This window comes from Lacrimispora sp. (genome assembly GCF_046972725.1).
Classification (GTDB): Bacteria; Bacillota; Clostridia; order Lachnospirales; family Lachnospiraceae; genus Lacrimispora.
This window is the reverse complement of record NZ_JBKVXF010000006.1, coordinates 173,014-228,036: the sequence shown is the minus strand read 5'-3', so window position 1 is coordinate 228,036 and position 55,023 is coordinate 173,014. Positions and strand designations below refer to the sequence as shown.

51 protein-coding genes, 1 tRNA gene and 1 pseudogene (1 of these 53 only partly in view) are annotated in these 55,023 nt (G+C 37.9%); 44 read left to right on the top strand and 9 right to left on the bottom strand.

Annotation, left to right across the window (positions count from 1 at the left end):
- Nucleotides 1–83 precede the first annotated feature (83 nt).
- A tRNA-Cys gene (locus tag ACLTWA_RS18180) sits at nt 84–154 on the top strand.
- A gap of 112 nt (nt 155–266) precedes the next feature.
- On the opposite strand, the gene ACLTWA_RS18175 is transcribed toward ACLTWA_RS18180, so the two are convergent.
- The gene (locus ACLTWA_RS18175; RefSeq protein WP_412329318.1) at nt 267–1,298 is read right to left on the bottom strand and encodes a tyrosine-type recombinase/integrase; all 1,032 of its coding nucleotides are present in this window, start codon (nt 1,296–1,298) and stop codon (nt 267–269) included.
- 512 nt (nt 1,299–1,810) lie between these two features.
- Here ACLTWA_RS18175 and ACLTWA_RS18170 point away from each other — a divergent pair.
- Nucleotides 1,811–4,114, top strand: a complete 2,304-nt coding sequence (locus tag ACLTWA_RS18170) for a hypothetical protein (protein ID WP_412329317.1) — start codon at nt 1,811–1,813, stop codon at nt 4,112–4,114.
- A gap of 658 nt (nt 4,115–4,772) precedes the next feature.
- Here ACLTWA_RS18170 and ACLTWA_RS18165 read toward each other — a convergent pair.
- From ACLTWA_RS18165 to ACLTWA_RS18155, 3 genes are all read right to left on the bottom strand, one after another.
- Nucleotides 4,773–5,216 carry a hypothetical protein gene (locus ACLTWA_RS18165; protein WP_412329316.1) on the bottom strand — a complete coding sequence of 148 codons (444 nt, stop codon included), beginning with the start codon at nt 5,214–5,216 and terminating at the stop codon, nt 4,773–4,775.
- A gap of 1,209 nt (nt 5,217–6,425) precedes the next feature.
- Nucleotides 6,426–7,331 carry a hypothetical protein gene (locus ACLTWA_RS18160; protein ID WP_412329315.1) on the bottom strand — a complete coding sequence of 302 codons (906 nt, stop codon included), beginning with the start codon at nt 7,329–7,331 and terminating at the stop codon, nt 6,426–6,428.
- Nucleotides 7,332–7,783: 452 nt separating this feature from the next.
- A complete protein-coding gene (locus ACLTWA_RS18155; RefSeq protein WP_412329314.1) occupies nt 7,784–8,089 on the bottom strand; it encodes a hypothetical protein in 306 nt (101 codons plus the stop codon).
- Between the two features lie 302 nt (nt 8,090–8,391).
- Between ACLTWA_RS18155 and ACLTWA_RS18150 the strand changes: the two genes are divergently transcribed.
- The 6 genes from ACLTWA_RS18150 to ACLTWA_RS18125 all read left to right on the top strand — a co-directional run bounded on the left by ACLTWA_RS18150 (nt 8,392) and on the right by ACLTWA_RS18125 (nt 13,581).
- Nucleotides 8,392–9,111, top strand: a complete 720-nt coding sequence (locus ACLTWA_RS18150; RefSeq protein ID WP_412329313.1) for a hypothetical protein — start codon at nt 8,392–8,394, stop codon at nt 9,109–9,111.
- Nucleotides 9,095–10,153 carry a hypothetical protein gene (locus tag ACLTWA_RS18145; RefSeq protein WP_412329312.1) on the top strand — a complete coding sequence of 353 codons (1,059 nt, stop codon included), beginning with the start codon at nt 9,095–9,097 and terminating at the stop codon, nt 10,151–10,153. Before ACLTWA_RS18150 ends, ACLTWA_RS18145 begins: the two co-directional genes overlap by 17 nt.
- Nucleotides 10,150–11,232 (top strand): ATP-binding protein, encoded by a 1,083-nt coding sequence (locus tag ACLTWA_RS18140; protein WP_412329311.1) that lies wholly within the window; start codon nt 10,150–10,152, stop codon nt 11,230–11,232. Before ACLTWA_RS18145 ends, ACLTWA_RS18140 begins: the two co-directional genes overlap by 4 nt.
- Before the next feature lie 94 nt (nt 11,233–11,326).
- Nucleotides 11,327–12,571 carry a tyrosine-type recombinase/integrase gene (locus ACLTWA_RS18135; RefSeq protein WP_412329310.1) on the top strand — a complete coding sequence of 415 codons (1,245 nt, stop codon included), beginning with the start codon at nt 11,327–11,329 and terminating at the stop codon, nt 12,569–12,571.
- A gap of 192 nt (nt 12,572–12,763) precedes the next feature.
- A complete protein-coding gene (locus ACLTWA_RS18130) occupies nt 12,764–13,027 on the top strand; it encodes a plasmid mobilization protein (RefSeq protein WP_412329309.1) in 264 nt (87 codons plus the stop codon).
- Nucleotides 13,009–13,581 (top strand): relaxase/mobilization nuclease domain-containing protein, encoded by a 573-nt coding sequence (locus ACLTWA_RS18125; protein ID WP_412329308.1) that lies wholly within the window; start codon nt 13,009–13,011, stop codon nt 13,579–13,581. Before ACLTWA_RS18130 ends, ACLTWA_RS18125 begins: the two co-directional genes overlap by 19 nt.
- A gap of 173 nt (nt 13,582–13,754) precedes the next feature.
- On the opposite strand, the gene ACLTWA_RS18120 is transcribed toward ACLTWA_RS18125, so the two are convergent.
- From ACLTWA_RS18120 to ACLTWA_RS18110, 3 genes are all read right to left on the bottom strand, one after another.
- Nucleotides 13,755–15,077, bottom strand: coding sequence for a hypothetical protein (locus tag ACLTWA_RS18120; protein WP_412329307.1), 1,323 nt, complete (start codon nt 15,075–15,077; stop codon nt 13,755–13,757).
- A 264-nt stretch (nt 15,078–15,341) separates the two neighbouring features.
- Nucleotides 15,342–16,979, bottom strand: a complete 1,638-nt coding sequence (locus tag ACLTWA_RS18115; protein ID WP_412329306.1) for a hypothetical protein — start codon at nt 16,977–16,979, stop codon at nt 15,342–15,344.
- Nucleotides 16,980–17,245: 266 nt separating this feature from the next.
- Entirely contained in the window at nt 17,246–18,187 is a 942-nt protein-coding gene (locus ACLTWA_RS18110) for a helix-turn-helix transcriptional regulator (protein ID WP_412329305.1), read from the bottom strand.
- A gap of 194 nt (nt 18,188–18,381) precedes the next feature.
- Between ACLTWA_RS18110 and ACLTWA_RS18105 the strand changes: the two genes are divergently transcribed.
- The 4 genes from ACLTWA_RS18105 (at nt 18,382) to ACLTWA_RS18090 (ending at nt 21,371) form a co-directional block, all read left to right on the top strand.
- Nucleotides 18,382–18,720: a helix-turn-helix domain-containing protein gene (locus tag ACLTWA_RS18105; RefSeq protein ID WP_412329304.1), complete on the top strand. Its 339-nt coding sequence runs from the start codon at nt 18,382–18,384 to the stop codon at nt 18,718–18,720.
- Nucleotides 18,721–18,909: 189 nt separating this feature from the next.
- The gene (locus tag ACLTWA_RS18100) at nt 18,910–19,095 is read left to right on the top strand and encodes a hypothetical protein (RefSeq protein ID WP_412329303.1); all 186 of its coding nucleotides are present in this window, start codon (nt 18,910–18,912) and stop codon (nt 19,093–19,095) included.
- A gap of 82 nt (nt 19,096–19,177) precedes the next feature.
- Complete coding sequence (locus tag ACLTWA_RS18095; RefSeq protein WP_412329302.1) at nt 19,178–19,555, top strand: zinc ribbon domain-containing protein; 378 nt, start codon at nt 19,178–19,180, stop codon at nt 19,553–19,555.
- Nucleotides 19,539–21,371: a zinc-ribbon domain-containing protein gene (locus tag ACLTWA_RS18090; protein WP_412329301.1), complete on the top strand. Its 1,833-nt coding sequence runs from the start codon at nt 19,539–19,541 to the stop codon at nt 21,369–21,371. Before ACLTWA_RS18095 ends, ACLTWA_RS18090 begins: the two co-directional genes overlap by 17 nt.
- A 217-nt stretch (nt 21,372–21,588) precedes the next feature.
- On the opposite strand, the gene ACLTWA_RS18085 is transcribed toward ACLTWA_RS18090, so the two are convergent.
- A complete protein-coding gene (locus ACLTWA_RS18085; RefSeq protein ID WP_412329300.1) occupies nt 21,589–21,786 on the bottom strand; it encodes a helix-turn-helix domain-containing protein in 198 nt (65 codons plus the stop codon).
- Between the two features lie 212 nt (nt 21,787–21,998).
- Here ACLTWA_RS18085 and ACLTWA_RS18080 point away from each other — a divergent pair, with 212 nt between their 5' ends.
- The 21 genes from ACLTWA_RS18080 to ACLTWA_RS17980 all read left to right on the top strand — a co-directional run bounded on the left by ACLTWA_RS18080 (nt 21,999) and on the right by ACLTWA_RS17980 (nt 42,028).
- The gene (locus tag ACLTWA_RS18080) at nt 21,999–22,934 is read left to right on the top strand and encodes a DUF932 domain-containing protein (protein ID WP_412329299.1); all 936 of its coding nucleotides are present in this window, start codon (nt 21,999–22,001) and stop codon (nt 22,932–22,934) included.
- Nucleotides 22,935–22,947: 13 nt separating this feature from the next.
- Nucleotides 22,948–23,322 (top strand): hypothetical protein, encoded by a 375-nt coding sequence (locus tag ACLTWA_RS18075; protein WP_412329298.1) that lies wholly within the window; start codon nt 22,948–22,950, stop codon nt 23,320–23,322.
- Nucleotides 23,323–23,571: 249 nt separating this feature from the next.
- Nucleotides 23,572–23,754 (top strand): hypothetical protein, encoded by a 183-nt coding sequence (locus ACLTWA_RS18070; RefSeq protein ID WP_412329297.1) that lies wholly within the window; start codon nt 23,572–23,574, stop codon nt 23,752–23,754.
- A gap of 85 nt (nt 23,755–23,839) precedes the next feature.
- Nucleotides 23,840–24,256 (top strand): nucleotidyltransferase family protein, encoded by a 417-nt coding sequence (locus ACLTWA_RS18065; RefSeq protein ID WP_412329296.1) that lies wholly within the window; start codon nt 23,840–23,842, stop codon nt 24,254–24,256.
- A complete protein-coding gene (locus ACLTWA_RS18060) occupies nt 24,253–24,786 on the top strand; it encodes a hypothetical protein (RefSeq protein ID WP_412329295.1) in 534 nt (177 codons plus the stop codon). Before ACLTWA_RS18065 ends, ACLTWA_RS18060 begins: the two co-directional genes overlap by 4 nt.
- Before the next feature lie 84 nt (nt 24,787–24,870).
- Entirely contained in the window at nt 24,871–25,392 is a 522-nt protein-coding gene (locus tag ACLTWA_RS18055; RefSeq protein ID WP_412329294.1) for a JAB domain-containing protein, read from the top strand.
- Nucleotides 25,393–25,540: 148 nt separating this feature from the next.
- The gene (locus ACLTWA_RS18050) at nt 25,541–25,879 is read left to right on the top strand and encodes a nucleotidyltransferase domain-containing protein (RefSeq protein WP_412329293.1); all 339 of its coding nucleotides are present in this window, start codon (nt 25,541–25,543) and stop codon (nt 25,877–25,879) included.
- A 347-nt stretch (nt 25,880–26,226) separates the two neighbouring features.
- Entirely contained in the window at nt 26,227–27,156 is a 930-nt protein-coding gene (locus ACLTWA_RS18045; protein ID WP_412329292.1) for a YqaJ viral recombinase family protein, read from the top strand.
- Nucleotides 27,157–27,339: 183 nt separating this feature from the next.
- Nucleotides 27,340–27,444, top strand: coding sequence for a type II toxin-antitoxin system prevent-host-death family antitoxin (locus ACLTWA_RS18040; protein WP_412329291.1), 105 nt, complete (start codon nt 27,340–27,342; stop codon nt 27,442–27,444).
- Nucleotides 27,445–27,793: 349 nt separating this feature from the next.
- A complete protein-coding gene (locus ACLTWA_RS18035; RefSeq protein WP_412329290.1) occupies nt 27,794–28,603 on the top strand; it encodes a recombinase RecT in 810 nt (269 codons plus the stop codon).
- Nucleotides 28,604–28,724: 121 nt separating this feature from the next.
- Nucleotides 28,725–28,904, top strand: coding sequence for a hypothetical protein (locus ACLTWA_RS18030; RefSeq protein WP_412329289.1), 180 nt, complete (start codon nt 28,725–28,727; stop codon nt 28,902–28,904).
- 264 nt (nt 28,905–29,168) lie between these two features.
- Complete coding sequence (locus ACLTWA_RS18025) at nt 29,169–30,095, top strand: DUF5688 family protein (RefSeq protein WP_412329288.1); 927 nt, start codon at nt 29,169–29,171, stop codon at nt 30,093–30,095.
- 257 nt (nt 30,096–30,352) lie between these two features.
- Complete coding sequence (locus ACLTWA_RS18020; protein ID WP_412329287.1) at nt 30,353–32,614, top strand: DEAD/DEAH box helicase family protein; 2,262 nt, start codon at nt 30,353–30,355, stop codon at nt 32,612–32,614.
- The gene (locus ACLTWA_RS18015) at nt 32,611–33,147 is read left to right on the top strand and encodes a hypothetical protein (RefSeq protein WP_412329286.1); all 537 of its coding nucleotides are present in this window, start codon (nt 32,611–32,613) and stop codon (nt 33,145–33,147) included. Before ACLTWA_RS18020 ends, ACLTWA_RS18015 begins: the two co-directional genes overlap by 4 nt.
- 170 nt (nt 33,148–33,317) lie before the next feature.
- On the top strand, nt 33,318–34,868 hold the full coding sequence (locus tag ACLTWA_RS18010) for an Eco57I restriction-modification methylase domain-containing protein (RefSeq protein WP_412329285.1): 1,551 nt from the start codon (nt 33,318–33,320) through the stop codon (nt 34,866–34,868).
- On the top strand, nt 34,868–37,087 hold the full coding sequence (locus tag ACLTWA_RS18005) for an ATP-binding protein (protein WP_412329284.1): 2,220 nt from the start codon (nt 34,868–34,870) through the stop codon (nt 37,085–37,087). The genes ACLTWA_RS18010 and ACLTWA_RS18005 overlap by 1 nt, the downstream gene beginning before the upstream one ends.
- A 1-nt stretch (nt 37,088) precedes the next feature.
- Complete coding sequence (locus ACLTWA_RS18000) at nt 37,089–37,790, top strand: hypothetical protein (RefSeq protein ID WP_412329283.1); 702 nt, start codon at nt 37,089–37,091, stop codon at nt 37,788–37,790.
- Entirely contained in the window at nt 37,783–38,529 is a 747-nt protein-coding gene (locus tag ACLTWA_RS17995) for an HNH endonuclease (RefSeq protein WP_412329282.1), read from the top strand. The genes ACLTWA_RS18000 and ACLTWA_RS17995 overlap by 8 nt, the downstream gene beginning before the upstream one ends.
- Nucleotides 38,530–39,945: 1,416 nt before the next feature.
- Complete coding sequence (locus ACLTWA_RS17990; RefSeq protein ID WP_412329281.1) at nt 39,946–40,083, top strand: hypothetical protein; 138 nt, start codon at nt 39,946–39,948, stop codon at nt 40,081–40,083.
- Nucleotides 40,084–40,205: 122 nt separating this feature from the next.
- Nucleotides 40,206–40,712 (top strand): DsbA family protein, encoded by a 507-nt coding sequence (locus tag ACLTWA_RS17985; protein WP_412329280.1) that lies wholly within the window; start codon nt 40,206–40,208, stop codon nt 40,710–40,712.
- 206 nt (nt 40,713–40,918) lie between these two features.
- Nucleotides 40,919–42,028 carry a methyltransferase domain-containing protein gene (locus ACLTWA_RS17980; protein ID WP_412329279.1) on the top strand — a complete coding sequence of 370 codons (1,110 nt, stop codon included), beginning with the start codon at nt 40,919–40,921 and terminating at the stop codon, nt 42,026–42,028.
- Between the two features lie 230 nt (nt 42,029–42,258).
- On the opposite strand, the pseudogene ACLTWA_RS17975 reads toward ACLTWA_RS17980, so the two are convergent.
- Nucleotides 42,259–42,351 (bottom strand): annotated as a pseudogene (locus tag ACLTWA_RS17975) (transposase); the annotation flags it as partial.
- Between the two features lie 220 nt (nt 42,352–42,571).
- Between ACLTWA_RS17975 and ACLTWA_RS17970 the strand changes: the two are divergent.
- The 11 genes from ACLTWA_RS17970 to ACLTWA_RS17920 form a co-directional block, all read left to right on the top strand.
- On the top strand, nt 42,572–44,473 hold the full coding sequence (locus tag ACLTWA_RS17970) for a sigma 54-interacting transcriptional regulator (protein WP_412329278.1): 1,902 nt from the start codon (nt 42,572–42,574) through the stop codon (nt 44,471–44,473).
- Between the two features lie 193 nt (nt 44,474–44,666).
- Complete coding sequence (locus ACLTWA_RS17965; RefSeq protein WP_412329277.1) at nt 44,667–45,572, top strand: carbohydrate ABC transporter permease; 906 nt, start codon at nt 44,667–44,669, stop codon at nt 45,570–45,572.
- A 2-nt stretch (nt 45,573–45,574) separates the two neighbouring features.
- On the top strand, nt 45,575–46,420 hold the full coding sequence (locus ACLTWA_RS17960) for a carbohydrate ABC transporter permease (protein ID WP_412329276.1): 846 nt from the start codon (nt 45,575–45,577) through the stop codon (nt 46,418–46,420).
- A 25-nt stretch (nt 46,421–46,445) separates the two neighbouring features.
- Complete coding sequence (locus ACLTWA_RS17955) at nt 46,446–47,831, top strand: ABC transporter substrate-binding protein (protein WP_412329275.1); 1,386 nt, start codon at nt 46,446–46,448, stop codon at nt 47,829–47,831.
- Nucleotides 47,832–47,867: 36 nt separating this feature from the next.
- Nucleotides 47,868–48,551, top strand: coding sequence for a hypothetical protein (locus ACLTWA_RS17950; protein ID WP_412329274.1), 684 nt, complete (start codon nt 47,868–47,870; stop codon nt 48,549–48,551).
- Nucleotides 48,541–50,109: a glycoside hydrolase family 28 protein gene (locus ACLTWA_RS17945; RefSeq protein ID WP_412329273.1), complete on the top strand. Its 1,569-nt coding sequence runs from the start codon at nt 48,541–48,543 to the stop codon at nt 50,107–50,109. Before ACLTWA_RS17950 ends, ACLTWA_RS17945 begins: the two co-directional genes overlap by 11 nt.
- A gap of 11 nt (nt 50,110–50,120) precedes the next feature.
- On the top strand, nt 50,121–51,275 hold the full coding sequence (locus ACLTWA_RS17940; RefSeq protein WP_412329272.1) for a glycoside hydrolase family 105 protein: 1,155 nt from the start codon (nt 50,121–50,123) through the stop codon (nt 51,273–51,275).
- Between the two features lie 29 nt (nt 51,276–51,304).
- Entirely contained in the window at nt 51,305–52,360 is a 1,056-nt protein-coding gene (locus ACLTWA_RS17935; RefSeq protein ID WP_412329271.1) for a zinc-binding alcohol dehydrogenase family protein, read from the top strand.
- A 662-nt stretch (nt 52,361–53,022) separates the two neighbouring features.
- Nucleotides 53,023–54,690 carry a hypothetical protein gene (locus ACLTWA_RS17930; RefSeq protein WP_412329270.1) on the top strand — a complete coding sequence of 556 codons (1,668 nt, stop codon included), beginning with the start codon at nt 53,023–53,025 and terminating at the stop codon, nt 54,688–54,690.
- Nucleotides 54,691–54,692: 2 nt separating this feature from the next.
- Nucleotides 54,693–54,935: a hypothetical protein gene (locus ACLTWA_RS17925; protein WP_412329269.1), complete on the top strand. Its 243-nt coding sequence runs from the start codon at nt 54,693–54,695 to the stop codon at nt 54,933–54,935.
- Nucleotides 54,919–55,023: the 5' portion of a hypothetical protein gene (locus ACLTWA_RS17920; protein WP_412329268.1), read on the top strand. 417 nt of this gene lie beyond the right edge of the window; only the first 105 of its 522 coding nucleotides appear in the window; the start codon lies at nt 54,919–54,921; the stop codon falls past the right edge of the window. Before ACLTWA_RS17925 ends, ACLTWA_RS17920 begins: the two co-directional genes overlap by 17 nt.

Sequence of the window (55,023 nt, the reverse complement as noted above, 5' to 3'; positions counted from 1 at the left end):
GTTAAGACATCGCCCTTTCACGGCGGTAACACGAGTTCGAATCTCGTTGGGGTCACTGAATTTGGAAAAATTGTTTTATATATGGCGACATAGCCAAGTGGTAAGGCGTGGGTCTGCAACACCCTGATCACCAGTTCAAATCTGGTTGTCGCCTCTATAATTAAAGCCTCAGAAACCTGATGAAATAAGGGTTTCTGGGGTTTTTGCTTTGTGTATTTGGTGTTTGCGCTTGTTTGCGTGGGCGTTTTTTGTATTTTTGAGGGTGATTAATCCAGGATTGCCCTCATTTTTGATGCTGTTTCTTCCTGGGAAGTGATGTTGCGGAGGTAGTGGTGGGTCATGTTGAGGCTGGTATGGCCCAGGAGCTTCTGGAGCTCGGTGTCTTCCATTCCGTTCTTGTACATGATGGAGGCGGTGGAAAAGCGGAGTTTATGGGAGGAGCGGTATTCTATGCCTAATTCCTCACAGCATTTCTTTAAGCGGCGGTTAAAGGTTACGGTTGCCAGAGGCTGGCCGTTGCGGATAAAAATATATTCGCTGTCTGGATTCAACCTCTGAATTTGTACAAGTATTTCCTTAGCCTTTGGTGTTAATGGCATGTAACGCTTCCCTTCGCCAGCATGGCCTTTTATATCGTCGATTATCTCATTTCTGTCATCTACAAAGCGCTGGACATGTAGGGAATCTCCTGAAATGTCATCCCATCTTAACCCTTTCAATTCGCCTATGCGCAGAATGAGAAAAAAATCTAGCTTTATTGCTAATGAATAAAAGTCATTGCCCAAGTGATTTATAATTTGTAGACGTTCTTCCTCGGTGTATGGGGTGATTTTAGTATTTTCTGCTTTATAGCTGAACTGCTTATAGTTGATATCTCGAAGGCAGTTTCGTTCTATGATATCATTTTCTACTGCAAGATATAGGATTCCATTCATAATACTTTTTAGGTCGTTAAAGCGCTTTCTCGTAATCTGCCGACCTTTTGTTATGTTCCGAAAATAGATAATCAGATCCTTTGCTGTCAGTTCCTTTAAGGGAATCAAAGTGATATCCTGATCCTTCAGTAAAGAAGTCCACATAAAACGGTTTTCTTTGATTGTTTTTTTACTTACACTTGTCTCATTCTCTCTCCACTCCATCCAGGTTTCAAAGTATGTGCCCATGGTGGCAGCATTATCCCCAAAGAAATAATCATATAGCTTATCAATTAATCCTTCGTAGGAACTGCTACTTATTGATTTTCTGTTGATGATAAAATACATTCGTCCATCATCAGGTCTGGTTTTGATTTTCGCCAAATCACAAACTCTTTTTAGTTGCTTTTCTTTAGTTTTTATAATCATAATAATTATGGGTGCCGGTGAAATTATCATAGCACTGTGCTTTAAAATGTGCAATCTGCTTTTTATAAATAAGAAAAAAATTCACTGAGAAAGCTTAGATAACTAATAAATAATTTTTTACTAATGACTACAGTATATAATCTTAGTTGTCACCAGATATGATTTCTGTTGTAGAACAAGAAGAATAGAAAAATATTCTTCTTGTAGAAGCATAAGAAAGGTAGTGGCTTATAACAGAGCCTTCTTATGTTTTTTATTTCATATATAGAATATACAAGAATAATAATGTTTTGGGAATAAAACAAAATAATTATTCTTGAAAAAGCAGTATAAACATTTAATCTAAAAAATTACTAGAATAAATATAAATAAATATTCATAATATGTTTGACAAAAAGGGGATGAGAAGGTATTATTGGGAATAAACATAACAAAAAATTCTTATGAGAACAAGGAGAAAATCTATAATGGCGGAAACGAAACTTAATTTAATTCTTGATGGTGGGTCTTACAAAATTTCTTATTCTATTGGAGGTAAGCAGCAAAAGGCAACAATAGGAAATGAAAAGATAATGTCATTATTGGCAGCTAGAAATATATCTAATGAAATAGAGGATATCTTAGATGCAAAGTATAGCATGGAAATATTGGAAAAAATGCATCGTATAAACGAAGATGCTATTAAGTGTGGGCGAAATGGAAGAGTAATTAAGTATCAAAATAGATCAATAGAACTGGCTATGAAAATTATGTATACTGATTTATATGATGAATGGTTTGAAAAACACCAAAAGTCAATTAATGATGTGCTAGGAGATCTTATGGGTCTGTCTCCACTAGAGATTTTAAATGTAGGATGTACAGCTGCAGGAAAAACAAGATTTATTTTAGGTGTAATATTATCTGCGAAAGGACTTAAAAATTTTGTCCCTTCATTGACTAGTATTAAAGAGACTACAGCTTGTTTTATTATCTATCATATTAATTCTTTGATAAATAAAATTTCTGATGATAAGAATTTTTGTGTAGAGGTTGAGTTAAAAAACCGAGATGAGTTAATAGAGAACATAAAGGGGCTTATTATTGAAGCTGCTGAAGAATATATTGAATCAATAAAGAATAAATCAAAAGATGAAGAAAATTTAGATTGTATTAGAAAGGCAGCAATTTTAGCGGTATCAAAACGCTTAGAAATGAATTATGATAAAACGTTTGGCTTAGGTCAGAGGAAAATTAATGTTGACATTGCAAATGAAATTGAAAAATTGATGATGATTGGGATGATGGAGTTTTATGGTGATAGTAAGTCTATTAGTAGAAATGCGGATACAGACGAAGCATATATAATAAAGCAATTAATTATTGAATTTAATAAAAATGGACTTGCGATGGGCAGTGATGATATATTCAAAATTGTAGGTCAGTATGAAGAAAATGGAAGTTTGTTTATTAAAATAGTAGACGAAGTTTTTAGAGAACTGATGGATGATCTGGATTTATTCAAAAAAAAATATGAAGTAGATACCACTATTGGGCAAACCTTTTGCTTGTCTGGAAATAGTGAAGACCCGTCTACATTGGAATTGGTTAGTCATATTTTTGGAAATAAAGGTATGCAAAGATTAGAAGATTTTTATTGTTTAGAGCCTTTATTAAAATCAGCAGAATTTTATTTTAATGTTGAAAACTTAAAATCTTTTGGTCGAGAAATAATTATGACAGATAGTGTTGGAATTAATCAGGGACAAAAGGATAGTGCTAGATTAAAAGAAATTGTAACTAATAGAGTTCAAGAAGCTATTCAGAGAAGAAAACCGGAAATAATAATATATCATACAAGAATACTTACAAATGATGATTACATGTTGGACATTATAAAAAATCTAAATATGCAGGGATATGGAAAAAAGGCTTATATTGTTGCTGGACGTTTAGATACAGTATTTCAAGATCGCGTTACAACAGATGGACTAGAAATAGGAGATATAGATGAATCTTATTTTAGGGAATTTATTGAGGAGGTACATCATACATATATTGAAAATGATAGTGCAACATTAAACACTATCATAGAAGATCGCTATTTAGTTTGCGATAAAACAAATTCATTGGGAAAAAGGGTTGTAAGTGCAAGTGAATATCATAGTGATAGTGTATTTAAACAAATAATACAAAATAATGTGGAAAGAAGTTTTAGTGTATCAAAGTATAATGATGTGAATTTTGTTGAATTTTTAGAAAGCAATTTTATCTGCTCCAATGTTTATAAACAGTATCTGGCTCATATTCCAGAGATGATACCACTCAATTACAATAAAATGCGCTGGAATACTCTTCAAAAAGCAATAGAAATTTTATTTTACAATGGATTTGGATTTGATGTTTTATATCCAGCAATTAATGTGAAAAATTTTATTGCAGTAGAATTAAGTAAAGATGAAACCAAGTCTGCATTTGAAAAAATGTTTGGTGAAGATGCAGAGGCAATTAAAAGAAGATACCTTATAGAAGTTGCAGACGCTGCTCAGATTGTTCTTGTTTCTGAATATAGAACTTTTATGTCAAAACTGTTAAGAATGAGGTATGACAACGAATTCAGAACAGATTTAAGTACAACTATGACAAACGATAGGAAATATAATTTGCAACGTCTGTATAGTACATGTTTAGAACGAGAAGGTTTACATGGTGAATATACTTTAATGATTGTATTCCGTATTGCGTGGATTCGTACACAACAATTCTTTGAAATTCTAGAGGAAAATCAATAAAACTAAGTAGGGGGCACATTATAGATGTAAATGATCTCAAATGATATTGCCAGTTCAGTTACGTACAATATATTTATGTAAAAGCCATTAGTAAGAAACAAGGAGATATATTGTGTGTCGGCGAAACCAGTAGTGTAATAAATTTTGTGTCTCTTCAACTTACTGGGAATGAATTAGATTATAATTTATTTGCAGAAGGGATTAAAACGGCAAGTACTTTCCAGCAAAAAATGGAATTTATTTTCCAGTATTTTTGCTTGTGTTATCCCCGCGGATTACTCCGCGGGTTTTCTTTTATCTGAAGGGAAGGTCGTCACCTTCTATAATTAAAGGTTAGGCCTTCCATTGTGGTGATTTGAAGACAACCGACCTCATCTATCACCAAAAGGTCGGATTTATGGATCCGGTTCATTTTTTGTATGTACCAGTCCCAGCGTTGTGGCATAAGATCTGATTTCCTGTAGATTATCCATTTACAACACTCCGTTCCATCGCCTGCTAATATACGCTCAAGTCCTTTATTTCCGGTGTATTGGAGTGCTGCTAAGTTTTTTGATTCAGCTTTCAACTGGGAAAGAAAAATAATACTGGATTTTAAATCTCCGGCAGAATAAAGTTCCTTATCGGAACAGTAGTTCAGTCTTTGATAAGCAGTTCACTATTCCAGTCTACAAACAGCTTTCTGATCACTCCAAGCTGAATAGCGTGGTTTTTTCTGATGAATGTGTTCCAAGAATGGAGCCACCAGTTCATCATCCTGAAATAGCTGTTGTAGCAATTGTTCCTGTTCCAGTAATGATTTTCTTTTATCTCTTTCCTCCCGTTTCTGCCCGATTAACTTATTTTCGTATTGCCTTGATGTTTCAGGTTTTTTATTATCGTATTCCTCTCGGATAGATTTCACATAGTCTCTGGAACATCGTTCCTGGAAATCCAGTGTTTCCAGACAGGTGCGTTCCTTGACCCAGTCATAAAGCTGTGCTGCTGACATGTCTGGATATTTGAGCAGACATTTCAACGCAAAATCTTTGTATGTATCAGCTTTCTTTGTGCGTATCTTAGCAGATTCGACTCGTGCAGCATACTCGGCTCCATATCCCATTACACACTTACGGTTTCACGGTTAATCCCTAGCTTGCGGGCTACCTGGCTCTTCTTGAAGCCCTTTCTTTTTTTTTCTTGGATTTTTGAATAGTTCATCCAATCAACCATTCTTTCTTCACCTCCGAATGACAGTATATCATTCATTGATGCATTCGTAATAGTTGCTGGATTTTATTTGCCTAAATCTGCTGGTTATAGTCTACCACTTACAAGGGAACTTTTTCTATGGCAATAGCTAAAGAACAGTTACATTAAATCATTGCAGACAACAACATAAAAAATGTCTGTGACATCTACCCCTTATTTAAGGACAGTGTTAAAGACCTGTTGCATTAATTCTCTCTTTTTGTAAGAGGAATGTCTACCTGGGATTTCCATGATCAGCTTAACAATTTATACTGAATTGAACTGTCTTGTTGAATGGCACATTATCTGAGCCTGATTTTTGTAAATTAAAAAACCTTGGGGATTTTCTACCCCCAATACCCTGAAATTCTTGTAAGATCGATAATTAAAAAGATAATTACCGGTACTGCATACCACTGGGCAGCTCATTCAAAACATTACTTAAGTTGAAGCGATGTTAGTATATAGTGTTTAAAAGTAATATGAAATAGATAGATATTATAGTAATGTCAGTGGGCCCAATAAAGATTCGCTTTCTAGAAGGCATTCAGATTTTTGACAAAGTGTGATTTAAAAAGCCGATTTGGGTATTTCTTTTGATATATGCCCAATTTATATAAAAAATATAAATATACGGTGGAACATATCTGGGAAAAGTGCGGGTGAGAAATCAACTTTTTTAATAAACATGGGCACTTACTTTGGTTGTAGTGTTTCGAAAGAGAGAATTATTTCTATATAAATGGTCGGGAAAATTAATTTTGGTGTAGCGGTGAAAATTGAGAAATCAAGGGATAAGGCCGTTTATAAGGTTAATATAATAGAAGCCATGTGCTTTCTGAATGTGTGCATTTCAGTGAAGAGGGTGCAGAAAAAAATCTTACCGTCCGATTTATATGGAGGAACCATAATGTTTGATTCTGAGAAAGCTGGAAAAAGATTGAGTATAATTCATAAATAGTAATTGAAAAGCTATAGTCTGAAATTAGGCTATAGCTTCTTTAACAGATGAATATATATAATTTTTAGGCTTTAATAATGGTATTCATTTTGCAAAATAAGTTTAATAGAATATATTTGGTTAATTATTAGTATCCAATAAATCTGTAATACAAGCATTGATGAAACTTTTATTTAAATGTCCAAAATTATTATTTAAATATTCTTGGTTTAATAACATAGGCATTCGTTCAGGCAAGTGATTGTATGCACTTAGAACAACACTTTGAAAAATATCTTGAGAATCTCCTTGTAACATATCCATGGTTTTCTTAGAATTTATGTAATCAGCAAAGATAAAAAGGTCAGAGTTTACTTCTGAATTATCTTTTTTAATGTTCTGATTGCAAACTTTCTTTGACTCTTCAACTAAAAAATTTCCATTTATTCTGTTAAAAATAACATCTCTTGAGAGGTATTCACTTAGGGTCTCATATAAATAAAGAATATTTTCACCTACTGATTTTTCGGGTCTGGAAAAATGGTCGTAAAATGATACAAAAAAGTAGCTTTCATATATAGGAAAAACTAGTGTTGCCATGTAATTTATAAAATTTATATAACAAGTTTTCCATTGACCAAAGGTTTCAAAAGGGTCTGTTTTCTTGGGGGTTCGTCTATCGTAATCCATTATGGCGTCAGGTTTGGAAAGCTGTTTATATAAAAAAGAAGATTTAAAGTGATGGTAGTCAGTGCAACACTCAAATGCCATTTGAATTAATAAATGTCGACTGAATATATTAGGAAGATTAATACTACTTGTTGCGAATTCAATAAAGTCATCATTAAATGCAAGATTAAAATTATTATTTAATCTTGCAATATTTTGTGTAAGACAATAGATAAAATCAAAATGAAAGGTTTGTTCTAATTTATATCTGTAATATAATTTATCAGCATTGGTCATGTAGTTGGAATCTGCATATGACCAAGATGGTAAATTTATGGGAGATTTTTTAATATATGCTACACTTTCGATAAATTTCAATAAGTTACCATTTGTAATTTTTCGTTTTCCATCGTATAGTTTGAAAATATTTTTTAAATCAGGTCCTTTTCCCCTTAGCTGTTGTAATAGGGGCAGATTACTGAGGCTTATTTCAACATTTGTAATTTTATTCCCCGACTTTAATGGTGTTATTAGTTTAGCAATATCTGTATAGTTTTGGTGACTATCAAGTATTTTTTTGAGTGTATTAAAGCTATGAGGATATAGGCATCATTTGATGCTTGATCAATATCAGCAGCTCCACGGTGGCAACAGTCTTTATCTTCGTTAAAGTTAAATGAATTACTATTTTTTACAGTTATTCTAAAAAAATCCTTTTTATAGGAAAAATTGACACCAAAATAATTAATGTGCCTTGCTATTTCGTATGAATCAAGAACTACATTTTGAAATATTATACTGTTTAGTTTATCATAAGTTGCAATAAGGCATTAATGGTTAATCATATTATTCCAAACAAGGTTATATGCTTGAAGGCCGTCCAGGTACATTAATGACTGTTTAGGATACTTCTCTTTTTTTATAGAAGTATCTCCGAAAAATTGAAGTCCTCCGTCGTTTAGAATTACATTACAGGATTTATGCATATCTTCAAATAAAGTTTCCCAAATAGTTTCCTCTGTTTTATTTTCTGTTTTCTGATTAAGGTAATCTGAAGATTGATATTTTAAATTCATACTATAAATTAAGATATTTCGTGCTTCATTAATTTGTTTTTGGAATTCTGAAATATTCATATAGTAATTCTCCGTTTTATAGGGATATACAATAAAAATATCATATATAAAAGTAAAAAACAATATATTTTCCTATTTTGTTTATATAGTGAAAATGTGAAATAATAGTATTGCAGGAGGGAAATAAAGCTATGCATAGAAATTTAGATTTTAAGGGAGAAAAAAATGTAAAAAAATATTAAGGAGGAAATTATTTTAAACTAATAACAATTTTACATAAACAACTATACTTAACAGAGGCTACTTGTGAAACTTTTTTGGTTTGCTAATACTTAATTATAAAAAGAAAGGTGAGAAATTTAATGGCTGAAATATTTTCTGAATATAGAGGTACACAAGGACCTAGGATGTTACCTGAAAATAATAATTATAATCCCTATTATCCGGCGGCCCAAGCAAATTATAGCAACAATCCTGTAGTATCTCAAAGGACTCTTAAAGCACTTCTAAAGGACGATCATGAGACTTTCAATGCTATTGAAAAGCGGCGAATAATGAATACGATGGACTATGAGACTTTCAAAAATAAGCTGGACTACAAAGAAGAAGTCAGGAGGCGAAATGAGTTAAGCACTACCAGCATTTATTGGGATGCCAGAGGTGAACTAAAGATTGAAATTTCCTCCCCTAAAGGACCGATAAAATCAGAACGATTATGCGATCTTCGAAAATCAGAAACAAAGATTACTCTTTATAAGCCTGTAGATACTGATTGTATGGAGAAGCCAATTTATGTGGTTTCTTATCGGATAGGGGAATATATATATCACATTCCAATATCGGCAGAGGAATATGGAAGAGGAAAATTATTAAAGAAAATGATGTATAACGGGATTTCTTTTTATATTAGTCAAAAAAAGCAAAACGAGATTGCCTGTGATTTTGAGGCTTTTATTTTAAGTGAATCCCATGAAGTGATGATCCCACTGGCTCACGGTTGGTATATTGTTGATGGAAGATGGGGATACGCATCAGAAAGCAAATTAATATGGGAGGATATAAAAAATGGAAGGTATAACTAAAACGCTGGATATACTGTTTTCGTTGGGGCTTAACTATCCTATCATAAAGTATTTGGGCTATTCTATGAATAAGCCTATTGCATGTGTAATATCGTCTTTTGGGGAAGCTGAAAAGGTAATCCAGTATCTATCTCCTTTTTCAAATCCCAAGATAGTATCAGCGAATACAACCCCTAAGTCGTGTAAGAAAATGCTTTCAAAGGCAAATTCGGAGTTTGTTTTCATCTACTATACGAACCTTCCTCAAGTCAAAAAAGTGATGCAAATAGCAATTACTGCAACTCAGACAGGGAGAATAGATGAGAAGAACTGTAATGCAATACCTTTAATTTTCTTCCAACTTACAATACCTGAAGAGTGGAGAGAGTACTGCTTTCACCTGTATTTGACGGGAGATATGCCTAGAGTTTCAGATGACAACTGGGCAGAAAATTTAGTTAATGCATATGTTAAACAGGATCAAATTGTTCAAAACTTCATTAAGAAATTGGAAGAAGAAAATTCTGTAAAAAAATTGTTAAAGTGCGCTGCATATTTTCTTTTTCCTCAGATGACTAAAATCTATGATGATTCTGAAAAAGTTTTGGAGGAGTATTTAAATACTTGTGAACAGTTGGGGCAAGAGGATGAAGATGCACGGGATAGCGATGGAATAGCAGAGGCTTTTGTTTCATTATTATATAAATGGGTTGAAAGTAATAATTATACATGGGCCTATCCTACATCAAAAATTTGCGAACAAGGACCGCAAGGAAATCTCTTATTTGACCGGGACTTTTTCTATATTCCTGACCTTATTTTTGATGAGATTACAAAGCCTATGCAGGCTATGCAGTCAGGAGTGCTGATAAAGCAGGCTCTAAAAGATGAGGGAATGTTAGTTTGTGACCATGGTACTTCCTATACACGTAAGATTGTAACATGGAATGTCTATGGAGAAATGGTCCGAATTCGGGTACTTAAATTCCCGTTGAACAGGCTGAATCGGGCAGGGGATATCCCTTTGCTTCAACTATGTGGGATCGAGGAGGTTGGATTTTGATAAAACTCGGAGAAATAAGAAATAGTAGTGTTTATTTTAATTCAGAAGACAGCTTTAATGAACATATCTTGATTTTAGGGAAATCAGGAACAGGAAAAACGGTACTTGCCGAAAGGCTGTTTCTGGAAGTCATTAAGGCTGGTGGAACCATTATTGCTATTGATCTGCATCATGCTTTGAATGCTGACCAGATTCCGGAAGAATTTCGGAAGGAATTTATAGAAGCCACCCATGAGATTAAAGCATATGACTCTGGTATCCCATGCCCATTATTTACACCTATACAATTGGATGATCAAAAAAACGAAAGTTCTATAGATACAGTTTCAGCTGTTACAAATGTATTGGCCCAGGCATTGCAATTACGGTTTAGACAGAAATCGGTATTGAAGAATGCGGTTGAATATGTACTTACTAACCATTTATATGAGGAAAGGGGAATTTCAGCTTTAAGAGAACCATTACTGTCCAATTCTACAGATTCCGCCGCAGATGTGGCAAATAAATTGGAAGAGGTAATGGAGCATAATATATTTGTTAATGGGAGCCTTTTCATTCAGAAAAACAAAATCAACATAATTCGTTTATCTCAGTTTGACCTTAAAACTCAGGTGACGGTGGCAGAAATTATTCTGGCCTATATCTGGAGACTGGCAAGTTCACATGGTATAAGGTTTGAAAAACTGTACGTAGGTATTGATGAGTTTCAAAATCTCTCTTTAAGTAATCAGAGCACAATTGCCCGGCTTTTGTCGGAGGGGAGAAAATTTAATACCAGCCTTATGCTGATAACACAATCTTTATCAATGTGTTTTGAAAGCTTTGAGCAGAAGCGATTAATGCAATCAGCTCTTCAAGTTTATTTCAGACCTTCAGGAAATGAAAGCAGATCTATTGCCAGATTGCTTGATCCTTACAATGCCGGTGCTTGGGAAAAGCTTTTAAGAGGACTGCAAATAGGAGAGTTTATTGGAAATGGTCCACTGCTGGTAAATAAGACCAGACTGGAGCAACCGCTGAAAATCTCCTCACGAACCAGTACTACTGTGAAAGTTCAGGGAACTGTCAGAAATAATTAAGTATCTTGAAAAATTAGTGCTAATTTACAAATTGTTGCCACTAAGTTTTTGGGTAGCTTAATACAAACATTTTCAAGAAAGGAGGTGACGGCGGATGTGTCGTTCAGTAAGTCCATATAAAAATGAGAACCAAGAAATTGTAAGAATACTGACGAGTAATCCGCCAGTACCTCTTACTGAATTAGATGACGCTGTTTCAGAGCTGCAAAAGCAAATTCTATATCCTGATGGAAAGCTGACTCCTGCAGTATGTCAGGCAATACTGGAATTTAGTCAAAAAGAAAATCGGGTAAAAGAAGTGTGCAATCTTGCAAAAATCAAGCTTAGATCTGACGATGGCAGAATATATCTGATTGTAAAGCGTAAGCCCATAAGCAGCACTAATTACATAGGCCTGATAGAAAAACTCTACGAGCATTTTTTCAACACCAAGGCCCCTACCATGGAAGAATACTTCGAAACCTGGATGCAATGGCGGGCTACTGAAGATAGTGTTACGGAAAAGACTGTTAAGGAGAACCGATTTTTATATAACGCTTTACTCAAAGATCATGAGATAACCAAGGTGCCTTTAAACAATCTGACCGTGAAGAACTACATCCATTATTTTCGCAGTATCACCAGAGATCGACAGCTTACCCGCAAACGCTTTAATGACTTAAAGTCCATCATGAACGGAACTCTTTATCTGGCTGTAGAAAATGAGGTCATAGAACGCAATTGTCTGAGAGATATCAATTTTAGACAATTTGCCTTTAAGTCAGAAGAAAATATTATAAGACCTTATACGGAGGAGGAGAGATTGCGTATCATTAACCACCTAGGAAATGACCTGTATTCCTTGGCTATTAAATTAAATTTTTTTCTTCTTTTGCGTGTTAGCGAAGTTAAGGCAATTAAATGGGAGGATGTTAAGGGAAATACTATATATATACGCCGGTTTATTAATAATAGGAATGAGATTATCGAAGACATAAAAGGCCATGCCAATGAGGGGAAACGTTTGATGCCGCTTACTTTTAAGGCCAGGGAAATACTGGAACAGATTCGTCATCAGAATCCAGACAGTGAATACATATTTATCAGAGATGGACAGCCCCTGGCAACAGTAACCTTTAACCGCCGCTTAAGGAAATGCTGTGAGGAACTTGGCATAGAATACCGCTCCTCCCATAAGCTCCGCTTCTCCACCGCTTCCATTATGTACAAGAACGGAATGGAAGATACTGAACTCCAAAAACTCCTGGGACATACCAGCCTTAATATGACCCGACATTACCTTCGAAATATTACGTCGCAAGAGGAGACTGCTATAAAGATGGAGGCAATTCTTGGTTGATGGTTCTTTGGTTGATAGAAACAAGTTCGAGAATTAATGTAGTGAGTTTATTCAATAAATATAGGAGCATACAATAACAACCTTTATATGATGATAATTAATTTTATAATACCCTATAACATTAGGATAAAGAAGGAGGGGGTGTGTAATACATTCCCACCTACTTGCTAAATGCCGTCAGGAGGATAGGAAATGGAATCAATTAGTTTAAGAATGACAGAAGAGGAATTACGAAAAGTAGACACAAAAGCCAGCGAAGCTAATTTGAAGAGGAGTGAGTATATCCGCAGAAATTTATTTAATGATTCAGTTCAAGTCATTAATAAGGGGAGATATTTTTATCAAAGTCTTTGTGCAATTGAACAAGCTGTCAGTCAAATTGAACAAAATTCACCCAATGCAGACTGTAGTAAAATTAGAGAGGAGATAATGAAAGCATGCCAGTTATTGCTCTGATAAATGAAGAAAAAGGACTGAGGTATGATACGGAGGAAAGTGTCCGCTATTTGATACGTTATATATTTGCTGTATATAAAACGGGTTTTGATGATATACGACCAGGACATATGATTGGAGATTTCTTAGGTTGTGCTCCCTTTTTTGGAACACCTTGCCAGGAAATTATGGATGATTTGGTAAGCGATCAAATGATTGCTAATAATAGGGCATATGGGAAAACAGAGAGCAATTTAATAAAGCACCGGGTAATTAGTTTTCATGAATCAGATTTCGTGATGCCTCATGAAACCTTTCAATTAGCTCGTTATATTGCCAAAGCGTATGGGGAGGATTATATAACAGCATACGCAGTTCATCTTGATACAAGAAAGATACATATCCACTTTGCAGTAAATACTGTTGGTTGGAAAGAGGGGAAAAGGTTTGATAAGAGCTTTGAACTTAAATGGTTATGGGCTATGGTTAATTCCTGGGAAAAAAGTCGTGATGAGAGGTTCGTAAATGATCCGAGGAGTTGGGAGAGGAATTTGGGGTATTATGGGACGTGGTAGGAAATAAGAATTTAGTAAATTATGGATTTTTTTAGTGGTTGTGAAATATCTATAAGTACATATGATATTAAAAGTTGATATAAAACTTTAGTTAATACTAATGGGCAAGAACCATGAAACGTTGGCCTTGCCCACAAGAAACTATTTAGATGAGACATTTAGATTATAATTTTTTATTTAAAAATCCCTTTTGCTTTCTTTGAAGTAGCATTGGTATTTGCTTCTACACAACCATATGAGACTGGAATTTCTGCTCTTAAATAGTAATTAATAGCAGATTCTATGACATCATGGTGATTTTCCTTTACATAAAGTGCAGCTTCCTCATAGGGCGCAACAATACGCACAGAATTTTCAGCAATCTGAACCTTAAGAAAATCAATCCATCTATAGTATTCAGGGTCTTCCATTTTGGAATGAATCAATTCTTTGACTTCTGTCCAATTTAAGTTCTTTGCAGAGCCTTTCTGAAATCCTCTTTCAAAAAGCAATTTTTCCGCATTGTTCATTGATTTTTTAATACCAGCAGTATTGACTTTATTGGGCTGTGAACTGTCTGCTGAGGCGTGAACAAGCTGTTCTTTACCCATATTATAAAGTAAGGCAACGAGATATGTTGTGTTTTCTGTAACGAGCTGTTCCTCTTTGGAAAAGTGATTCCAGTCATTCTTTCCAAGTGTATTTACAATATACTTAAGAATGTTAAACTGATCTAGATAAATTTCATGAACAGTTGTCATTGATAAAAGATATTCTTTTGCAGTATTGCTGAGCTTGTCCAGATAATCGCAGGTCTTGTTCACCTGTTCCCGTTCTTTTCTTGTTTGTTCATAGGCATCGTCTGCTTTGCCGGATAGGGAGGAGCCAACGATATTGAAAATAATCCCTCCGACCATAATTCCTGCACCTAATGTTGCGGCACCAAGAATCGTGCTTCCAAGAGCCATTCCTCCACCGCCGGCAGCAAGGGCTCCGCCGCCTAATGCGGCCAAAGTTGCATTAGTAGCCACCACACCGCTTAAGGATGCAATGGCAGTACCGGTTGAAGCGGTTCCTAAGGCCATGACGGCAGCAGTTGTTGCACCAGCGGCAGCAAAGCCGCCTGCGGTTCCAGCGGCAGCCCCGCCAATTCCACCAAGTAAAATTCCGGCACCCACAGAAACTTTATGGATTTCTTCCGGATTATAGGAAGGAATCGTGATACCATTTTTTTTATATTCTTCAAAAATGGGGCGGTTATGTATTTTCTCAAAAACGGTGGCAAAATCGTTAAGCCCACTTAAAATTTCCAGTTCCTTTTTGCCGAGAGCATCCATGTCATTGGTTGCTGATTTGTTTTGTTTTTCAAAATATTCGATGTTTTCTGTGTGTAAATCACGGGCCATTTTCATAGTATCGTTGGCATCTTTCATTTTAGCAGCACCGCTAATACCGGTTCCGATTCCAAGTGCTCCGGCTGCGGCAGCACCTAATCCTAAAATAATTGGTAAAGGCATAATTAAAGTCCTCCTATAGTAAAGTTTTTTTGATCTTTATACAAAAGTCTTGATTGACTTTGTAAAATTCGCTGAGTGTCATTTTGTCTTTGAAGAATAAATCGTAGCATTCATCAATTCTGCATAATAAAGGGCGATTGTCGTATATACTGCAGAGATTGTTAACTAGATATCGGCATGTGCCATTTCCGATGTCTAAGTCAGCATAGAGTGGGGATTTGTCTAGGTTTTTGCAGCATTTTCCACATTTATCACAGGGAAACATTATTTAAATACCAATTGCTTGCTTTTATCTTCCATAAAGCCGTTGAAATCAGTTCCCCATGGTATTTCAATACCAATTTCTTTTACGGCTTGTTTGAGCATGGTATTAAGCTCTATATTATCTTTTGCATTGCTTAAGCTTATAGCCAGCGTTGAGTACACTGCTGTTTCATCTTTGAATTTTTGTAAGTCAATCTGCATGAGCTCAGCAGCATATTGTTCAAAAGCAATTGCCTGACTCCTAAAATACTCGGCTTGTGAACTGAAGGTTGGAACGTCATTTAATACGGATACAAGCCGATTCATGACTGTACTGCGATCCAGGTAATATAAAAGAGAACAGGTTAATATCCCTGTAATTAATGTTCCGCAAAAGGTGGGAACGATTTCACCAATGAATGGAATTGCTTTTATTCCTGTATCCTCAATTGCTTCTGTTACAAGTGAACCGATGACAACGCTTGCTCCTGTGGCAAGAATTTTACTTGCAGCTCTCATTCGCTCGCCGAAGGGGAGGTTATCCGGATTCAGAAAAAGTATTTCAGAAGACTTAACCATAGCGGCGTATGACTGGCGAATTATTTTTACAACCTTTTTTGCAGTTGTAAAGAATATATTGCACAAGGTCGTGGTAAGGCTGGAAAGTACGCCTGAAATGGCTCCGTCTTTAAATGTGTTTAATAATTCCTTATATTTGACCTTAGCATTATTAAAGCCATTTTTTATACCATTTCCAATAGCAGTTAAGAATACGTTCATTTCAAAGGGCATGGAAACATGGTCAAATTCTTCTTTTACTGAAAACCAGATTTCAGCAAATACTAATCCGACGGTTTGCCGTGCTCCCATCTGCAGCCCCACAGTACCGGCAGCTTTTGTGGTATCTTTTAAGAATTGGCTGCTTGTGTAATAAACTTGATTGATTTTTCTGTTGGTTACCTTTTTTGACTGATTGTATTCTTCCATTAAGTTTTTCTTTACATCATCAGAAAGTGGTTCTCCTTTCTTTCCGTTCCAGTTTACCTGTTCAGGATTCTTTTCACTCCATTCAATGTACTCTTTGATATCTTTGTCTTTCATATTGTTATTTAGCTTCATATTCGTAAAACGCAGATTATCTGGATCATTTGCTAAATCACTGCCCGATATGCCAGCTAAAACGCGTCCTCTGTCATCATGAATGCTTTTGGCAGAGATTACGTGATCTAATTGGGCACGTTTCTCATCAGGTAGGGCTTTATTAATGCCGATCTTACTTCCTGTGTAGGCATCCTCAATCCATTGCCCTTGCTCATTAAATGCTTTTTTCGCCTGATTGCGAATTGATTTATATGTATTGTTTTTTTCATGATACTCTGAAGCGTCGTATGAGCCTCGATTTTGATAAGCTGTTTCGTTTGCTTTGTTTTTATATATCATATTAGGATCGCTATCGGGTTCATCTCCAATTTTACGGACATTATGAATGGTGTCTACATCTCCCCCGTGCTGGTCTTTGATTAGAAAATCCAAGCCGAATGATGAGATTAGGCTTTCAACAATCACTCGTTCATATTGCTGAAAAATGCTGTCCAAAACAGGTGCATCCGGTTCAGGCGAGAAGCCGGAGGAAACCATGTTTGCAAAACAATTTTCCATAGTGCAGTACCTCCCTGTTAAATTAATGTGTCCTTAATATTTTATATTCTTATTCATTTCCTTTTGAGAGTGCTCCAGAGTACCTTTTATATTGCTTAAGATTAATTTGAGTATAATCTCCGGTAACGTATGCTTTTTGAATTCATTAGGATTTACAAAGTACATAGAATCTCCTTATAAAAATTTGCCTTATTTTTAAAGATGTTCAGTTTCCAGTCTCAAGAACCTGCAGCTTATCACACAAACGATTTATCCAGATTTTAGATTTATTCGTTAACGACAGTATATGCCCCCTGCCCTTTTAACCACAATTCCAGTCCTTTCTCTCCATACACTTCTACCATGACCAGATAGTTTCCATCTTCAAGCTTTTTGGCTGTCGCTGAGGGCAATCTGTCTAGCACAGCATTAATATCCGTTCCTGTATAAATAAAGCTGGTTTTATGTAGCTTTCCTGTATACATAAAGGGAATCCTTTTCCGAAACTCCCCTTCTTCAAAACGGTCCCGATAGGGAACGTGAAAGGATTCTTCTGTTACTTTATAGGAAATAATTCTGTCAATCCGGTAAATAGTGGGATACCCCGGGTATTTCTTATCTTTATCTCCAATATAGGCAATCAGATAAAAATAATATTCCGAGCCCATAATTCCTACGGGTTTTATTTTGGAGTGACTAGTATCCCCAGATGTTTTCTTATATTCAATCTGAACCATACGATGGGTGTATACTGCACTTCCAAGTTCCCATATGGTATCAATCAGATTTTTTCCATGCTGGGGTTCAATATAGTGAAACATCTCATTACGGACAAGCTCCTCCATCTTTCTTCGTTCTCCAACAGGAAGGCAGGCTTCAATTAAATCTGCAATGATTTTTTCTACCTCGTGCTTGCTAAGAGAGCGGCTTTCCAAAATAATTTTTGCGACTGCAAACAATTCTGCATTGGTGAGAGTAATGGTCTTGTTGCTTACAATGCGAAACCCTTTTGCAATGCGGTCATATTTAATTTCTGCCAGTCCTTCATTTTTTCCTATCCGGTTTGAATAAAAGTCCCGGATGGAGTCGATATCCCGCTGGATCGAGCGGGGTGTTACTTTGTATTCGTCTGCTAAATCCTGTTTGCGAATAATTTCCCCTGAGAGCAGACGGCTGTAAATTTCCAGCACCCGGTCGTGCTTTTTGGTTGATTCTTTTGACGGCCCCATGTAACTATCTACCTTCTTTCGATGTTGTAATTGTATCGTAGCATATAGATATGACAGCAGATGTCATTTTCAAAAAGTGCAGAGTATTTTATTGTATTGTACCACGAACAATGCTAATAGACAATAAAATATAATGCTATAAGAATCTTCAAAAGCCTTGTTTTGCCTGTAAAATGGGGATAAGGAGGTTTTTTATGAACGAAATAAACTATGCTGAAATAGGTGCACGGATAAGAAACGCCCGAATGCGGCAAAAGCTGACCCAGGAAGAAGCCTCCGAGAGGTGTGATATTACCAGCTCTTATTATGGAAATATTGAGCGCGGGGAAAAGAAAATGAGCTTGGAAACCCTGGTTAAGATTTCGAGGGGATTAGGGGTGTCATCGGATAATCTGCTGTTTGGTGAAGAGGTTTCCAGACAGGATTTATTGCAGGAGACATTGAGCAATGTTCAGTGCAGGGTGGATAAAAACCAGTTTGATAAGTATTTGTCTGTAATCAATGCGATTGCGACTATTGTAGATAAGCTATAGGAAAAGCCGGTTGAAGCCGGCTTTTTGCATGGGTAAAAACTTCATTTTTTCAATGAAATATTATAAGCATGAATGACAGCTTTATGTTCTCAGCCTTTGGGCTGATTTTTTTTGCACCAAAATGCGAAAGAGACACTGGCTGTCATTTTATGATGATACTGTAGAAATAGGAGAGGAAAGGAGTAAAGAATGAAATTGTACAAAGCAACTATACTGCGTTTTGGGCGTGTGCTGGTTCAGGCGGAGACGGAAAGTGAAGCAAAAGAAAAAGCAGGAAAGATTTCGGAACAGGAGATTTATTGGCTTACGGAAGAGGACGGCCTGCCCCGTCTGGTCAGTCTGGTGGAGCCATGGGAGCAGAAGGAGAGGAAATGAATGAGAAAGAGAGTACCTGGCTGGATTTAATCTAATTTTATAAGATGAGTTCAGTATAGCGAATAAAGGGAGAAAGGGACAAATGAAAAGTTTAGAGGAAATTGGCAGAGTCATTGATTCCAGAATAAAAGAACTTGCGGCAAAGGTGACGGAGGGTTCTGCGAAGGAAAAAATACAGGCTGATTCTCAGTCTCTTCATATCATTGAAACAGAGGAAAAAAGGTTGTATGAAAAGCTGGGACAAATAGTTTATGAACAGGAAAAACAAAATCCATTTTATGAAGAACATATTAAAAAAATAAGTGAAAAGCGTCAAGAGGCTATTGCCCTGAAGAAACAGCTTATGAAAAATAAGTGCTCTAATTGTGGTTTAGCCGTGAAACCGGGAGCAAAATTTTGTATTCACTGTGGTGCTCGTTTTATAATAGAGGGGGATGAAAAAAATGAAGAATCTGAATAAAGGAAAGCTGGGAATTATATTACTTGCGGTTATTGCGGTAGTTGCGTACTTTTTGCCATATGCAACAGTAGATATTTATTTGACAAAAATGAGTTTTAGTGCATTCGACATAACCTTTGGGGTATCCATTGAAGCATTTGGAACCTCAATGGAAATCATAGAAGGCAATCTGGAGTATTTGATGTTTTTGCTTTTTCCAATACTCATAATGATTCTGATTGTAAAAGACCTGCGTTTTTCAAATATTATTATTCCTGTTTTAACAATCGTGGCAGGTCTTGAATTGTTGTTTTATGGAGTGTCTGTTTTTAGAAGCGATGAAGAAAACCTGTCTCTTGGTATTGGTTTTTGGCTTTTGGTAATTTCCTGGAGTGGAATTAATTTGCTCTCAGACAGGCTGCAAATGGGGATAGTGCCTTTGGTTACAAGGCTGGTAAAAGGTGAATTCCGATCTTATTTAAATAACGTAGAAAAGAGACATCCGGCCAGTAATGCGCAGTTCTGTCCGGAATGCGGAATGAATGTGAAAGAGGGTGAAAGCTTCTGTGCTAATTGCGGTAGTGAAATTCAAGGTATAGTTAATAAGACTGAGAAAGAAGAGGGAAGGGAAAGGATTGAACAAGGTAAAAAGAAGAGAGGAAATAAAAATTTTTTCATATTTGGAGGAATTGGGGCTGCATTGATTCTGTTTGGCGGAGTTATTTGGAGCGGTGCAGCGAAGACTACAGGAAGAGAAACTGATGAAAATTTTCCTTCTATTAGCAATGAATCCGTTTCATCTAAAACATTTGATTTTAGAGTGGACCGGGCATGGGCTACAGATACAATCAAATGTCCGGAAGAAGAACAGGACCGTTTTGATGGTGAATACCTTAGTCCTATAGATGAGAATGCAATTTTTTATATTGTAGAATTCACTTTTACGAATACTTCGGATCAGACGATAGATGAAAGGCCGGTTATCCGGTTGATAGATTCTTCTGGTGTGGTCTATGAAAGAGATGAAGAAGTAACCACGTACACAAAACAAGGCGGAACATCCCCAGATTACAGTGTGTACGATCAGGGAATACAATCCGAGCCTATGGCTCCAGGTTTATCTTTGAAAGGTCAATGCACCTTTGTTATAGCAAAGGATAGACTGGATCATAATGGATCTGTGACATGCAGCAGATCATTACTTGCCGCAAACAGTACAGTGGAATGGCTGACAGGTTTTAACTTTGGAGCGGAAGAAAGTGTATCGGTTTCTCTTGGAGGTGCACAGGAGAATAATACTCAGGAATCATATGGGGATGTTTCAAAAGAGACAGAAGTAACAGAATTTTCTGCAAATCCATCTGAGGAAGAAATAACAGAACTTGCTTCTAGTCAGGATAATGGGCAGTTGAAAACGGAAGATTCCACTTACAGCAATGAAGATACAGGTAATGAATCAGCAAATAATCAGCCCCAAGAAAAATCAATAACAGGAGTTTATGCGTTAGAACTTGGAAATGAGGGTGGGGCCGAATTGGAAATTACATATTCTTCGGGTGATGATTCCTTTTTGGTATATTTTAGCGGAAACTATGAAGATCAAGCAGGAGAAACAAAGGGATATCTTGTGGCTCATACTGATGGAACAGATGGGATATGGGAATATTATGAATATAGTGCTTATGAGGCGGGTAATTATGTCCCATCTATGCAGTTGGAGTATGACGCTGCTGATACAATCACCGTAACCTCGTTAGATGGACAAAGTTTTGGAGGAATGGATTTTCCAGGCTTTGATGGGACTTATTTAAGAACGGCGGAATATTCCATGCCATAGTAGTGGAAAGAATTTTAATTCATAAAATGTATAAAATCTTAGTTAAATATTATAACGGTGAGAATACTTCAGGAGGTAAACTTCATGTACAAAGAAATTCTCACGGTTATTCTTAAGGCAGTCACCTGCATTCTTGAACTTTTAGGAAAAGATGAATAACCAAAGGATTCCCCAGGCACTTAGCAGCCTGGGGATTTAATGTTGCTGCGGAGAAATATCAGGTATGAGGTGAATAATGGCTTTCTGAAAAAATGTAGCTTTCCAGAGCCAGCCGGGTAATTCGCCATTCCCGCCCGGTTTTAAAAGCTTTTAACCGACCGCTCCGGCAGAGTTTGGCGGCGGTGGCTGGTCGTATATCTAAAATCATGCTGATATCGTTTAAGTTTAATAGGTCTCCGTAATTATCAAACAACATGCTTTAGCCCTCCTTGTGAGCATTTCAAAGTATTTATAGTTATTGAAATGTTTACATGGGGGTATTTTTTTATTGCTCGGAGAGGGGGTAAGGAAACATGGGAAATAAAGAAAAAGAATGGTAAATCGATTTAAAGAATATGAAAAATCATTTTACAGGTTTAAATGACAGGTAACAAAATTAAATTAATGAAAAGACAGGAGGAAATGATTATGGCAGCAAATGTTGAAACAATGTTCTACACCGGAAGAAAGGCACCCTGGCATGGGCTCGGTACTTCGGTATTAGAGGCTCCAACCTCAAAATCAGCACTGGAGCTTGCCGGGCTTAACTGGATGGTCATCCAGAAAGATCTCATAACTGATGATGGCATACCCGTTTTAGGTTTTAAAGCAAATGTAAGGGGCAATGATGATCGTATATTGGGCGTAGTGACAGATCGTTATAAGGTGGTACAGAATCAGGAAGCTTTTGCATTTACGGATGAGTTATTAGGCGAAGGTGTTACGTATGAAACGGCTGGTTCTCTGCAGGAGGGGAGGCGGACCTGGATTCTGGCAAAGCTCCCACAGCGGTATATTATCAGCGGAGATGAGGTCACTCCTTACCTAGTGTTCATGAACTCTCATGATGGAACGGGAGCAATCAAGGCGGCTATGACACCTATCCGTGTTGTCTGCCAGAACACACTAAACCTGGCATTGTCTACAGCAAAGCGCTCATGGTCCACAAATCATGTAGGGGATATCCGGGGGAAGATGGAAGATGCCAGATACACACTTCTGTATGCAGATAACTACATGGCGGAGCTGGGAAGGAGCATTGACCAGTTGAATCGGCAGAAATTAACGGATAAGCAGGTATATGAATATATTGATGCTCTCTTTCCTTTGATAGATAATGCAACTGAACAGCAGCTTAAAAATCTGCGCCGGATGAAAGAAGAAGTAAAGGACAGGTATTTTTCTGCTCCCGATTTGCAGCATGTGGGGAAAACGGCGTACCGTTTTATCAATGCCGTTTCTGATTATGCTACTCATTCAAAGCCGCTTCGGGAACGGGCCAATTACCGGGAAAATTTATTTGCCAGGACGGTGGATGGAAATGCCATGATTGATAAAGCATATGCGCTGGTAACTGCAGTGTAAGGGGGGAAGAGCCATGTATGTTCGCAATGAAGAAGAATTTGGAGAAGCGATACGAGAGGGGAAGGATGGAATCGAACTAGAGGGAGATCTTGCATCTAAGGTGAAAAAGCTTTATAAGATTAACCTTACTCTTTGGAGCTTTTGTCTTGTTTGCCTTGCGGTTGCCATCATAGCGCTTATGCAGGTTCCCATAACAGGTGGCACCACCGGTATTGTTAGTCTGATTGTCGGGACGCCTGCAGCTGCAATTTTAGGAACCGAGGCTGCAGTGACAGCTGTTATGATAGGAGTAGCGGGCGGGGGCGTTGGTGTTTTAATTAAATTAAGGCAAGCTTACCGGATAGAAACCAGGAAAAATGGGCGTATTATTGTGTACCTTAAAAATTAGTCTTGTCTGTTTGGATTTTGTATAAGTATAAGGGATATTTGAAGAGATGACTTGCTGATGTTATAAGTGGGGGGATTATGCAGAGGAAATTTACAAGATGAATTGGAAGAACTGTTGAAAATGTTTCTGGAGCAGATATTTTCGAAATACTTATTATGATTTTTGTTGGTATGATGATTGAAACGAAAGGAAGAGGTGGAAATAAATAAGAAATGGAAGATATTATGTGATTGCAGAGATTTTTTTATTTTGAAGCAGAACGTAAGCCCTGGAGTGCTGGATTTATTTGAAAGGCAGATCAATGAATATCTGAATCTAAGTGAAATTACAGAAAGCTATCTGAATAATGTTCCTCTAAGCGTATGCTGGTATGAGGGGCTTGTTGACACAGAAATGTTGTTATTGGAAATGAAAGACTATGTATTTTTATGAAATGATTCTGTTTTAGCATTGAAGTATGTGCATTGCTTGGGTATAATAAAAGTAAGTGAAAATCTGTGAAGGGAGAAATATGTAAATGACTGTTTCAGAAAGATTGAAAGTAGTAGAAGATTTTGCAGCTGCTATAAGACAAAAGTATCCACAGACAGATCAGTATAATGTTCTGATATTTGGCAGCTTTCTTACGGAACGCTATACAGATGAATCTGACATAGACATAGGTATTTTCTCTATGATGCCTGGACTGACCTTTCGTCTATACTCCTTTACAAAAGATTATTTTGATCAATTAAATATTGACAGCGATGTAGTACGTATGAAACTGTCTGAATCTCAATATATTAATATTTCCATTGTAACGGGACAGAAATATGCTGTAACTGATTATTGCCCTGAAATGTTAATTGATTATACAAAAAAGATGATTGCGCGCTATGGAGATAATCCCCAGGAGATGATTGTGAAGCAGATGCGTCAGGAGGTCGGGGCATGAGTTCGTTTAATGAAGCGCTAAGAAAAGCCGGAATTGGTACAGATCAGAAGAATGATTATAATAAGAAAAAGAACGGTTTGTTTACGCTGGAACTGAAGCTTTATGAAATGAAAGACCATATAGCGGCTATGATAAGAATTTATCAGAAGTACCTGGAAGCAGAAGATGAAGATAAATTTGATTACATCGATAGCATGGCAAATCGTTATGGCTATATGGTAATTGCGTTTCAGGACATTATGACATGTATTGGAAAACTAAGTGATACAGGAAAGAAAATTGAAGCTTACAGCATAAGAAGGGCAATATCGGAATTTCAGGGTTTGTTTTCTGAAGAATGCCATTCTAGAAAATTGGATGATGCGGTGGCCTCTTTTGCTGACAGAAATGAGATCGTCCATGTATATGAGAATTATAAAGGAAACATGGAAACTGTACTGGAAAATGTTCAGAACTATAGGGATGAGTACCAAATAATCAACCATATTTTATGGAATTATTGCGAGAAAGAAAATATCTTGCAAAAGTAGTAGAAAATAATAGTTATATAGATAGGAAGTATCTTGTTTAAACACTGGATACTTCCTTTTTATTATGGAAAGGATCTAACGTATATGAAAAGTATGACTCAGGAAGAAAAGGTAATCAATATGATGAAGCGGCCTATTCCCAAGAAAAAAGTGGGAATTATAAAGCTGAAAATGATCCGGGAAGGAACGGCTGTCTATGGTACTCAGCGTTTTCATGAAGCAAAAGAGGCAGCAGAAATTGTAAGACCCCTTTTCGAATATTCAGATCGGGAAATTCTGATGGTTATGTCTTTGGACTCGGTAATGACACCTGTAGCTCTGGAGGTTGTGGCAGTGGGAGGTGTGAGTGCCTGTGCGGTAGACACCAGGGATTTATTTAAGCATGCGATTCTTTCAAATGCTTCAAAAATTATTTGCTTTCACAATCATCCTTCCGGAGAGCCGAAACCAAGTCGGGAAGATTCTCATATCACAGGTCGGATCAAGGAAGCTGGGGTATTGCTGGGAATCGAATTGCTTGATCATATTGTGATTGGATCAGAGGGCAGATATGTAAGTTTCCGGGAAGAAGGGATTGAGCCTTTTGGAATTTGGGGTGCGGCATGAATGTAGAGAAACACATTTTATTAGCTTTTATTTTGTATGATATATCCTCTAAAAGAGTTGTAAGCAGTTAACTGTCAGGGTATAATAGGAAGAGAAATGTTTTGTATGCTTCAATGATTTCATATTATCTTAGAGAGAATGTGGTGTTATGCCTGATCAGATGCAGAACTTACTTTTACAGTATGTGAAAGAGGTACAGAGAATATATGGAAGAGAGTTAAAATCAGTTGTTTTGTATGGCTCCTATGCCCGTGGTGATTTTCATGCGAGTTCGGACATCGATATTATGATTCTGGTGAATGCCGATGAGAGTGTCATAAAGGAGAAAGGCCGTATGCTCTCGGATATCACATTTGACTTTAATTTGGATCATGATATGCTGATTATGCCAATCGTAAAAAATATCTGCCATTTTCAGTATTGGTTACAGGCAGATCCCTTTTATCAAAATATAAAAAAAGAAGGGATTGAACTGTATGTTGCATAATAAAACAAACTGGCTTTTAAAAGACATAAAGATACAATCGCATGTTTTAATAAGTAATATGTAAAAACAGAAAAATCCCCAGGGTGCTTGGAAGATAGATCAGCAGAGCACAGGAAATTCGCCATGCCAGTGATTATGATGAGTTTTATATCGCATCAAGAGAAGAAGCTCAGGAGCAAATAGATGCAGCGGAATCATTTATGAATGCGGTAGAACAATATTTGAAAAGTTAAGATATGATATGGATTAGGGAGTACAGTTCATGTACTCTCTATAATTTTGGGCAAATTGGGTAAGGGGTGCTTTGCTGCTTGATAATTAATGACCGAAGAAAGGAAAATGTTATAATGAAAAAGTTAATTACAACAAATGGCTTATCTCATGAAGACTGGCTAAAATACAGAAAACAGGGAATCGGCGGATCTGATGCAGGTGCAATCTGCGGTCTTAATCCTTATGTCAGCCCTATGAGTGTTTTCTATGAAAAAACAAGATCAGAAGTAGAGGATTATGATAATGAATCCATGAGACAGGGGCGGGATCTGGAAGAATACGTTGCCCGGCGTTTTATGGAAGAGACAGGCTTAAAAGTAAGGCGGTCTAATGCCATGTATCAGAATGAAGAATATCCGTTTATGCTGGCAAATGTTGACCGCCTTATTTCAGGAGACAATATTGGGCTTGAATGCAAAACCGCCAGTGCCTATAATGCAGATAAATGGACCGGAGATTCTGTTCCTGCCCATTATGAAATCCAATGTCATCATTATATGGCGGTGACCGGGGCGAAGGCCTGGTATCTGGCTGTTGTAATATTGGGAAGGGAATTTAAGTATAAGAAGATTGAACGTGATGAGGAGTTGATTCAAAATCTGATTGCCATAGAAAAAGAATTCTGGGAGGGGCATGTTTTGCCAGGAAATATGCCGGATCCGGATGGCAGCGATATTTCAAATGAGGTTATTAACCGGTATTTTCCATCAGCGCTTAAAAAGACGATTCCTCTTCCGTCATACTTAAATGAGCAGTTAAAAAGAAGGGAAGAAATCATTCTTTTGGCAAAGAAATTGACACAGGAGCAGAATCAGATTGAACAGCAGCTTAAGCTTTATATGGGCGAATATGAAATGGCATTTAATGAGCACTATAAAGTTTCCTGGAGCAATGTGGATACGGTACGCATCGACAGTAAGCGGTTAAAAGAGGAACGACCGGATCTTTACCGGAACTTTGCCAAGAGCAGCCAGTCGAGGCGATTTACGGTCAGAGCTGCGTAATTGCTTGAGATTTAAAGCTGTAGAGGCTCAAGTTCAGCACTTAACATAATGCTTGTTTTGCTCAATGAATAAATGGAAATTGTACATGTATCGTTATCACGTTATAATAATGTAATAAAATCATGACGAGGAGGACGCACAGCGGAAGCAACCAGATCTTCATCTGATTTACAAAATAAGTATTTGGAGATATCAGCCTTAACGCGGGAATCCCAAGAACCAGTTTTTATTACGGTAAATGGTCGAGAGGATACCGTTTTGATGAGCCGTGTCCAGTATAAAAAATAAAAACTGAACTGGAATTGTGGAAAATATTGGCGGAAGCTCAGGCTGATGTGGATAACGAGAGCACTACTCCCATAAAGGGTACATTTTCGGATATCCTAAAAAATCTTTTAGTTAGGAAATCTCATGACCTGTAATCAAATAAGAATATAAAGATGGACAGTCAGGCAAATGATTTGGGTTTTTATAAGATGAAAGAGCGGAATCAAACAGAATTCTATATTCAGTCGTTGATTCCAGACGTGATTATGCTAATTAATATTTTGAGTGTTGATGAGAGGGATCGTCTTGCTGGATGCAGGATGGTCCTTTTTTAAATGATTAAATAAACTAAAATGAAAGGAATGAGAAAATGTCAGATGTAAAGCAGGAATTAGAGAAGAGGGCAGCAGGCGGCGGAGGTCAAAGTCAATCCGTCAGGCTGACAAAAAATATGACAATTGTTGATATGGTTAAGGCTCTTGAGCCGGAAATCAAACGGGCGCTTCCCAGTATTCTTACGCCAGAACGATTTACGCGTATGGCATTGTCTGCAATAAACAATACTCCTAAGCTGGGAGAATGTACTCCTATGAGCTTTATTGCGGCTTTAATAAATGCGGCTCAGCTAGGGCTGGAGCCAAATACGCCTCTGGGACAGGCATATTTAATTCCATATAAAAACAAAGGGGTATTGGAGTGTCAGTTTCAGCTGGGGTATCGAGGACTGATTGATCTGGCATATCGCAATGACAGGATGCAGAGCATTGAGGCTCAGGTGGTCTATGAAAATGATGAATTTTCTTATGAGTTGGGACTTCATCCGTCTTTGACTCATCGTCCATCTTTTGATGAGCCGGGAGAGATCCGGGCTTTCTATGCAATTTTCCGGCTGGATAATGGTGGTTTTCGTTTTGAAGTTATGAGCAAAAGCTATGTGGATGCCTATGCCACCCGCTATTCCAAGGCTTTCACCTCGGATTTCAGTCCATGGAAAAGTAATTATGAGGGGATGGCGAAAAAGACGGTGATTAAGCAGCTGTTAAAATATGCACCAATTAAGTCGGATTTTCAGAAAGCAATAACCTTGGATGAAACGGTGAAAACCCAGCTTTCCATTGATATGAGCGAGATCCGGAATGAGTGTCTGCCGGAAACATTGGAAAGCGGTGAGGTGGAATAAAAAAGAAAATTCGGAGTAATGGATACATTAAAAAAGGCACTGGCTAAATGTTTGTGCACTTGTTGTATTCCGCCATGTTTCTACAATATAATGGATTTACTTATAAGAAAGGGGTTATGGTATGTCAACGAATGAGACCTTGAAAATGTTATACAATGAATGCCTGAAATTAGATCTGAATGAGGCTACACAGTTAATCCTTGAGGCAGAAACGGAAGAAGAACAGGAATTTTATTCCATAGTCAGTGACTTTGTTCTTCAACAGAGGCAGAGAAAGGTAATTAGGGAGAATCGGTTTTGATAAAAAGATATTTTAAAGTTATGAGAAAGAAGAACCATTATGATGAAAGATAAGGATTTCAGTAATATATTTTGCTGAATGGATTTTGAATTAGAGTTGGACTATAGCCTCTTTATACTTATTAAACGAAGAATGGGCTGAGAGTCTCATTAATTTGCTTATGTAGTGACGATAGCAACAGCAGCATAAATTGATTTTGCAAAGGAAGCATCAAGCAGGTGCTTCTTTTTATGTATATAAAATTAACCAATGGAGGAAAAGCAAATGGATTACAATCAGTTTTTGGAGGAAGTCAGAACAGCAGTACAGGAAAGATTAGGGAGCAATTATGAAATCCGCATTCAGAAGATAACGAAAAATAATGGAATTGTCCTGGATGGGCTGATTATCGGTAAGGCAAGTAAAAATATCGCTCCCACAATTTACTTAAATTCATATTATATGCATTATACCCATGGTATGTCCCTGGAGGAAATTCTGGAAGATATTATATCTGCGTATAAAGAGAGCAATGACGTATCTTTTGGTGATACGAGAGAATTTTTGAATTTTAATAAACTAAGGGATAAGGTAGCTTTTAAGCTGATTCAGAGGGAAAAGAATCAGGAACTTTTAGAGGAGGTTCCATATATTGAATTTCTGGATCTTGCAGTGGTATTCTATCTGATTCTGGATGAGTACAAAGAAGGGCAAATGACAGCTTTGATTCATAACTCTCATTTGGAGCTGTGGGAAGTGGAGAAAGAAGAACTGTATTGTCTGGCAATGAAAAATACCCCCATATTGTTGCCTTCGGAAATTAAAACAATGAAAGAGATTATGTGTGATATATTGAAAGGACATTTAGAGGAATTGGAAATGAAGGAGATGGTAGATGATTTGCTTGATTTTGATTCGCAGAAGCCAGCCTTATATGTCCTTTCAAATAGAAAACAGATTAACGGTGCCGGGTGCATTTTATACAATGGGTGTTTGAAGAATTTCGCTGATTCTCAGAATTCCGATATTGTTATATTGCCGTCCAGCTTGCATGAGACTATATTGGTTCCTGATGATGGGCAGTTAGATTATGGGGAACTTCGGAAAATGGTTAGCGAGATAAATGAAAGTGATGTGCCGGAGGAAGATGTGTTGTCTGATAGGGTTTATAAGTATTCTCGGCATGATTGTAGTATTAGTCTTATAGAATAAAATTAGATTATTGTATGTCATTAATTGCTCCTATGGGTGAAAACCATAGGGGCAATTTTCAAACAAAATTTATTTTTTATAAAAGAGTAGATAGGATCATTATTATGGAGAATAATGTATGCTATAATGTTTACAGATTATTATTGTGAAGCGGGGAAGCGCAAAAAATGCTAGAACTTATGACAGGGAAAATGATCAAAATACCAGAGAAACAAGCATGGGGAAACGATCTAAATTGAGAAGGAAGGGGAAATAAAATGCAGAATTATGAGATAGAGGTAAAATCGTTTGGAAAGGTTTTACCTAAAACAGGAAATAATAAAAGAACACTTTATGAACATCAGAGAATGGCATTAGAGAATCTGAATCTGATTAATCAGAATTCGGATTATAGTACACTTCTTGTGCTTCCAACAGGAGGAGGAAAAACATATACTGCATCCACATGGCTTCTTAGGAATGCATTGGATCAGCATACAAAAATACTATGGTTGGCACACAGACAGATGCTTCTGGAGCAGGCAGCGGAATCTTTCCAGAAGTACGCCTATGCGGAGACGATTCCGCATATTTCATCCTATACATACCGGATTATCTCCGGGTCGCCATCCCATGACAGGACCATAGACATAGATCCATCTGATCAGTTGCTGATTGTAAGTAAGGATAGTATTGGACGGAACCTGAAAGCTCTGGATGTGTGGCTAAAAGGAGAAGAGGAAATTTTCCTTGTAATTGATGAGGCGCATCATTCTACAGCTAAAACATATAGAAAAGTGATAGAATATGTGAGATCAAAGGTTCCTCATGTAAAGCTATTTGGCCTGACGGCAACACCGTTCCGTACCGCAGAAAAAGAACAGGGTTTGCTCTCAAAAATCTATCAGGACGGTATTCAAAACGGGCAGGTAGTGCATGGTAATATCGGAATTACATATCAGATTGGATTGAAAGAATTGATCAACAGAAGGATTCTTTCAAAGCCCGTTTTTATCAGCCGTTTTACGGATGAAATATATGGGGATCTGCTTGGCGTAAATGATTGGGAAAGTATTCAGCATTTGGATGTGCTTCCAGATGATATTGCAGGTCAGATTGCAGACAGTGCTGCCAGAAACCGGTTGATTGTGGATACATATAAAGAAAAGTCTGTCGAGTATGGCCAGACCATTGTGTTTGCAGTCAATGTAACACATGCGATTACACTCTGTGCGCTTTTTAAGAAGGCAGGTATTAGGGCAGAGTATATTGTTTCTGATATTAAAGATTTAATTACGGGTGTAAGGATCAGCAGAGAGGATAATGAGAGAAAGATAGAGGCATACCGAAGCGGCTCTGTTCAGGTATTAATCAATGTGAATATTCTGACCGAGGGAATTGACCTTCCTCAGACAAAAACGGTATTTCTTGCAAGGCCAACTGTTTCAACCATTATGATGACACAAATGATTGGGCGTGCTTTGCGCGGAGAAGCTGCAGGAGGAACCGCAACGGCATATATTGTGTCTTTTATTGATAAATGGAATGAGCATATTGCGTGGGTGAACCCGGAATCCATTTTCATCGGAGAAAATGAATTTACAGAAAATGAATCTGACCATGTGAAACGGGAACTAAGAATGATTGCAATTTCCAAAATTGAGGAATTCGCATCAACGCTCGATGATTCAGTGGATACGACAGCATTGGAAAAGGTTCCGTTTGTGCGTAGAATCCCAGTCGGTATGTATGCATTCTCCTACTTGGAAGAAGATGGTGTGGATTCTTCTTATCAGGTCATGGTCTATGACAGTACAAAGGGAGCGTACGGAAAAATGATGACTGTGCTGCCGGAACTTTTTGCTGATTATGGAGTAACAGAGGAGTTCCCAGCTGCAGATGTGATTTATGAAATGGCAGAGCAGTGCAAGAATACAGTTTTTCTAGGAGAAATGGTTCCGCCTCTGGAGGAAACGGATCTGGAACGGATTTTAATGTACTATGCCCAGAATGATGAAGCTCCAAAGTTCTATACCTTTGATGATATTGACAGAGGACGCCTGGATGTTGGTGTGATTGCAAAACATATTTGGGATGAGGATATGGGGTGCAGAAAACAGGCGGAATACTTAGAAGGTATCTGGAATGACCAGGACGATAACATGCTGAAGCTTTTTTTTGGCAGAAAATTATACTTCTTACGTCAGGTAGAAATAGAACTGACAAAGTTGTCTGACCCGCATATTTATGATGAAGAGAATAATGTGAAGTTTGGAAAAAGAAAGCTGGAAGATCTTTCCCTTTACGAGATTGGAAAAATTGACCCGGAACTGGAAAAAGAACTTAGGGATAAGACATTTGAATGTGCAAAGGATACAGATGGAAATTTTACTTGTGCATGTTGCGGTAAAAAAGAGCATAATAGAATCTATTTCCAGGTTGATCATATTAATCCAATGAATCAAGGCGGAAAGAGTACTGCGGATAACCTACAGATACTATGCAGAACTTGTAATGGAATCAAGGGTGACCAGATATGAGAGAGCTTTTATACAGTAGTTTTGATTTGGCCTGCATCATTAACAGTATGGATCTAGGCGCACAGGAAACAGGGAGACTTTTGGAGGAATTGTTTCATAAAGACAGTTTTTTCCTTGAGTGTGATTATCGAAATAACAAGAGAAGGCTGTATCTGGATGTACACTATTGGCTTGATTATCTATCAGATAAGCCGACGATTGAACAAGAGTTTCCGTCCATTCAAAAAGATTTTAGCGCATTTGGAAAAAAGATTGCCGAAGATGCTTTTATCACAGAATATTTTGATCTGGATCTGTTATTTAAGAAGATGCGACTGCAGTTGCTATTTTTGGGTAGCCAGGATTTTGTCCGTATGAAATTAAGAACTATGCTTCGTGCTTATGGGTATAAGAGAAGGTCAGAAAAATTGCTTAAATATCTAAGAGACAGTCTGCTGTTTTATCATATTGAAACCTATGTGCGTGGTGGAGTAGAGTGCAGTATTAGTGAAATCGGACTGGATGAAATGATCACGTTTCGGATATGTGGGTAGTTAAAGATTAAATTAGAAAATTAAAAAGGCAGATGGTTGTATGTAAAGTTATATATCTTAGTAGACTATTGATTCCATGAAAATTTTTTACGAATTGATTTGTGAGTTGTAACTTAGGTTACTTTATTATATAATTTATATAATTATACCATAAAAATGGGATGTGAAACATGGGAGATAAAGAAACAGGATCTTTTTATACTCCACTGGAATTAGTAAAGTATATGGTGGAATATGTTCAAAAAAGAGTAAAAATGGAATATATATTAGAACCATCAATCGGTGATGGTAGATTTATAGAGACCTTAGTACATGAGTGCAAGGAAATTATGGCTATTGAAATTGATAGAGAAAAGGTTTTTAATGCTTCAAATAAGTGGAAAAACAAAGTATCCTATCATTGTGGTGACTTTATAGAATATGCTTTAAATAGTAATAAAAAATATCAACTGATTATTGGTAATCCACCATATATAAGTAAAAAAAACTTAAATGACATACAGAGAATGAGAACTTTAGAAATTCTTGATTTTTTTTCTTTACCTGAGTCATTATCGCAAAATTTATGGGTTGCGTTTATTTTAGCATCATTAAAATTACTAGATTCAGATGGTACCATTTTTTTCGTATTGCCATTTGAATTTTTACAAGTACAATATGCTGAAAAGTTAAGAATTTTTCTTGAAAGTAAATTTAATACTATAGAGATAACTACTTTTAAAGAGAGAGTTTTTGAAGGTATAGAACAAGACATCTGTTTGGTTTATTTGTCAAATGAAAATAATGATAAACCATACATACAATATAGAACAATTAAAAACTTGAGTTTTACAAAACCGATTTTTGAAAGTATCATAAAAAGAAATAAACCACTGAAGAAATGGTCAAATTGTATATTAAATGATGATGAAACAGAATTTTTGAAACAACTCTCTAGACGATATGTTAAAATTAATGATATTGGAGATATATCACCAGGAATAGTTACAGGTGCAAATTCTTTTTTTGTATGTAATAGAATGCAAATGTCTAAATTAAGAATGAAAAATATTAATCTTAAGATTATTTCTAAAAGTGCTGATTTGTTAAATAGATTTATATTTACTAAAGATGATTTTAAATACTTAGCAAAAATGAATAAAAGGGCATATCTACTCAACTTAAATAACATAGATAGAAATAAATTTACAAATGATCTAATATCATATATTAAGACTGGAGAAGATAATAAAATTAATGAAAGATATAAATGTTCGATTAGAGCACGATGGTATGATGTACCTATCATTAGAAGTGGTTCAGTTTTCTTTTTTAAACGCTATAATCATTATCCTCGTATTATTATAAATGAGGCTAATGTTTACACTACAGATATTGCTTATAATATACGATTTTACGACCAGTATGATTCAAAATCGTTTGCTTTTTGTTTTTATAATTCCTTAACAATGGCTCTATGTGAATATAATGGAAGATTTTATGGTGGTGGTGTAGGAGAGTTGGTTCCATCTGAATTTAAGGAACTTAGAGTCCCATATAAAAAGATTGATGAGATTGACATTTTAAGTCTAGATAAGATGATACGTGCTAATACATCTTTTTCAGAAATAATTAATTTTGTTGATGATATAGTTTTAGATGTGTCTAATGAAGAAAAAGAAGTATTACATAATATAAGAGAAAAATTTATTCAGAGACGTTTAGGCAAGGAGGATGATTAATGAAAGACTATGAAATAATTGAAGAAGCTAGTTTTCGATTTAGTCCGAGGTTTAGCCAGCTAATAGGTAGAAACTTAATTTCAAATCCTATTGTTGCAGTTTCAGAGTTAGTTAAAAATTCATATGACGCGGATGCAAATAAAATAGAAGTGATTTTTAATAATTTGACTAATAGCGAATCTATGTTAACTATATTGGATGATGGAACTGGCATGTCTTTAACGGATTTAAAGAATAAATGGTTAGTTGTGGGAACTGATAATAAGGTTACAGATAGATTTACAGAAACTGGACGTAGAAAGCTAGGAGAAAAAGGAATTGGTAGGTTTTCTGTAGAGAGATTAGCTCGTCAGGTACTTTTAAAAACCAAGCGAGAAAATGATACTTATGAGTTAGAGCTAGCAATAAATTGGGATGATTACGAAAATGCAAATGGGGAGTTTTCTGATGTAAAACATCAAATCAGAAAATTGCCTTCAGAAAAAGGGAAAAAGGGAACTAGCTTAGCTCTAGTAGGTCTTCGTGATATATGGAATGAAGATACTTTGATAAATTTACGTAAAGAATTAAACTTAATTCGTCCAATAGATTTAAATAAAGTGTCATTTAAAACATATAGTTTTCCGGGTGATAATGTAAATATACAATTAAAAGCTTTAGATTTTGGGGTTAACTACAAAGCTTTAGATTTGGGATTTATTGAATTTTATCAGGCGCATCTATTTGGGGAGATATATAAAGATGGTAGTGCCTTAATAAGAGTAGTTATAAGGCCGAGTGTTAGTATTAGTAAAGAGTTAATGGAAGAATCAATTTCTTACGATCCCAAATCAAAAGAAATAGATACTTCATGTGGACCTCTAAGCTTTGAAGTATTTGCATTTATGAGAGATAAACGTTTGTATAGAAGTTTGGATATAGATAGAGATAAATTAACTAATTTATTAGATAATTATTGTGGTGTGAAAATTTATAGAGATGGTTTTAGAATACTACCATTTGGCGATGAAGAAGATGATTGGTTAGAACTTAATGCATCTAGAGCATCATCACCAGAGCATCGTCTGGGAACAGGTAATACCATTGGCGTTGTGAATATAACACGGGATGATAATCCAGGTCTACAAGATGTGTTAAGTAGAGAAAATATGTATGATACAGTTGAATTTAAAGCTTTAAAAAAGTTCATAAATATTGCATTTGAAAAATATTCTAAAATGCAAATAAAAGCGAGAAAAGAAGCTGATCGGAGTAAAGAGGAAAAAGGGAAAGCAGTATTAACGGAAGCTAAAAAGTCTGTTGCAGCACTTACAAAACAAGTGAATTTTATACAAAGAAAAGTAGTAGAATTTAATGATATTACCGATAATAAAGAAAAGGAGTCGAGAATTGCTTCTTTAAATAAAAATTTAACACAGTTATTAAGTACAGCTGAATCCTCTTTAGATATCGTTAAAAATGCATACACTTTTTATAAAATGCAAGATAGTTTTAAGAGTAGAGAGATGCAAATATATAGAAATATTGCTACTTTGGGCATAAGTGCAGCTATGTTTGGCCACGAAGCGCTTAACCAGACTACAGATGCAAAAGCCATATGTCTGGATATAAAGGATGATTTTGAAGAAATTCTATACCATAATAAAGAATTAAGTGATCAAGTTTCACTGTTGCTTAAAGATATTGAATTAATTGATGAAAAGGCTGATTTTTTTAGAAATTATCTTCGTAAAGATAAACAGGATAGAGCAAAACTAATTAATATAAGAAAAATATTATATGACATTTTAGGACAGCATAAGAAAGCTTTTAAATCAATTAATGTTCAGCCACAAATTCAATGTGAGCTAATAGATGAGGAATTGTTAACGTGGGGATATGAAGGGGACTTTGCAACATTATTTTCTAATTTAATTACTAATGCATATAAAGCATTGAGGCAACCTACTGATAATAAATATTTGGTATTTAAATATTTTAAAGATTCCTCGAATTTTACTATTTTAGTGGAAAATAATGGTGCCGTAATTGAACTAGAAGATCGTAGTAGAATCTTTGAGCCACTATTTTCTACATATTCAGAAGGTACGGGGTTAGGCCTAACTATAATTCAAGACACACTCATTACTTATAAAGGTACAATAGATTTATGTGATAAATATCCGGAGACATTATTTAAAATAGTGATTCCGATTCAAATGTCTCCAGGGGGAAATTAAGATGAAAAAAATAAATTTATTAGTTATTGATGATGAAGTTGAAAAGGTGCAAAGGCTAATAAATCGCCTGAAGAAAAACGATGATACTGGAGTTTTAGGTGAGTGTATTGTTGACGATTCGATCCTAAAGATTGGGAAACAGGAAAATTATAGCCCTTATAAACATGGAGTGCGAATTGATGCAGTTTTAATTGACTATCAACTAAATCAGCAATTTACCGGGATTTTAGTCTCAGCTTTAATGATGCTTCAATTGCAGGTGCCTAGAATAACTTTAACTTCTGGGGATTATAATGGACCTCATGGTTATTTTAATGAATTTATTCGCAAAGATGAAATTACTGATCATCCCAAAGAAGTTATTAAACGCATTGTCAAATGTATTGAAGAATTTAATTATGAGATATGGTTAAAGGCTCAATATAAAGAATTAGTAATGGAGTATGATTCTTTATTAAAAGAAGATGAGAAAAGGGGTTTAATACATGTCGAAAAAGAGAATTTAAGACAATTAGAAGCAATACTTGACAAATTTGATAAAGTACTTGATGCTGAACAAGAATTAAAAGTAAAAGAGAAGCTTAATTATTTGCAAACTAAAGAAGAGTTTGTAAAAAAGGAAGAAGAATATTTGACAAGGATGGAAGAACTAAATTTAAGACTTGAGCAACAATTAAGTTTAACCGGTGAGAATAATGAATAGTATTATGAAGTACTTAAATTATAAAGATTGCCCTCAATTAAGTAGTTACAAAAGTAATGAAGCTAGGAACTATTTGAGAAAAAAATCATACTATTCTTGCTCTTATTGCACAATAACAGAAAGTGAGGCACCAGGGGCCACGTTTCATATAGACCATTTTCGCCCTAAATCAATTTTTGTAGGGTTGCGTGACGAATGCACAAATTTAAGATATAGTTGTCCAAGGTGTAATCTATTAAAGAGCAATTTATGGATTACATTTGAGCAGGGGTGTATAAGAAAGTGTGAAGAGTGTAATACTAAAGGGTGCCACGAGAATATTTATAGATTTATAGATTCTTTATATGAAGATCCCCAGTTGCACTTGGTATTATCTGATAAAGATAAAATTGAAGCAGTAAGTGGTTCTAAACCAGGTGAATATACAATAAAATATCTCAGGCTAAATCGAATGCAGCTTGTAAAGTTGCGCAAAGTGAGGAGATTTTTGGACTTGTGGGAACAGGAACTAAATAAAAAAAGAGAATATGCTGTCGAACAATGGAAGAATATAGTAGAAAAAAAGGAACTGTTTGATAAAAAGTCTCAATTACGTGATGATAATAACATAGAATTAGCAAACATTTTATTTTCTATGTTAGAATTGCAAGCTAGGCATATGGTTGATGTGTATGATAATGAATTAACCAAAGTTTTAATTTTAAGAAGTTCTCGTAGTGGAGCGGATGATACATTATGAATTAAATTAATTATTACTGTTTTTTGTTTGCCCCCCGCTTGCGCAAACCCATCCCGGTACGCCAAACCCTCCTTTTTCCTACGTTTTTTGAGCGATCTCCAGTTCAAATCTGGTTGTCGCCTCTATGATAAAAGCCTCAGAAACCTGACAAAATAAGGGTTTCTGAGGCTTTTGCTTTGTGTATTTGGTGTTTATATGCGTAAACATTTTTCTTGTATTAAGGGTTGTGAGCCCAGGATTGCACTCATTTTGATACTGTTTCTTTTGGGGAAGTGATGTTCCGGAGGTAGTGGTGATCTCTTCGATTAAGATTGTTGATGTATTTCACTGCGGAGCCTGTTTCGGCTGCTTAGCTCATGCTCATGGACGCTAAATCACATGAAAATAAAAACTTCTTGAAAATAAAAACTTCTTGATTGAAGCAGCTTTTCTAATTTTACCAAGTATTTTATATATTAATAGTTCATCTAAATCAATAAAAGAGGAAAAGATATGATTATACTTATTGGTGGAAGCACACACGCTGGGAAAACGTTATTTGCACAGAGGTTGATCGAGAAATATTATTATCCATGTATGTCTCTTGATCATCTGAAAATGGTACTGATTTATTTTATTTACAAAAGGGAAGAAAAATTATATTATAAAAGCAGAACAGCTTGCATTAATGGTAACAATAAAAGACTTTAGCCCTGACATTAAATATTATTGGATAAAGAAACCATACAATATTCTTAAAAAAATGGCTGTAAAAATTAATAGTTTATTATGTGAGAATATACAGATGGGAGAGGTCTAAAGATAAATAGTTAAAAAAACAAAGCTTTATAGAATGTATATACCGGTTTTAACTCAGAACTAAAGGTGAGGTGATGTATGTCTTTATTCGATTCATTTAAAAAGATAGATACAAGCAGCAATAAACGAAGAAATGAGATAAGATATAAATCCAGTAATGCATTTGAAGATACAGGGAAGAGTCAGACAGAAGAGAAAATAATAGATTTATATGATTCATATGAATGAAAGATTTTGATTGGTAAGATAGCGTTGGATTAACATAATACTTCCTAATTAAATTTGAAGCACTGCAACGAACCATTAGAACTGTAAAATCATGTTTTACTTTCTATAAATGATAGGTTGGCTGAATATGTAGCGGATGCAGCACAATATCTGAAGGAAACTGATCCTATAAAAAAAGAGGATATGAAATTCTTTTCATTGTATATATGAAATTAAACAGAAGCGGCGATGCACAGTAAGTTCTTGAAGAATACATGATATTGTATAGCAAAATAAGAACAGTTCTTACCAATCTGGCAAAAGAATTTGAAACACAGGGAATGCACAGGAGTATATGAAAACGCCTTGGGAAGAATTGGAGCAGCATTATAATCAGGAAAATGGTCTGGCATGGTGGTTTGGGAAGCCTTGGGTGGGGAACATACAGATTTGGTTGCTTTGGGGCTGGAGTTTCTACGTGAGCCTTACTGGATGCTGCATACAGATAAAAATTTGGTGGAAGCCGAATATCCGGAGACGGAGCAATGAGTGAAATAGTGAGTTTGTAATCTTTTTTTTATAAGGTATAATGGTGTTCTCCAAAAGCCGATGCTTGTGTGATGAAGAAAAGAGATTGCTAAATAAATTTTGAAAATATGAGGTGATTAAGAATGAAACACGAGTTACATGTTTTTTTTGATTATATCTGTCCGTTTTGTCTAAAGGCACATAACTATTTAAAGGAGCTTATTCCGGAATATCCGGAGGTTACTATAGTCTGGCATCCGTGTGAATCTCATCCCAGACCGGATAGTTATGGTCCCCACAGCGATTTGTGCATCCAGGGATATTTTTATGCGGTTGATCATGGGATTGATATTTTAAAATATCATGATCGAATGTATCAGGCTGCCCAGAAGGACCGTGTTAATATCGAAGATATGGATGCCCTTTCTGAGTACGTCAGTGACCTGGTTGATGAAGATGACTTCCGGCTCTCACTTTTGCAGGGAACGTATCTGGACAAGCTGGAGGAGTCTAACCAGCTGGCCTTTGAGCATTCCGGTGTATGGGCAGTACCTGCATATAGAATGGGTACTTTAAAGCTTGATGCAGTTGAAAATGTGGGCGTTTCTCTAGAACAGATCCGGGGTTTGTTAAAAAACTCCGGAATGTGAATTCTATTGTAAACAAGGGCTCCTATAATAATACAGATTATAGGAGCGCCCAATGTGAATACGCTTTGCATGCAGCATTTCTGCTTTTGTAATTAGACGGATTCGGTTCACTCACTTAAAAAGGGAGATAACTCTTAAATTGCGTTATTTTATATATGAGCTTCTTATGTTAATATCAATATATCAAATCCAGGGGGTATTGGCAGATGAAGATCATGGTCGCAGAACTTAGAAAAAATAAAGGAATAAGCCAACAGGAACTGGCCTCGGTTCTGGGTGTAGCCTATCAAACGGTGAGCAAATGGGAAACAAATGTGACTTTTCCCGATATAACGCTTTTACCTCAGTTGGCGCAGTACTTTGATGTAACGGTAGATGAATTGCTGGGATTAAAGCCATTACCTTCACAAACTTATATCCCTTCTGAAACAGGGACTAAAGATTATTGGAATGAACGCCTGGAATATTTAAAAGGGACCAGGGATTCTTTATGGAATAAAGATTACTTGCAATTCTTAATAGAAAAGGTTTGGAAAATACAATCCCCGGTTAATGTTTTGGATTGTGGATGTGGTTATGGTTTTCTAAGCAGTATGCTTATGCCCCTTATGCCTGAAGGTAGTACCTACACAGGAATTGACTTCAGTGAAAATCTTGTAAATGAGGGGAGGATTGCTTTTTGTAGCAGAGATTATGATGTGCAATTTATTTGTGACGATGTGCTGACATATAATTCTGTAATAAAATATGACTTTGTCATTACCCAGGCAGTATTAAGGCACATTGACAATCCGCATCTGTTTCTTGAAAAAATGATTTCATTTACAAAGAATGGTGGTTTGGTCGTATGTGTAGAGATTAACAGAGAATTGGAAAATGCAGGCCTTTATATTCAAGGTATGAATTATGACTACTTATGTGAACATCCGGGATTTAGGAAAATGTGGAATACTGAACTAAGGCACCAAGGAAGGGACTATTCTATTGGTATGAAGGTTCCTCAAATAATGAGGCAAATGGGATTGAAGTATATCGATATTAGAGTGAGTGATAAGGTTTGTTTTATTTCACCAGAAGATATAGATTATACCGAAAAAGTAACAGATTTTATTAAATCACATGAGTTTTGTGAGCAAAAAGCAAATGACCGGCAAACATTGGTGATTGAACAGCTTATGAATCACGGAATGGATAGAAAGGATGCAGAGCACTATTGCAACAGACAGAATAAGATCACTGAATTTATAAAACAGAACAGCAAAACACTGACAGTTACCCATTTTTATGGTTTACTTATTTCCAGTGGAAGAAGATGAATAGGAAATATCTTGCAGGCTAAAGGGGTAGAGGCAAATATTTTTTATCTCACAATTCAAATATTATTCTGCTTAAATTTATTATAAAAAATAAAGCTCTTTGTTAATTGTTGGGGTGGGATTCTTTGAATCCCACCCCACGCTTATGTATAAAGCCGTTTTGATGAATCTTTCTATTGTGTACAGCTTTTGGGCATGCCAGATAAGCCTCCATATCCCGACTGGTTTTTCTATGAGGTACAGTGAAGTATACGGGTCCGAAAACGGTTGAAATTCCGGATTCCATAAGAACTTCGTTTTAATACCTTAATCTTATTATTGAATTTTCTTTAGCTCCGTTTGCAGAGCAAGTTTCATAAGTATGTAAATTCCTGACAATCAAAACCCTGATTTCTCTGTTTTACAGATTATCGAAAAAAATTTCCTGTTTTCTTTCTAAAAAATATTGGTACAAAGATACAATTATTGCTGATTTTATGATTGTTTCATGGTAAAATAACACAAGAATCTTCGTGCGGCCACAGTTTTTTATGGAGGGAAATGATGTCAGGAATAGTTGTATTTCTGCCTGCATTTGAGCTTGTTCAGATTTCAGAGAAAATTTGCAGAGATTGTTTCAAGGTGATTCAATGCAAGCGGCTCTTAAATGTAAATTTAGAGGCAGAGGCCGAGGCGGCCGTAAAAGGTGGGGCAAGCGTCATTGTTGCAAGAGGGAGTCAGGCGGCCAGAATCCGTTATCTGGTGAACATACCGGTGGTTGATATTGTGTGGACGGCTCAGGAGATGGGGCTTAGTATTTTAAAGGCCAGGGAACTGGTTGGAAGGCCCGATCTTTCTGTTGGTATTGTGGGCTTGAGAAGTATGTTTTGTGACACTTCTCATTTTGAGGCTTTATATGGAGTTAAAATAAAAACCTTTTATTATGATTCCCTGCAGGAAAAGGAACTGGTGCTCAGGGGAGCGGAGCATTGGGACGTTCATGTCCTTATGGGGCCCCAGGAGCTGTTAAACCAGCTGGAGTACATAAAGCTGCCGATGGTGCCCATTGTTTCCACAGAGGAATCCATACGGCTTGCCCTTAATCAGGCAGAGGCTTTGTGCTATGCCCATGAATTGAAGTGCCGCAATGAGGCTCAGGTCAGTTCTTTGCTTAACAGCATGTTTAACGGTCTGCTTGAAATTGATACCGATGGCAGGGTGGTCATGATGAACCGCGTTATGGAAGGGATTTTAAATAAGGGACAGGAGGAGATACTTGGAAAAAATATTAAAGAGGCCATTAAGGACATCAATATGAATTTGGTTCATCAGGTTCTTCAAAGCCCGAACGAAAGTTTTTCTTCGTTTCTGAATGTGAATGGAAGGGCAACGGTTCTGATTCTGTCTCCCATTGTAATAGAAGAAAAAATAACAGGGGCCTATTTGTCCCTGAAAAAGGTGAAAAAGAGCGATGAGGCCGGGGAGGAGAGAAAGGAGACGAAACGGAGGGGAGGATATATTGCTTCCAGAACCTTTGAGGATATATGCTATGCGTCTGAAAAGATGATACGGTTGATTGATCAGGCCAGGCTGTATGCACAGTCAGATACGCCACTTATGGTAGAAGGGCAGACCGGTGATGACCGGGAGAGCCTTTGTCAGGGAATTCATAATTACAGCTTGAGAAAATCCGGGCCTTACGTCATTGCCAGTATGGTGGGCCTCTCGGAAGAACGTCAGATGGAGATGCTTTTTGGAAGCGGGGAGGAAAAGCGCAACAGTCAGAGAGTCGTGGGGGCCCTTGAAAAGGCCGACGGAGGGACTCTGGTCATTACAGGAATCGGCTTTGCTTCTGCCAATACGCAATCGGCATTATGCCGTTTTGTCAGAGAGAATTCCGGGGTACGGCTTGGGAATGGGGAGATGAAGCTTCTGGATGTCAGACTGATCGTAACCTCCACCGAGTCCCTGCTTCAAATGCGGAAAAACAATCGGGTTACATTTACCTTTTATTATATATTTTCCGGTCTGGTCTTACGGGTTCCTCCTCTTCAGGAACGGAGAGAGGACATCGTTAATTTTGTAAATTTATATTTGAAACGGTATACCCAGCAGTATTCCAGGTATCAGGTACTGACAGAAGAAGCGATGGAATTTCTCAAGCATTACAATTGGTGCGGAAGCGGACTGCAGATCGAGCGGTTTATTGAACGTATGGTGCTTACCATTGAAAAACGGACCATAAAAAAACACATGGTGGAGGATCTGCTTCAGGAGATGTATCCGGATGAGATTTTAGATGAGGATGGCTTATATCTGACGGCGGGGGGAAAGGATGCCTATGAAACCCTTCTTAGAAGTACCTTGCTGAAATATTCGGGGAACCGCAATGAAACGGCCAGGGAGCTGGGAATCAGTCTTACGACTCTGTGGAGAAAAATGAAAAAATATGGTTTATCAGATTAAAAAAATTTCAATTTGAAAGACAGATATCAGGTGAAAGGATCAAGTTGAAATAAAAACGGAAAAAAGCTGAAATATATGTTGGTAATTCATAGGAAGGAATGCACTTGTTGGTCAATGTGACTATAGTGCATTCCTTTTTGTGTCTATATAATTTATCTAACTTAGGAAATACGATTGGAAGGGGAAGGAAAATATGCAGCAAAAGAAAAAAACAGGTTTTATCAACATGCGCACCATACCTTATCTTATGGTTCTGCCTTCAATGGCGGTAATTGCTATATTTATGTTTTATCCAATTTTTAAGACCTTCTATAACAGTTTTCATCATTATATTCTGACAAGGCCCAGGGATTACGGCTGGGTAGGGGTGGATAATTATGCGAAGCTCCTTATGGATCCACTGTTTTATAAGGCATTGAAAAATACTGTGATCTGGACATTTTATAATGTGTTCTTTCAATGCATTCTCGGGCTTTTGGTGGCACTCTTAATGAATACGGAATTTAGGGGTAGGCGGTTTTACCGGATGATCGTGTTTTCTCCGTGGGCCTTTGGCGGAATGCTGGTGGCACTGATTTTCAGTTATATGTTTACCGGACAGACGGGAGTAATCAACGACATTCTTTTAAGATCCGGGGTGATTCATGAGAGAATTTCATGGTTTTCAACGGGGGCACTGGCGAGAGGCACTTTAATATTTACGACGACCTGGAGAGGGATTCCATTTTTTGCAGTCTCCTTTCTGGCAGCGCTTCAATCCATTCCGGAGGATTATTATGAGGCGGCCAGGGTGGACGGGGCGAATCACCTTTATCAGTTTCGGAAGATAACCATGCCGTTAATAAAGAATACTTTTATTCTGACCACGCTGCTGCGGACCATATGGACCTTTAATATTGTGGACATTATAGCGGGCATGACCGATGGGGGCCCCAATAATGCCACCATGACACTTCCTCATTACCTGATGACAAAGTTTAACGAGGGCCTGGATATAGGGTATTCCAGCACCATGGCGGCGGTGATGGCGGTGATTCTGGCTGCATTTGCGGTCTTATATGTGGCGGCAGGAAGATTTGGAAAGGAAGGAGATCTATAGTCATGATAAGTCAAAAGACAAAAAAAAGACTGGTGCGGATTTTTGCAGTGAATATTCCGCTGACCGTATTGTTCATTATCACGGTGTTTCCTCTTTATTGGACCATTGTTACTTCATTGAAGCCGGAAACAGAGATCATGAAGCTGCCTTTGAAGTATTGGCCTTCGCCGGTTACCTTTGATAATTATAAGTATATCTGGGAAAATATGGGCTTTGACATTTATTTCTGGAACAGTGTTTTTGTTACGGTGGTCAGTACTGTTATCTGTACGGTGATTTCTCTGTTTGGGGGATATGCCATCGCGCGGTATAAATTTAAGGGGAAAAAGATCACCTACCTGGTTCTTTTGATTTCCCAAATGTTTCCCGGTGTGGTTTTGATGATTCCTCTGTTTGAAATATTCAGAAATATGGGGATTGTAAATTCTCCTCATTCTTTAATTTTGACCTATGCCACAGTCCGTATTCCATTCTGTATGATTATGATAGGCGGTTTTGTGTCGGGGGTATCTCCGGCTCTGGAGGAGGCGGCCTGGATCGACGGTTGCTCCGTAATGGGAGCAATGACCCGTGTGGTGGTGCCCACTATCGCCCCAGGGCTTGTGGCAGCAGGTGCATTTTCCTTTGTCAGCTCCTGGAATGAGTATGTATATGCCTTCTGTTTTTTAAGCAGTGAAAAATATTTTACGCTTCCAATTGGTCTCAAGCTTATGAAGGGGGAATTTACCGTGGCATATGGAAGTCTGGCGGCAGGCTGTGTCATGGCACTTATTCCAGTAATATTGTTATTTGCTTATATCCAGAAATACCTGGTTTCCGGTTTATCGGCCGGAGCCGTAAAAGGTTAAATATTTTTACAAAAAGGAGAATCTTATGAGAAGAAGAACAGCAGCAGCTATTTTAGCACTCAGTATGGTGACGGGGGTTACGGGATGTACAGGGAACACAAAGACGGAGGTGGTTGCTGAGACTGCCGTTACCAAAACAGAAGGGGACGGTACCAGGATGGCAGACGGGCAGGCAGACCCTTCAGGAAGTGGTCAGGACAAGGAGCCGGTAACGATTAATTTCTGGCACAGAGATGGAAATACCACTTCAAATCCCATGTTTGAGGTCATAATTAAGGACTTTGAGGAAAAATATCCATGGATTACGGTGGAATATACGGGGCTTGCAGCAGATTCTTATATGACCAAGTATAATACTGCTATTGTTACGGGGGAAACACCGGATGTATGTACTATATCCAATAAGGATGTGTATACTCTGGCTGCACAGGATGCATTGCTGGAGCTTGACGGAGCTTTTGACCAGTGGGAGGAAAAGGAGCGGATGCTTCCCCAGATCATAGAATCAGCCCGGTTTCTCGCAGGAGACGGCAAGCTGTATATGCTCGGTTATGGCATGACCCAGGAAACCTCCTGGTATAATAAGACCTGGCATGAGGAACAGGGCATAGAGCCTGCAGAGACCATAGATGAGCTGGTGGAGTACTGTAAAAGGTATGCGGATAAAGAAAACGGGGAATATTATTTTACCCTGCGGGGAGGCTCCGGTTCTGCTGAAAATTTATTCATGTTCATAATGTCCTATGCCGGAGTTACAAAATTTTTTAATGAAGACGGGACAAGTACCTTAAGTGATTCCAAAATTGCAGAAGGACTTGATGTCTATGCTAACCTTTATAAAGAGGGCCTGGTGTCTGTAGATGCTATTTCCAATGGATATAAGGAAATGGTTGCGGAATTTGGATCGGGAACTGCAAAGTACATGATGCACAATTCCTCCTCTGTTGCGGAGAATGAAAAAAATCTGGGGGAAGGCAATGTGATGGCAGTAAAGCCTTTGGCGGGGAAAGATGGGATAGCAGTATGCAAGGCCCCTTCCTTTATGGGCTCTGCGGTCTTTAAAAATACCGGACACCCGGAGGAAGCGGTTTTGTTTGCCCAATATCTGGCTTCGGCAGAAGGTGCAGGCTATGCAGATGTAACAGAAGGACGGGTTCCGGTAAATACGGGGGTTTATGAGCAGGAGTGGTATGACCAAAATCCATACTATAAGGTCTATGCCCAATTTGCGGACCAGGGAGTACAGTTTGCAGAGTTTCCTGTCTGGCTCGATGGCTATAATGAATATGCAAAAACCAATATTACCGCTGATTTCCAGGCGGTTTTACATGGGGACAAGGATTCAAAAGCAGTATGTGAGGGATGGGCGAAAGATTTGACGGAAATGCAAAAGGAATATCTGTCCAGATAAAATGGCAGGCAAAGAAGCTGGAAGGATAATAATAATATGGATTATGAGGATTTTGACGCTTCCGACTGGAAGGAAAAATTGCAGGAAGCTCCCGATACTCTCTGGCAGGTGTGGAGGCTGCACGAAAGTCTGAAAGTGAAATGGGGGAGCGCCGGATTGGGGCAGCTCATGAAAGCGGTCAATGGACTGGCATGTAAAAAAGCTGAAGCGGGAGAGATTTTGGAGATTCTGCCGTTTCGGGCCTATTATGAAACTTACTGGAATGGAAGAACCGGCTATTCCCGGCTTTGTGAGCAGGTGTCGGCATTGCAGGTGCCGTATTTTCCTGGAAAAGCAGGTTCGGATGAACAGGCAGAACAATTTGGAAAATACATGGCGGCAATGGCAGACGGCTATGAACTGATGGAGGAAGAAGCCTATGATCAAAGAGAGCCATTTGCCTGCCGCCTGCAGGAGGGAGCGGTTGTTTGCAAAAGACAGTGGAAAGGGGGCCTTTCCTTCCGGCCGGAGGAGGCTATGACTGCTTATGGGCTATTTAAGGGAGTAAGGCTGCAGATTTTAGAACATGAATTATACGGACCCATTGCAAAGGCCATTCTTTTGACTGGGAAAGCACTGGACGTAAGGGGAGATGGCAGGGAGTTAAAAGATCTATTTGTCAGGCTGGCCGGTGAAGAATACGAAAAGCTGAAAAAGGAGAGGCCCTATTATGAAATTTAATATTATTTTTCTGTCTTCCAGGAAAATAACAATTGAACTGGTTGAGTTTGGCATATGGTATTCTTTGAGACCTTATGAGATATTTCTCAATGGGAAGAAAATACTGGAGTCAGACCGGACGGTACAGACCATAGAAGGGCTGGCGCCTCATAGGTCTTACCGGATCCGGCTGGAAAGCGGAGATGATAAGTCAGAGGAACTGTCGTTTTGTACGGAGCCTGAATATGTGACCCTTGATGTAAGGCGCTTTGGGGCCAGGGGAGACGGAGAACAGGACGATACCTTGTTCATTCAGGCGGCCATTAATGCCTGCCCCAAAGAGGGAAGAGTATGGATTCCAAAAGGGACTTACCGGATTACCGCACTGTTTTTAAAAAGTGATCTGGTCATAGACATGGATAAGGGGGCGGTTCTTTCTGCCAATACAAAAAGAGAGGATTTTCCCATTCTTCCCGGAATGATCCGTTCTTATGACGGGGAAAGACAATACAATCTGGGAACCTGGGAAGGCAACCCTCTGGATATGTTTGCTTCTGTTATTACGGGAATCGGAGTCTCCAATGTGGTGATTACAGGGAAAGGGACCTTAGATGGAAATGCATCGTTTGATAACTGGTGGCAGGAGGAGGGAAGAACAAAAATCGGAGGAGCGTGGCGTCCCCGCCTGATTTTCCTGAATCGCTGTGAAAACATTACGGTGCAGGGGCTTACTTTTAAAAACAGTCCCTCATGGAATATCCACCCTTATTTCAGCAATCATACCAGGTGGATCGATCTAAAGATTATAAATCCCCGGACATCTCCCAATACCGATGGAATGGACCCGGAATCTGTAGATGGACTTCTGGCAGCAGGAATCTTCTTCTCCCTGGGAGATGATTGCGTGGCGGTAAAATCAGGGAAGTATTACATGGGGCAAAAGTATAAGGTCCCTTCTCAAAATCTGGAATTCCGGCAATGTTATATGAAATACGGACATGGGGCACTGACTCTTGGCAGTGAAATGGCTGCAGGAATTTACAATCTGGTCTGCAGAGATTGCATTTTTGAAGATACAGAAAGGGGGCTGAGGATAAAAACCAGACGGGGGAGGGGAAAAGATGCGGTCATCCATGGAATTGTGTTTGAAAACATACGGATGAAGGGCGTGATGACCCCCATTGTTGTAAATTCCTATTACTGGTGCTGCGATCCGGATGGGCATTCGGAATATGTGGAATCCAAAGAAAAGCTGCCGGTGGACGAAAAGACTCCCCGGATCGGCACCCTGGAATTTCACAACATCCTTGCAGAGGATTCTCATGTGGCGGCTTCTTATATCTACGGACTTCCCGAATCCAAAATTGAAAGACTGGTCCTTGACCGGGTTACCATTACTTTTGCGGATAAGCCAAAGGAAGGGTATCCGGATCTGCTGGCCGGTGTTGAACCGTGTACCCGTATGGGGCTGTTTATCAATAATGTCTGCAGTCTGGAGCTGAACCAGGTAAAGGCAGCCGGGTATGAAGGAGAGGCATTTTTGCTGGAGAATATCGACCGTATCAGGAATCAGGAATAGGAGAACATAAAATGGTCTTTGAACGTTATATCAAAAATTACTTACAAGAATTCAACCGGCTGGACCGGAATTCCTGGAATTATGAGGACGGCTGTGTGCTGATTGGAGCGGGTCAGTTATACCGGGCAACCGGTGAGGACTTTTACTATGATTGTATAAAGAACTATATTGACCGTTATGTCAATGAAGAAGGAAATATAAGAGGCTATGAGAAAGAGGAATACAATATTGACAGGATTCCTTCGGGGCTCGTTCTCTTTTTATTATATGAAAAAACATCCCAGAAGAAATATTTAAAGGCAATTAAAAACTTAAGAACGCAGCTTGAGCATCATCCCCGCACCAGGAGCGGAAACTTCTGGCATAAAAAAATATATCCAAACCAGATATGGCTGGATGGCTTGTATATGGGTATGCCCTTTTACCTTTCTTATGAAAATCTGAAAGGAGGAGAAAAGGGATACAAAGATATTTTACAGCAGTTCAATCATGTAAGAAGCCGGTTATACGATTCAGAAAAAAAGCTTTACTATCATGCGTATGATGAGTCGAAGCAAATGTTCTGGGCGGATAAGAAAACCGGATTGTCAAAGAATTTCTGGTCCAGGGCCATGGGGTGGTATGTAATGGCCCTTGCCGATTGTCTGGAATTGTTTCCGGAAAGAGAAAAGGAATGCCGAAAACGCCTGGCGGAACTGCTGGTTGAGACGGTTGATGGGCTTCTTAGCTATCAGGATAAAGAAAGCGGATTGTTTTACCAGCTGACGGAACTGGGAGGCACAAAAGGAAATTATTTGGAAACTTCAGCCTCTCTCATGTTTGCGTATGGAATTTTAAAGGGAGTACGGCTGGGGGTTTTAGATGAGAAGGTCTACCGGGGAAAGGGAGAAGAGATTTTAATCGGAGTGGAAACGAACATGTTCTCTCTTAAGGACGGAAGGCTTCAACTGACCGGTATCTGTAAAGGGGCGGGGCTTGGACCGTCGGAAAACCGTTATCGGGATGGCAGTGTGGATTATTATTTAAAAGAAGAAATTGTAGCGGACGAACAAAAGGGCGTGGGAGCGGCCATGATGGTATATGGTGAGTGGCTTTTGCTGAAAAAGGAAAAGCCTGTAATGCCTGCGGATTTTCCAAAGGTGGAAATCTGGAACGGCAGGTATTGATATGGCCCCAGATGCAGGAGGAAAAACATATGAAAGCAATTTATATCAGGGAACCTGGTAAGGTGGAAATCTGTGAAACAAAGATGCCGGTAAAAAAACCGGGAGAAGTTCTTTTAAAAATACTATATGGAGGAATCTGCGGCAGTGATCTGGGCTCTTACCGGGGAACCTTTGCCTATTTTGAATATCCGCGGATTCCGGGACATGAATTCAGTGCTGAAATTGTGGAGATTGACCCAAATGACAGAGGACTTAAGCCCGGTATGATTGTGACCTGCAATCCTTATTTCAACTGTAATACCTGCTACAGCTGCCGCCATGAAATGGTGAATGCCTGTATGGATAACCAGACCATGGGCTGTCAGCGGGATGGGGCCTTCTGCCAGTATATTACGATGCCAGTGGACAGAGTTTATGATGGAAAGGGGCTTTCTCCCAAGGTACTTGCAGCCATTGAACCGTTATGCATCAGTTACCATGGGGTACAGCGTGCGGGAATCAAAAAAGGGGATAAGGTGCTTGTAATCGGAGCGGGTACCATTGGTGTGTTGGCGGCGGTATCAGCCAGAGCATTGGGAGGGGAAGTCTATATCAGTGATGTGCAGCCTATGAAGCTGGATTATGTACAGAATCAATATCATTTTGCAGGAACGATCTTAAATGATTCCAGGGAAAATTTTGAGGCTGCGGTTGCAGAAATCACGGGTGTGAGCAAGGGGAACAAGATGCAGCAGACCAATGGGTTTGACGTATGCATTGAAGCGGTAGGTCTTCCCTCTACGTTTCAAAATGCAGTGGACGGGGCGGCGTTTGGCGGTAAGGTGGTGTTGATTGGAGTTGGAAAGAAGAATCTTGATTTTAACTTCACCCTTTTACAGAAAAAGGAATTAAATGTGTTCGGGAGCCGGAATGCCAGGGAAAAAGATTTTATTGAGCTCATCCATATGGTTAAGGAAGGAAAGCTGGAGCTGGAGCAGGTAATTACCAATGTATATCAGGCGGAGGCGGCGGCAGAGGCTTTTCGGGATTTTGATGCAAGCAGCGGAGATATGCTTAAGGTGATGATTGATTTTCAGAATTTCTGAATACATAGAAAATTTTTTTAAAAGGAGCAGATAAGACGTTTTCAATTTTAAGTTGAGAGCGTCTTTTTTTCGGCTTTTTCCATCGGAGAGAATAAATATACGATATAGAAGCTTTTATAGGGACTTTAGTGCCTTCTCGGGTGGCAAAGTGAAAGTATGCCATTTTTACTCCTAAAACTGTGTGCGTAAATGAGACCATGAAAAACAGGCAGGCGTTACCCTTAAATTGCTGTCTAAAGTATTTTGTTTATTATAGTTATGTGCCTTATTTGGCTGCCAATAATTACATTTAAAGGGTTATTTTTTACATTATAAACTTTTATGTCGATTTTTGTTTTATATTAGTAATAGGAATTATTTAAGCAAGGCATCTTCCTGAAAAGTACATTAATGTTTAAAAAAATTTAGGAACTTGGCTTTTTTATATCTGTACTCGAATGATTACTGCTTCAACCTTATAAGAATAATTTTAAATAGTTGATATAAAAACGGCACTGCAGATATTTTATCCTGTATAAGAAGTGCAGCAGAATAGGTATTATTATAATGAAAAATAGAAAACAGTCAAAAAAGCGGGAGTAAAATGTTACAGCAACAGAAAATTCATAAGTACCAGTTCTTATAGGATGCAGAAAAAACACTGAATAATGAGGAGCTTAAATATGGAAGAGTATATTACATATGGTGAATTGAAGATCAAGTCCAACATCAGCATAAATCGGATCCTGCATCTTTCTATCAGAGAAAGCATAGGTACCCATGCAATGGCTGAGGTTACGGCAGAGCTAGAGCCGGGAAGCCTGGAGTTATCTTATGAGCAGCTGAATAACCAGCCTCTCATGATATGTTCCGAAAAGATGGAAAAAGATATCCTGCTCTTTTCCGGAGTAATTAGTAAAATCCGGGTAGAAAAGGGTTCATCCTATGACATCCTATATCTTTCTGCCTATTCTTTATCCTGGCTCATGGATCTGGAGAAAAAAAGCAGGTCGTTCCAAGACTGTAGTAAGTCTATTTTAGAGTTGGTCCAAAGTATCAGCCAGGAGAATTCCTTTGATTTGCTATGTTCTGCTAAAGATAATGCTGTCATAAAACCTTTTATTCAGTATGAAGAGACGGATTGGGAATTTCTTCTGAGGCTGTCATCGCATCTGCATCTCCCGGTCATTGTAGCAAGTGATTATGAAGATAGGGGAATATATCTTGGCTTTCAGGAAAACAAGGTACCACTGGAATTAAAGGTATCAGAAGAACGGTGGTGCATGGATCCGGAATCTATGAAAGAAGCACATGGAAGAAACAGGAATGCTGCCTATTATGAGGTGAAAACGGCTCAGATTCTTCATCTGGGTCAATGTGTCAGCTACGGGGAAGAGATTCTGTGGCCGTATCAAGTTATCCTGAATCTACATAAAGGAGTTTTAGGCTGCACTTGCAGACTGGCGGGAAAGAACCATAACAAGTTTCCAACTGTCTATAATCCTCATATAAAGGGGATTTCTCTTGCCGGTACGGTATTAGAACGAAAAGAAGAGGCAATAAAAATCCACCTGGATATTGATAAAGAACAGGATACTTCCAGGGCGTATCTTTACCCCTGGTTTCCGGAGCATGGAAATATGGCTTACTGCATGCCGGAAACAGGAAGCAGGATCCGTCTTCTGATTCCGGGAGAGGATGAACAGGAAGCAATAGGAGTTCACTGCATGAGGAATAACGGGCAAAGGTGTGAGGAAACTCAAAATCCGGAAATTCGCTGGTTTACTACAAATACGAAGAAAAAAATGGTGCTTAAGCCATCGGATATGGAATTGTCCACAGATGACGGTAAGACCGGAATCTCCATACAGGATGGCATGGGCGGTATAATACGCAGCAGTAAGGAGGTATTGATTCAGGCAAAAGGAAAGGTAGCTCTGCATGGGGCCAGGATTGAACTGAAAGCGCCTGCTGAGATTACAGCTGTGAAAAGGCAACTGGGAAGTCCGGCCGTGGTAAACATTTGCCATAACCTGGATTCTATGGGGGAATATAGTGTGTTTACAAATCTGGATGAATTAAAGACAGACATTCCAGTCAGCGGACCTGGCTCCGGTCAGGGAAATCAGGTTAAAACAGCTTATACGAAAGAAGAAATAAAAGAGAAGGAAAAAGAAAAATTACAGCTTAAGTTAAAAGAACTTTCAGCGGAGGATAAAGATAGTACCTATGAGTTTGGACCGTCCATTGTGAAGGTCCTCTCAGCCATACCGCAGAGCGGGGAAGCGGACAGGTTGTCCCAGATTGCCTTGGGATTTCGCCCTGTTGCAGGAAGAATGAAAGGAGAATAAACATGTCATATTCCGTTATAAATGGAGCCGTGGGAAAAAGCCCTCTGATTGATAAGATGAACCAGCTATCTGCGGGGGAAGTTAAAAACAGAGTCCCCAAACAGATGGAGAAGTTCGTATCAGAACACAATGAAATGATACTTCCGCCTGTTTCCATATCCTTCGACCGGTGCAGAGAGGAGATAAAGAGACAACTTAACGAGAGAAATCAGGAAATGGAGGCTGAAAATGGGAAGCTATGGTGAAAAATCATACCTTTTTGACGGCAGGCTGACGGTGCTGCTTCCCGATTCCTTCCGGACGATGGAAGGCGGCAGGGAGCAGTTGATGTAT

Bases quoted from the DNA above. Each gene is read 5' to 3' on its own strand.
- ACLTWA_RS18075 (WP_412329298.1), top strand. From the start codon at position 22,948: ATGTATGTTCGCAATGAAGAAGAATTTGGAGAAGCGATACGAGAGGGG.
- ACLTWA_RS18020 (WP_412329287.1), top strand. From the start codon at position 30,353: ATGCAGAATTATGAGATAGAGGTAAAATCGTTTGGAAAGGTTTTACCT.
- ACLTWA_RS18085 (WP_412329300.1), bottom strand. From the start codon at position 21,786: ATGTTGTTTGATAATTACGGAGACCTATTAAACTTAAACGATATCAGC.
- ACLTWA_RS17980 (WP_412329279.1), top strand. From the start codon at position 40,919: ATGAAGATCATGGTCGCAGAACTTAGAAAAAATAAAGGAATAAGCCAA.
- ACLTWA_RS18010 (WP_412329285.1), top strand. From the start codon at position 33,318: ATGGGAGATAAAGAAACAGGATCTTTTTATACTCCACTGGAATTAGTA.
- ACLTWA_RS18110 (WP_412329305.1), bottom strand. From the start codon at position 18,187: ATGGGGCCGTCAAAAGAATCAACCAAAAAGCACGACCGGGTGCTGGAA.
- ACLTWA_RS18125 (WP_412329308.1), top strand. From the start codon at position 13,009: ATGCCAGTTATTGCTCTGATAAATGAAGAAAAAGGACTGAGGTATGAT.
- ACLTWA_RS18150 (WP_412329313.1), top strand. From the start codon at position 8,392: ATGGCTGAAATATTTTCTGAATATAGAGGTACACAAGGACCTAGGATG.
- ACLTWA_RS17935 (WP_412329271.1), top strand. From the start codon at position 51,305: ATGAAAGCAATTTATATCAGGGAACCTGGTAAGGTGGAAATCTGTGAA.
- ACLTWA_RS17985 (WP_412329280.1), top strand. From the start codon at position 40,206: ATGAAACACGAGTTACATGTTTTTTTTGATTATATCTGTCCGTTTTGT.
- ACLTWA_RS18000 (WP_412329283.1), top strand. From the start codon at position 37,089: ATGAAAAAAATAAATTTATTAGTTATTGATGATGAAGTTGAAAAGGTG.
- ACLTWA_RS18080 (WP_412329299.1), top strand. From the start codon at position 21,999: ATGGCAGCAAATGTTGAAACAATGTTCTACACCGGAAGAAAGGCACCC.
- ACLTWA_RS18130 (WP_412329309.1), top strand. From the start codon at position 12,764: ATGGAATCAATTAGTTTAAGAATGACAGAAGAGGAATTACGAAAAGTA.
- ACLTWA_RS18095 (WP_412329302.1), top strand. From the start codon at position 19,178: ATGAAAAGTTTAGAGGAAATTGGCAGAGTCATTGATTCCAGAATAAAA.
- ACLTWA_RS17925 (WP_412329269.1), top strand. From the start codon at position 54,693: ATGTCATATTCCGTTATAAATGGAGCCGTGGGAAAAAGCCCTCTGATT.
- ACLTWA_RS18145 (WP_412329312.1), top strand. From the start codon at position 9,095: ATGGAAGGTATAACTAAAACGCTGGATATACTGTTTTCGTTGGGGCTT.
- ACLTWA_RS17930 (WP_412329270.1), top strand. From the start codon at position 53,023: ATGGAAGAGTATATTACATATGGTGAATTGAAGATCAAGTCCAACATC.
- ACLTWA_RS18090 (WP_412329301.1), top strand. From the start codon at position 19,539: ATGAAGAATCTGAATAAAGGAAAGCTGGGAATTATATTACTTGCGGTT.
- ACLTWA_RS17950 (WP_412329274.1), top strand. From the start codon at position 47,868: ATGGATTATGAGGATTTTGACGCTTCCGACTGGAAGGAAAAATTGCAG.
- ACLTWA_RS17960 (WP_412329276.1), top strand. From the start codon at position 45,575: ATGATAAGTCAAAAGACAAAAAAAAGACTGGTGCGGATTTTTGCAGTG.
- ACLTWA_RS17955 (WP_412329275.1), top strand. From the start codon at position 46,446: ATGAGAAGAAGAACAGCAGCAGCTATTTTAGCACTCAGTATGGTGACG.
- ACLTWA_RS18105 (WP_412329304.1), top strand. From the start codon at position 18,382: ATGAACGAAATAAACTATGCTGAAATAGGTGCACGGATAAGAAACGCC.
- ACLTWA_RS18015 (WP_412329286.1), top strand. From the start codon at position 32,611: ATGAGAGAGCTTTTATACAGTAGTTTTGATTTGGCCTGCATCATTAAC.
- ACLTWA_RS18165 (WP_412329316.1), bottom strand. From the start codon at position 5,216: ATGGGATATGGAGCCGAGTATGCTGCACGAGTCGAATCTGCTAAGATA.
- ACLTWA_RS18065 (WP_412329296.1), top strand. From the start codon at position 23,840: ATGACTGTTTCAGAAAGATTGAAAGTAGTAGAAGATTTTGCAGCTGCT.
- ACLTWA_RS17995 (WP_412329282.1), top strand. From the start codon at position 37,783: ATGAATAGTATTATGAAGTACTTAAATTATAAAGATTGCCCTCAATTA.
- ACLTWA_RS18060 (WP_412329295.1), top strand. From the start codon at position 24,253: ATGAGTTCGTTTAATGAAGCGCTAAGAAAAGCCGGAATTGGTACAGAT.
- ACLTWA_RS17965 (WP_412329277.1), top strand. From the start codon at position 44,667: ATGCAGCAAAAGAAAAAAACAGGTTTTATCAACATGCGCACCATACCT.
- ACLTWA_RS18005 (WP_412329284.1), top strand. From the start codon at position 34,868: ATGAAAGACTATGAAATAATTGAAGAAGCTAGTTTTCGATTTAGTCCG.
- ACLTWA_RS17945 (WP_412329273.1), top strand. From the start codon at position 48,541: ATGAAATTTAATATTATTTTTCTGTCTTCCAGGAAAATAACAATTGAA.
- ACLTWA_RS17940 (WP_412329272.1), top strand. From the start codon at position 50,121: ATGGTCTTTGAACGTTATATCAAAAATTACTTACAAGAATTCAACCGG.
- ACLTWA_RS18035 (WP_412329290.1), top strand. From the start codon at position 27,794: ATGTCAGATGTAAAGCAGGAATTAGAGAAGAGGGCAGCAGGCGGCGGA.
- ACLTWA_RS18100 (WP_412329303.1), top strand. From the start codon at position 18,910: ATGAAATTGTACAAAGCAACTATACTGCGTTTTGGGCGTGTGCTGGTT.
- ACLTWA_RS18115 (WP_412329306.1), bottom strand. From the start codon at position 16,979: ATGGAAAATTGTTTTGCAAACATGGTTTCCTCCGGCTTCTCGCCTGAA.
- ACLTWA_RS17970 (WP_412329278.1), top strand. From the start codon at position 42,572: ATGTCAGGAATAGTTGTATTTCTGCCTGCATTTGAGCTTGTTCAGATT.
- ACLTWA_RS17990 (WP_412329281.1), top strand. From the start codon at position 39,946: ATGGTGGTTTGGGAAGCCTTGGGTGGGGAACATACAGATTTGGTTGCT.
- ACLTWA_RS18155 (WP_412329314.1), bottom strand. From the start codon at position 8,089: ATGAATATTTCAGAATTCCAAAAACAAATTAATGAAGCACGAAATATC.
- ACLTWA_RS18025 (WP_412329288.1), top strand. From the start codon at position 29,169: ATGGATTACAATCAGTTTTTGGAGGAAGTCAGAACAGCAGTACAGGAA.
- ACLTWA_RS18055 (WP_412329294.1), top strand. From the start codon at position 24,871: ATGAAAAGTATGACTCAGGAAGAAAAGGTAATCAATATGATGAAGCGG.
- ACLTWA_RS18030 (WP_412329289.1), top strand. From the start codon at position 28,725: ATGTCAACGAATGAGACCTTGAAAATGTTATACAATGAATGCCTGAAA.
- ACLTWA_RS18170 (WP_412329317.1), top strand. From the start codon at position 1,811: ATGGCGGAAACGAAACTTAATTTAATTCTTGATGGTGGGTCTTACAAA.
- ACLTWA_RS18050 (WP_412329293.1), top strand. From the start codon at position 25,541: ATGCCTGATCAGATGCAGAACTTACTTTTACAGTATGTGAAAGAGGTA.
- ACLTWA_RS18135 (WP_412329310.1), top strand. From the start codon at position 11,327: ATGTGTCGTTCAGTAAGTCCATATAAAAATGAGAACCAAGAAATTGTA.
- ACLTWA_RS18045 (WP_412329292.1), top strand. From the start codon at position 26,227: ATGAAAAAGTTAATTACAACAAATGGCTTATCTCATGAAGACTGGCTA.
- ACLTWA_RS18120 (WP_412329307.1), bottom strand. From the start codon at position 15,077: ATGCCTTTACCAATTATTTTAGGATTAGGTGCTGCCGCAGCCGGAGCA.